The sequence below is a fragment of the Halorubrum vacuolatum genome, assembly GCF_900188065.1.
GTDB classification, from domain to species: domain Archaea; phylum Halobacteriota; class Halobacteria; order Halobacteriales; family Haloferacaceae; genus Halorubrum; species Halorubrum vacuolatum.
In genome coordinates, this window is record NZ_FZNQ01000021.1 from 1 (window position 1) to 41,278 (window position 41,278).

General features: G+C 55.1%; 32 protein-coding genes, 13 pseudogenes and 1 CRISPR repeat array. Of the genes and pseudogenes, 22 read left to right on the forward strand and 23 right to left on the reverse strand.

From position 1 onward, the window contains the following. Positions 1–220 (forward strand): integrase core domain-containing protein (locus CHB65_RS14055; protein WP_143420432.1); only part of this gene is annotated, 220 nt, incomplete at its 5' end. On the opposite strand, the gene CHB65_RS17010 is transcribed toward CHB65_RS14055, so the two are convergent. The 4 genes and pseudogenes from CHB65_RS17010 to CHB65_RS14065 all read right to left on the reverse strand — a co-directional run. Next, positions 217–804, reverse strand: coding sequence for a hypothetical protein (locus CHB65_RS17010; RefSeq protein WP_143420433.1), 588 nt, complete (start codon positions 802–804; stop codon positions 217–219). The genes CHB65_RS14055 and CHB65_RS17010 overlap by 4 nt on opposite strands. Positions 805–861: 57 nt before the next feature. Continuing rightward, positions 862–1,107, reverse strand: a complete 246-nt coding sequence (locus tag CHB65_RS17815) for a hypothetical protein (RefSeq protein ID WP_143420434.1) — start codon at positions 1,105–1,107, stop codon at positions 862–864. Positions 1,108–1,149: 42 nt separating this feature from the next. Next, positions 1,150–1,794 (reverse strand): annotated as a pseudogene (locus CHB65_RS14060) (UvrD-helicase domain-containing protein); the annotation flags it as partial. Further along, positions 1,787–3,352, reverse strand: a pseudogene (locus CHB65_RS14065) (PD-(D/E)XK nuclease family protein); the annotation flags it as partial. The pseudogenes CHB65_RS14060 and CHB65_RS14065, both read right to left, overlap by 8 nt. Between CHB65_RS14065 and CHB65_RS14070 the strand changes: the two are divergent. Further along, positions 3,353–3,817: pseudogene (locus tag CHB65_RS14070) on the forward strand (IS66 family transposase); the annotation flags it as partial. A 126-nt stretch (positions 3,818–3,943) separates the two neighbouring features. Here CHB65_RS14070 and CHB65_RS14075 read toward each other — a convergent pair. Further along, the gene (locus CHB65_RS14075; RefSeq protein ID WP_089385689.1) at positions 3,944–5,086 is read right to left on the reverse strand and encodes a glycosyltransferase; all 1,143 of its coding nucleotides are present in this window, start codon (positions 5,084–5,086) and stop codon (positions 3,944–3,946) included. A 282-nt stretch (positions 5,087–5,368) separates the two neighbouring features. Between CHB65_RS14075 and CHB65_RS14080 the strand changes: the two genes are divergently transcribed. Further along, positions 5,369–5,845 (forward strand): VOC family protein, encoded by a 477-nt coding sequence (locus CHB65_RS14080; protein ID WP_179213674.1) that lies wholly within the window; start codon positions 5,369–5,371, stop codon positions 5,843–5,845. Positions 5,846–5,854: 9 nt separating this feature from the next. Here CHB65_RS14080 and CHB65_RS14085 read toward each other — a convergent pair whose 3' ends face one another. Beyond that, a complete protein-coding gene (locus tag CHB65_RS14085; RefSeq protein ID WP_089385691.1) occupies positions 5,855–6,607 on the reverse strand; it encodes an SDR family NAD(P)-dependent oxidoreductase in 753 nt (250 codons plus the stop codon). Between the two features lie 172 nt (positions 6,608–6,779). Between CHB65_RS14085 and CHB65_RS14090 the strand changes: the two are divergent. From CHB65_RS14090 to CHB65_RS17020, 3 pseudogenes are all read left to right on the forward strand, one after another. Next, a pseudogene (locus CHB65_RS14090) lies at positions 6,780–7,091 on the forward strand (transposase); the annotation flags it as partial. 45 nt (positions 7,092–7,136) lie between these two features. Beyond that, positions 7,137–8,230: pseudogene (locus CHB65_RS14095) on the forward strand (IS630 family transposase). Continuing rightward, positions 8,231–8,377: pseudogene (locus CHB65_RS17020) on the forward strand (IS1595 family transposase); the annotation flags it as partial. It abuts the pseudogene before it with no gap. 74 nt (positions 8,378–8,451) lie between these two features. Here the strand turns inward: CHB65_RS17020 and CHB65_RS14100 are convergent. Beyond that, entirely contained in the window at positions 8,452–9,282 is an 831-nt protein-coding gene (locus CHB65_RS14100; RefSeq protein WP_089385692.1) for an IS5 family transposase, read from the reverse strand. A gap of 107 nt (positions 9,283–9,389) precedes the next feature. On the opposite strand from CHB65_RS14100, the gene CHB65_RS14105 reads away from it, so the two are divergent. Further along, positions 9,390–10,151, forward strand: coding sequence for an SDR family NAD(P)-dependent oxidoreductase (locus CHB65_RS14105; protein ID WP_089385693.1), 762 nt, complete (start codon positions 9,390–9,392; stop codon positions 10,149–10,151). A 160-nt stretch (positions 10,152–10,311) separates the two neighbouring features. Here CHB65_RS14105 and CHB65_RS14110 read toward each other — a convergent pair whose 3' ends face one another. The 5 genes and pseudogenes from CHB65_RS14110 to CHB65_RS17820 all read right to left on the reverse strand — a co-directional run bounded on the left by CHB65_RS14110 (position 10,312) and on the right by CHB65_RS17820 (position 14,894). Continuing rightward, complete coding sequence (locus CHB65_RS14110) at positions 10,312–11,577, reverse strand: 5'-nucleotidase C-terminal domain-containing protein (protein ID WP_143420435.1); 1,266 nt, start codon at positions 11,575–11,577, stop codon at positions 10,312–10,314. 262 nt (positions 11,578–11,839) lie between these two features. Further along, positions 11,840–12,907: a D-xylose 1-dehydrogenase Gfo6 gene (gene gfo6 / locus CHB65_RS14115; protein WP_089385695.1), complete on the reverse strand. Its 1,068-nt coding sequence runs from the start codon at positions 12,905–12,907 to the stop codon at positions 11,840–11,842. A 102-nt stretch (positions 12,908–13,009) separates the two neighbouring features. Next, complete coding sequence (locus CHB65_RS14120) at positions 13,010–13,876, reverse strand: MTAP family purine nucleoside phosphorylase (protein ID WP_089385696.1); 867 nt, start codon at positions 13,874–13,876, stop codon at positions 13,010–13,012. A gap of 257 nt (positions 13,877–14,133) precedes the next feature. After that, a pseudogene (locus tag CHB65_RS14125) lies at positions 14,134–14,760 on the reverse strand (transposase); the annotation flags it as partial. Next, a complete protein-coding gene (locus CHB65_RS17820) occupies positions 14,742–14,894 on the reverse strand; it encodes a hypothetical protein (RefSeq protein ID WP_245809992.1) in 153 nt (50 codons plus the stop codon). The gene CHB65_RS17820 and the pseudogene CHB65_RS14125, both read right to left, overlap by 19 nt. A gap of 474 nt (positions 14,895–15,368) precedes the next feature. On the opposite strand from CHB65_RS17820, the gene CHB65_RS14130 reads away from it, so the two are divergent. Next, positions 15,369–16,298, forward strand: a complete 930-nt coding sequence (locus CHB65_RS14130) for a glycosyltransferase (RefSeq protein WP_179213675.1) — start codon at positions 15,369–15,371, stop codon at positions 16,296–16,298. Positions 16,299–16,692: 394 nt separating this feature from the next. On the opposite strand, the gene CHB65_RS14135 is transcribed toward CHB65_RS14130, so the two are convergent. Continuing rightward, positions 16,693–17,184 (reverse strand): hypothetical protein, encoded by a 492-nt coding sequence (locus tag CHB65_RS14135; protein WP_089385698.1) that lies wholly within the window; start codon positions 17,182–17,184, stop codon positions 16,693–16,695. Between the two features lie 45 nt (positions 17,185–17,229). Between CHB65_RS14135 and CHB65_RS14140 the strand changes: the two are divergent. Next, positions 17,230–17,708: pseudogene (locus CHB65_RS14140) on the forward strand (IS630 family transposase); the annotation flags it as partial. A gap of 67 nt (positions 17,709–17,775) precedes the next feature. Next, complete coding sequence (locus CHB65_RS17925) at positions 17,776–17,901, forward strand: hypothetical protein (protein WP_281251572.1); 126 nt, start codon at positions 17,776–17,778, stop codon at positions 17,899–17,901. A gap of 58 nt (positions 17,902–17,959) precedes the next feature. On the opposite strand, the pseudogene CHB65_RS14145 reads toward CHB65_RS17925, so the two are convergent. After that, positions 17,960–19,007 (reverse strand): annotated as a pseudogene (locus CHB65_RS14145) (IS630 family transposase). A 404-nt stretch (positions 19,008–19,411) separates the two neighbouring features. On the opposite strand from CHB65_RS14145, the gene CHB65_RS14150 reads away from it, so the two are divergent. From CHB65_RS14150 to CHB65_RS14165, 4 genes are all read left to right on the forward strand, one after another. Next, positions 19,412–20,470: a bifunctional UDP-4-keto-pentose/UDP-xylose synthase gene (locus CHB65_RS14150; protein WP_089385699.1), complete on the forward strand. Its 1,059-nt coding sequence runs from the start codon at positions 19,412–19,414 to the stop codon at positions 20,468–20,470. 218 nt (positions 20,471–20,688) lie between these two features. Next, a complete protein-coding gene (locus CHB65_RS14155; RefSeq protein ID WP_089385700.1) occupies positions 20,689–21,228 on the forward strand; it encodes a hypothetical protein in 540 nt (179 codons plus the stop codon). Further along, a complete protein-coding gene (locus CHB65_RS14160) occupies positions 21,228–21,647 on the forward strand; it encodes an alkaline phosphatase family protein (protein WP_089385701.1) in 420 nt (139 codons plus the stop codon). Before CHB65_RS14155 ends, CHB65_RS14160 begins: the two co-directional genes overlap by 1 nt. A gap of 702 nt (positions 21,648–22,349) precedes the next feature. Next, positions 22,350–23,012: a transaldolase family protein gene (locus CHB65_RS14165; protein WP_089385702.1), complete on the forward strand. Its 663-nt coding sequence runs from the start codon at positions 22,350–22,352 to the stop codon at positions 23,010–23,012. 262 nt (positions 23,013–23,274) lie between these two features. Here CHB65_RS14165 and CHB65_RS14170 read toward each other — a convergent pair whose 3' ends face one another. After that, complete coding sequence (locus CHB65_RS14170; protein WP_089385703.1) at positions 23,275–24,129, reverse strand: FkbM family methyltransferase; 855 nt, start codon at positions 24,127–24,129, stop codon at positions 23,275–23,277. A 212-nt stretch (positions 24,130–24,341) separates the two neighbouring features. On the opposite strand from CHB65_RS14170, the gene CHB65_RS14175 reads away from it, so the two are divergent. Further along, the gene (locus CHB65_RS14175; protein WP_179213676.1) at positions 24,342–25,382 is read left to right on the forward strand and encodes a glycosyltransferase family 4 protein; all 1,041 of its coding nucleotides are present in this window, start codon (positions 24,342–24,344) and stop codon (positions 25,380–25,382) included. 371 nt (positions 25,383–25,753) lie between these two features. On the opposite strand, the gene CHB65_RS14180 is transcribed toward CHB65_RS14175, so the two are convergent. Further along, positions 25,754–25,990 (reverse strand): hypothetical protein, encoded by a 237-nt coding sequence (locus CHB65_RS14180; RefSeq protein WP_089385705.1) that lies wholly within the window; start codon positions 25,988–25,990, stop codon positions 25,754–25,756. Between the two features lie 164 nt (positions 25,991–26,154). Between CHB65_RS14180 and CHB65_RS18085 the strand changes: the two genes are divergently transcribed. Further along, on the forward strand, positions 26,155–26,574 hold the full coding sequence (locus tag CHB65_RS18085; protein WP_089385706.1) for a DUF7509 family protein: 420 nt from the start codon (positions 26,155–26,157) through the stop codon (positions 26,572–26,574). Positions 26,575–26,765: 191 nt separating this feature from the next. Next, a pseudogene (locus tag CHB65_RS14190) lies at positions 26,766–28,214 on the forward strand (type B DNA-directed DNA polymerase); the annotation flags it as partial. On the opposite strand, the gene CHB65_RS14195 reads toward CHB65_RS14190, so the two are convergent. Further along, entirely contained in the window at positions 28,158–30,401 is a 2,244-nt protein-coding gene (locus CHB65_RS14195) for a TM1802 family CRISPR-associated protein (RefSeq protein WP_089385707.1), read from the reverse strand. The pseudogene CHB65_RS14190 and the gene CHB65_RS14195 overlap by 57 nt on opposite strands. Next, complete coding sequence (cas6, locus tag CHB65_RS14200; protein ID WP_089385708.1) at positions 30,391–31,164, reverse strand: CRISPR-associated endoribonuclease Cas6; 774 nt, start codon at positions 31,162–31,164, stop codon at positions 30,391–30,393. Before cas6 ends, CHB65_RS14195 begins: the two co-directional genes overlap by 11 nt. A 125-nt stretch (positions 31,165–31,289) precedes the next feature. Further along, a CRISPR array of direct repeats spans positions 31,290–31,583; the repeat unit is 30 nt; unit sequence GCTTCAACACCACGAGGGTCCGTCTGAAAC. A 633-nt stretch (positions 31,584–32,216) separates the two neighbouring features. On the opposite strand from cas6, the gene CHB65_RS14205 reads away from it, so the two are divergent. From CHB65_RS14205 to CHB65_RS18020, 3 genes and pseudogenes are all read left to right on the forward strand, one after another. Further along, positions 32,217–33,098, forward strand: coding sequence for a ParA family protein (locus CHB65_RS14205; protein ID WP_089385709.1), 882 nt, complete (start codon positions 32,217–32,219; stop codon positions 33,096–33,098). After that, positions 33,098–33,490, forward strand: a complete 393-nt coding sequence (locus CHB65_RS14210) for a hypothetical protein (RefSeq protein WP_089385710.1) — start codon at positions 33,098–33,100, stop codon at positions 33,488–33,490. Before CHB65_RS14205 ends, CHB65_RS14210 begins: the two co-directional genes overlap by 1 nt. Before the next feature lie 492 nt (positions 33,491–33,982). After that, positions 33,983–34,366: pseudogene (locus CHB65_RS18020) on the forward strand (hypothetical protein). Positions 34,367–34,990: 624 nt separating this feature from the next. Here CHB65_RS18020 and CHB65_RS17025 read toward each other — a convergent pair. Continuing rightward, the gene (locus CHB65_RS17025; RefSeq protein WP_143420436.1) at positions 34,991–35,335 is read right to left on the reverse strand and encodes a hypothetical protein; all 345 of its coding nucleotides are present in this window, start codon (positions 35,333–35,335) and stop codon (positions 34,991–34,993) included. 137 nt (positions 35,336–35,472) lie between these two features. On the opposite strand from CHB65_RS17025, the pseudogene CHB65_RS14225 reads away from it, so the two are divergent. Then, positions 35,473–35,904 (forward strand): annotated as a pseudogene (locus tag CHB65_RS14225) (IS5/IS1182 family transposase); the annotation flags it as partial. Positions 35,905–36,266: 362 nt separating this feature from the next. On the opposite strand, the gene CHB65_RS17030 reads toward CHB65_RS14225, so the two are convergent. The 3 genes from CHB65_RS17030 to CHB65_RS14240 all read right to left on the reverse strand — a co-directional run bounded on the left by CHB65_RS17030 (position 36,267) and on the right by CHB65_RS14240 (position 38,436). Further along, positions 36,267–36,914 (reverse strand): hypothetical protein, encoded by a 648-nt coding sequence (locus CHB65_RS17030; RefSeq protein ID WP_143420437.1) that lies wholly within the window; start codon positions 36,912–36,914, stop codon positions 36,267–36,269. A 295-nt stretch (positions 36,915–37,209) separates the two neighbouring features. Then, positions 37,210–37,491 (reverse strand): helix-turn-helix transcriptional regulator, encoded by a 282-nt coding sequence (locus CHB65_RS14235; RefSeq protein WP_089385713.1) that lies wholly within the window; start codon positions 37,489–37,491, stop codon positions 37,210–37,212. A gap of 306 nt (positions 37,492–37,797) precedes the next feature. Next, positions 37,798–38,436 (reverse strand): site-specific integrase, encoded by a 639-nt coding sequence (locus CHB65_RS14240; protein WP_179213677.1) that lies wholly within the window; start codon positions 38,434–38,436, stop codon positions 37,798–37,800. Between the two features lie 353 nt (positions 38,437–38,789). On the opposite strand from CHB65_RS14240, the pseudogene CHB65_RS14245 reads away from it, so the two are divergent. Next, a pseudogene (locus tag CHB65_RS14245) lies at positions 38,790–39,569 on the forward strand (RNA-guided endonuclease InsQ/TnpB family protein); the annotation flags it as partial. 215 nt (positions 39,570–39,784) lie between these two features. On the opposite strand, the gene CHB65_RS14250 reads toward CHB65_RS14245, so the two are convergent. Next, positions 39,785–41,278: primary-amine oxidase (locus CHB65_RS14250; RefSeq protein WP_089385715.1), on the reverse strand; the 1,494-nt coding region annotated here is incomplete at its 5' end.

The window sequence follows — 41,278 nt, forward strand, 5'->3', positions numbered from 1 at the left end:
TCGATTAGGACTCAGCGGTCGGCGTGATTATACCGACCGAAACCTGATCGAAAAGTGGTTTCAGACACTCAAAATGAGGATCGACCGCTTCCATAACTCATGGGTCGGCAGTCGGTCGAGCGCGCGCCGCTGGTGTTTACAATTCGTACATTACTACAACCGACAGCGACCACATCAAGCACTAGATCAGCGAACACCCGCTGAGGTGCTAGCTAACTAGACAGTGCCGTCTGACCGATGCCCCGGACCAGATAATGATTCGATAGTACCGAGCTCCGATAAACTATCCCCAATTACTACCGTCGTCCCGAGTGATTCGTGAAACCGGGAGTCAATTTGTTTTCTGTGATCGCTGGACATCGTGAGAAATGCAATCGTTAGACTGTCTTCGACAGCAGCACTGGCCGTTAGAATATCAGCAGATATTGAGTCGTCACCAAGATCTCCTGTAATAAAACAACAGTCGATGTCAATTCCCACATCAGCGAGTTTCTCAGGATCATCAACCCAGATGTCAATCTGATCTGATTCCTCCGACTGAGGGGTCTCATCGGAGTGAACCGCGACGGTTGTTACCAGCGTCTCAAGAGCACGTTCTTCTGAGACCGTTACTGGTTGAGTGTTCTGTGATTCTGTATGAGGAGCGTCTTTATGCAGGTTTAGTCTCGATTTAACGCGGTCAATTCCACGCGCTCCACATCCCACGTAGAGAAACTTCGGCGGTCCGAATATGTCGTTGGAAACAGACTTGGAGTTTTCAATTTCGGCGGCCTTCATCATCGCCGACTCAATGAGATCCTTCATGGGGGCTCAGGGTCCAAGTCGATCCAAGTTCTGACGAGAAAAATTACGTTCTGCATACTAACAGTTCGGACAGACCTGTACGGTCATGCCGCTGAGACGGAGCTTCCACTCGAGTTCAGTACCACAGTCGGTACAGCAACTTGCTTCCTGTTTGTTTTCCTCTCCACTACGTGTGCTCGATATTGATTCCATTGGATCGTCATCGTCGTCCGGGACAAGGATCTCTGAGCATCCGTTTTGGTCATTCTCCGAGCGATCCGTTCCCTTTGCGCAGTCGCAGTTCACCCCGACCATGTCGTGCATACCGTTCATATATTACTTCAGTAACAAAAACCTAAGTCAGACATTCCCGGTATTGACGCCACAAACGACCTCCCAGCAGATATCCACGTAGTCGTCGACCTCGGCCTCACGCCACTCCTCAAGGACGGCCTCGCTCTGGGGCCGTTCGTCGAGTAGTCCAGCGAGTACATCGACCAACTGGTCGCGACCCCAGAGCTGTCCGAGGAGCGCAACATCGTCATCGTCCTGGTTTCGTTCGAGGAACTCCGTCACGACTTCGCGTTGGAGTGTCGCGGCGCCGTCTTCGTCGAGTACGTCGAAGCCGAGCGGGACCGGAGCCTCGACGGCTCGTTCTCGCAAGAGCCGGGTACAGAAGGCGTGAATCGTATGGACGTAGCCGTCTTCCAGGTCATCGAGGACGTTTCGCCAGCGGTGGTAGGCCTCTGGTGAGTCAACAGCCTCGAGACGGTCGTACACCTCCTCCCGAACGCGCTCGGTCAGTTCGGCAGCGGCCTTTCGCGTGAAGGTGATCGTGACGATATTTTCCGGGGTGAGCGACGGATTGTCGGCCAGTATCGTCACGTACCGTTCGGTAAGCGTCGTCGTCTTCCCCGTCCCGGCGCCGGCAGTGATCGCGACATTCCGGCCCTGAACGAGCGCATCCTCCTGTTCCTCCGTGAGTTGTATCTCCTCGGAGGCATCAGTCATCGCTCATCACCGCCTCGATGTCCTCGTCGTCACGAACACGGAGCGGAACGTACGCGGTGTCGTCCTCGTGAACCTTGTCGACGAACTCCCGCTTGCGGTGGTGACGGACATCGCACGCCCGACTGTAGTCACAGTATCGGCAGTTGGCACCACGAGCGGACAGGAGCGTCGTATGGAACCGTCCGTTGGCGATCGCCTCGTCGATTTGGCCCAACCACTCCGGAACGACATCGTTCAGGAAGCGACGGAGTTCAACCTCGGAATCGAACTTCGACTCGACACCGCGTGGAACCTTGAGATCGTTGGGCGGTCGTACCTGATAGTACGTCGCCGAGAGCGAGCCCTCCTCGAACAGATCACCGTCGACGACCTCGGCGGTAGCAAGCAGATAGATGGGGAGCTGGAACTTCGTGCCGCCAGTCGTCTTCGTAATATACGGTGCCCGTCCAGTCTTGTAGTCGTAGAGCGTAAGCGTCGGTTGTTCGCCACCCTGGCTCACGTCAACGCGGTCGATGTATCCCCGAATCGAGACAGTCGAGCCGTCCGGTCGCTCCACCGTGAACGGACCACCATCCGAGTCGGGAAGCCCCTCACCGAACGGGGCCTCGAACAAGTGTGGTCGGTCAGCGCCGTCCCGCGAGAGTTTGTTGTCGAGGAAGGTAGCGAACAACCCCTGTTCCGGTGCGTCGTGAGGTTTGCTCCCGGCCTCGTACGGAGCACTCTCGCCGTCACACAGGCCCGCGAACAGCTCCGCCTTCCACCGCTCGTAGAACAGGCCGTCGTACTCGAAGTCAGCATCCCGGAGTTCCTCAACGGCGATCTCGCGAAGGTGCGTCGCCAGGTCGTCTCGGTCGAACTCGGTGAGATCGGCACCGTCTTCGGTTTCGTCCTGTAGATCCGCGAAGAACCGTTCAAGCACGTCGTGGACGTACGATCCAGTTTCGAGGGGCGTAGGGACGACCTCGACGTCGTCAGGATCCTCGATTCCGAGCACTTCGTCAGCGTAGAACTTGAACCCACACTCGACGTATCGCTCGATGCGACTCGCACTGTAGGGTTCCCGCTCTGACGGCGGATAGACTTGCGCGACGGTCTCGGGATCCAACACGCCGTCGTGGTCGGAGAGGCCAGCCGTTCCCCTGTTGGCCGCACAGCGGATTCCCCGATCCGTGCGATTGGTCTGCTCGGGGGAGAGATCACCTCGGTCGCCGGCGCGGCTGACTGCCGCACGCCGGTCGGCCGTTGCAGCGACGTGCCGCTGGAGGTCTTCGCGAGAGCCCACGCGGTCGTCGAGCCCGTCTTGGGGTTCGATGCCAGTCACGCGCTGGAGTTCGTCGAGGACCGGCGACCGGACGACGGCGGACTCGTCGTCGCCCGTCTCTGGTGTGATGATCGTGAGTTCGTCGACGTTCGCGAGTAGCGTCGCGAAGAGATAGCGGCCACGGAGTCGCTCGTCGCCGGTGTCGAACCGTGGGTGGGCGTCGGTCATCTCCTCGAAGAAGGCTGGGCGTTCCGGCGTTACCGGGAAGTGCTCGCTCGTCAGCCCCACGAGGACCACGACGAGGCTGAGCCGATCTACCGGTATCTCAAGCAGATGTTCGTCGGTCTCCAGTCCTGGCTGGAGACCGACCCGACGGATCGAGAACGAGCCCAGATGCATCGTGTCGCCCAGAGAGGGCTCGAAACGCTCGTTGAACGGTCAGACACCGACGGACCAGTGGCAACACTGCTCGGCAAGATCGACGGCGGGATCGACCACGGGCTCACCTTCGTCGGTGAGCCAGCGGTCTCACCAACGAACAACGCCGCCGAGAACGCACTTCGTGAACCGGTCGTTCTCCGGAAAATCATCGGTACGCTCCGCAATGATCGCGGAATGTTCGTTCACGAAACGTTGCTGTCCCTGCTGGCGACGTGGCGCCAGCAGGGACGCAACTCCTACGATGAACTCAAGCGAGTCGTCGAAAACAACGAGATGACTTCACCCGCTCAGGCTGTGCCTGCCGTCGAGCCTTCGGGGTAAACACGTACGACTCGTTCACAGATGGCTGTCACTGACAGAAGAGGCCGGCTGGGAGCGAGATCATCGTGTCTGCCACAACATGTGCGGGTAGTCAGACTGCCGGTCGTACTGGCCAGGGAGACCGAATCACGAATCAGCCGCAACGGTACTGGCCAGAAACGACTCGAGCTTTGCCGCCGTTTCGTCGTATTCCTGAAGAGACGAGATTTCATCTCGAGCTTTGGCCACGGATTCGCGATAGAAGTCGTCGTTAGTCAGGAGTTCCTTTGCAAGCTTCGTCGCTCGACGAATGTCATATGGTTCGATACTTAGTTCTGGCCAGCAGCGCTGTTGGAGATAATCATATTTGTTTCCAATAACAGGCACACCGACACCGGCGAATTCAGCCGACACGCGGCCAGCAGTTGCCCGGTTAGTGAGTTGGATTGCGAGGTCGAACGAGGAGAGATATTCATAATACCCCTCTTCGATGAAGCCCACTGTTGACACGTGTTCAAGGGTATTGTAGTCCGCTACCATCCGTTGATGATGATCTTTAACGCCGATGATCTCACCCTCCAGTCCAAAGCCGGCATCTCGAAGTGCATCCAGTAACAATATACTCGTGTAGAAATTTGAATGGTCGATGTTCCAGGAGGTAATTCCTAGACACACTTTATCCTCCGAGCTAGTTCGTGGTGAGACATCCTGAAAGTGGCCTTCCGGGACGTGGAACGGCAAAAATATCACATTGTCGTTGAACGTCTCTGCGTACTGTTTGTACTGTCGATTCGAGACGATATACCCGTCGACAGAGCGGAGTACTTCACGGTGGCATAGTTGAAGTTTGGGTGAGTACATCGTTACATCCTGGAACCCACCCTCCATTATACCGATTATCGACAATTCCGGGCACGTTTCGAGGAGATGTTTAATATAGAAGTTATAGAAGAAGTGATGTGAGATAACTAATACATCGTAGTCACGTATATCTACTATCTCCCCATCAAACAGCTTGGCATCGAACGAGAACTCCGCTTCATCACTGACACAAAATGCCTCATGGTACATCGAACTAACCTGGGGATAGGCACCATAGAACTCGTCTTCGAGTCCGTCGCTGAATTTGTCTCCTTTGGCAAACTGGAGGGGGGTATTTTCTACCGTCAGTGGAACGCCAACGTCAGCATCCAACATATCAAAATATAGAGTGTTGTCGAATGTGCCTGTTCCCGAGTCGGTATCAGTTTTCCATTCAGTATCGAGGTATAGGAACAAAACGCTCGACATACGAATCAGGTTACCATCAGACATTGTAAACATTCCGGTCGGACTATGCTATATGAATGTGTATTTGTGCCGAGTTTGTTGACAAGACTGGAATTCTATGGACTCGACGGGTGTACCTCGGCAGTTTATCAACGCACGCACTGCCACGAACGTACCCCCGAGCGGGGTTCTCCGACATCACAACGGCCTGGAATAACACCTGGAGTCGAACAATTTCGATCCGATATGTCACTCTCAATTCAGTACCCCGGATTTATTACAGGTGGAACTCACGTTATGTCGATGCCAACGAAGTCCGTCCCTCGAGCGATAACACACGTCGGTCTCACGGTATCGGACATCACCAAAGCGATCAACTGGTATCAAGAGGTTTTTGGATTTCAGTTGTTAAACGAACCGTACACGATTGACAGCGACGATGCCACATTCGAGCACGATATATTCGGAGAGTTCGACCGGATGACCATGGCCCATCTGGGAACCGGGAACCAGGTTGGGTTGGAACTTTTCGAGTTCGAGACGAGTGACGGGATGACGGAGACGGATTTCACAAGCCCGGGACTCAACCACTTCTGTGTGATTGACCCGGACATCGAAGAGATGATAAATACGATCGAAGAGAACGGTGGGATGCAACACTCACCGATCGAACGACCTTTCGATGATCGGCCGTACCAATTTGCGTTCTGTCGTGACCCGTGGGACAACCATATAGAGATATACACTCATAGTTACGAACAATTCATGGCTCCCCAGTGACGCGGAGGCTTAAATTGCCGTAAATCCCCCATCGACCGGGTAAACCCCTCCAGTGACAAAGGAAGCTTCGTCAGAACACAGCCAAGCGACGACATCTGCTATTTCACCTGGTTTCCCCAATCGTCCGAGAGGGACCGAATCGAGATAGCGTTCGAGCTGCTCTGTTGTGGTGTTGGCTTGCTGCAGCGGTGTGTCTGTCGCGCCGGGACAGATAGCATTGACGCGAATCCCGTCTGAAGCATATCTCGTCGCTGCCACGCGGGTGAGACCGATGACACCGTGTTTACTGGCCACGTATGGTGCATTGCCAGCACCTGTGAGCCCAGCAATCGACGACGTGTTGACAATTGCTCCCCCGTCGTTTTCCGCCATGAGTTCCAGTTCGTACTTCATACAGAGCCAGATACCTTTCAGATTCGTATCTATAACTCTGTCCCACTCTTTTGTCTCCTGCTCGGTCATCGACTCACCGTTCCCCTCTATTCCAGCATTGTTATGAGCAATATCGATAGTACCATACATCCTATTGGTTTCGCGAACCATGTTTTCGACGGACTCTTCCCGTCGGACGTCCGTCTCTATTGCGCTACCGGTCCCCCCACTTGATTCAATCCGGTCGACAGTCTCTCTCGCGTTTTCGATATCGATGTCCGCAACAGTAACATTTGCCCCGCCCCGTGCGAAACGTAGAGCTGTTTCGCGACCAATGCCCGAGCCTGCACCGGTCACAACCACGGTTTTATTAGTAAAGTCAAATGGCATAATCCCCCTGTCGCGTTCTGAGTATTTAAAACCGGCTTGAACTGGTAGTGACGGCCTGCAGTGTCTGTAGATTCCAACTCGACAAACAGGCCGTCAGAAGATGTGACGAACGCCAGCAGTATCAATGCTGACGAAATCGTCGCCGACGAAGTGTACTCGCTGCTCGACGCGGTCGCGCTCTCGCGGCCTCTCTCGACGCGGGCGCGGAACGTATGATCAAGACAAACCGCCCGTGTTCGTCCTCGTGGATCGTGGCACCGAGCAACGGTACGTTGTGCCGGCGAAATCCGCAGACGAATCGACGATCCGGCTCCTGCTGGCTGACCGCCAGCAGGAGCCTCTCACGGTCTATACGGACGGATTTTGCGCGTACGATCCGCTTACAGAAGACAAAACATTCGACCGCGAATACGTCGTTCACGGAGACGGTGAGTACGCCGACGAGACGGTCCACGTGAACACCTGCGAGAGCCACGCGTCGCTGTAATGACCGAGAAAACCTTTGTTGGTCACGCTCAACCACAACGTAATGAGTGGAAATCGTCGAAAAGAAATCACGTATCATCTTCCAGAAGAGAGAATCGATGAACTCCTCCGCGAAGCTGAAGACGATCGCCGAAAAGAGCGGCTCGGCTTTCTGAAAAACCTTTACTACGGTGATACGATCGCAGAAGCTGCCGACCGTGAAGGCCGGTCGGCAGCGACCGGGAGACGCTGGGTAGAAGCCTGGAACGAGGGTGGACTTGAGGGATTAATGCCGAGTTTCGGGGGCGGCGGCCCCCGAAACTCGACGAAGACGAACAACAAGAGCTGGTGGAGATGCTTCGGGACGGCCAACCGTGGAAATCACAGGAGATTCAGCATCTCCTCAAAGAGGAGTTCGATGTCGAATATCATCCGGATTACCTCGGGAAATTTCTCCGTGAACTGGGCTTGTCCTACGCAAAACCCCGTCCGAAGCGGCCACATCGACCGGAGAATCCTGAGGAAATTCTTGACGAGCGCGTCGGCGACGCGCTCGACGAGGATGGCGGCCCTCACAACAGAGAGAAAGGAGATGACAAAGAAGGATGGACTGTTGACGACGATGTCTGTACGGATGGCGGAACTGTTCTGGGGTTTTTCGATGCCTCACAACCGCAACCGTACGACAATTCCCGCCGTGTCTGGTACGTAGACGATCCACACGTGGAACGGCCGTTAGTCAAGACAGAGGACTCGGCGGTTGGATTCTACGCACTGAATGGGGAGAGTACAGTTCGCTGGAAAAAAACCGAGGAGAAAGAGCGGATTTGTGAGGTGTTAGAGGTGGTCCGCGAGCAGAATCCCGGCAAGCGGATTCTGCTCGTCTTGGACAAGCACGGCTCACACGTCTGTGAATACACGCGCAAGCGTGCGCATCAACTTGGCATCAGTCTCATCTTCCTTCCGTCAGGATCGCCGCATCTCAACCCAATCGAACAGGTCTGGAAATACCTCAAGTGGACGATGGCACCGATCATCGTCGAGGACGAAGACGAGTTCCACGAACTCGTCAAGGATGTTTTCGAGCAAGTGACACAGCGAATCAGTTTTGCCAAAGACTGGTGTCAGAAGTTCCTCGATCTACAGAAGTTTCCTTGATCATTAGCGCGACGGTGGCTCTCGCCGCATCGAGGCATCTCAAAAGATCGCCTCACACAGTATCTCCGAGCGTTCCAACTCAGACGAGAACTCTACCGCAAACCCGGACGAAAAGCGCTCAAACACGCCGTCAAAGCCACTCTCTGAAATCAACAATATGCTACACAAGAGCGGTCGAACATTTTTAACGGCTGTGTTGAATCGGCATAAGGCGTAGAGATTCACTGTTTGACGAAGCGTTTGATGTTGTAGACGACACACATCAAGGCGATTTCGCGGAACTCACGGAACCAAGAACGAGCTCGCACGGCGAAGCCGAGCGAGCGCTTCACAGCCGAGTTCACGGTCTCGGTCATCGAGCGTTGATTGTAGCGCTGTGTGTCGATTCTAGCATTGTGCGCATGGTCATATGGAGCGAAGATGCGATGTTTGATCAGCGGGCGAATCCCGAGGTTACGAAGGGATTCGCGGAGTGCTTGTTTGTCGTAGCCTTTGTCCGCAGCGAGAGACCGCAGATCGCCCGCATTTCGGCGGGCGATCTGCTCAGCGAGATCTGCGTCGCTTACTTCTCGGGTGGTTGAGCAGTGCACGTCAAGGACAGCTTGGGACGCTGTATCGACTAATTTCGTCACTTTGAGCTTTTGAACACGGTAGCTGATCCGCTGGCAGTAGTGGCGGCTGGCTGGTGAGCGGTCGTAGAACGTAGCGTCGATGGCAGCATGTTCGGAGAGTTCGTGCAGCTGCGCCGACTGGCGCAGCAGCACTCGACAGACACTCATGCTGATCCGGTCGAATGCCTTACACAACGTGGATGGTGCGGGGAGATCGGCCGCTTTGAGGCCGATCTCTCCAGTTATTTGTGGCATCTCTTTGAGCAGGTCGATAGTCATGCGATAGGATGTATCGAGGTAAATTCGCAGACAATGAAGGGAAACGAGGGCATAGTCGGCGAATCCGCCGCCACCTTCCGGGGCGGCGGATTCGTCTCCATCACCAGTGACTCTTTGAGCAACCGGCACAACTTCCCCAATGAAGCGGGAGATTTGGGTCATGAACAACTGAAGTCTCCCGCTTCAATACCTTTGATTTAGCGACCTGTTCTGCTGCCGTCTAGCGATTCAACGCAGCCTTTTTAACCCATGGAATTCAGTGTGGTGTCGTGAAAGTAGATATAGAAGACCGAGTGGCCCTGGTCACAGGTGCAGGTCGCGGGAACGGACGAGCAATTGCTCGTTCTCTCGCGAGAAACGGTGCCAAGGTCGTAGTCAACGACCTGGATGAAGAGCCCGCCGAGGAGACAGTCGATACAATACGGAACGAAGGGGGAACAGCAGTAGCGGCACCGGCGGACATCTCCGACGAAAACGCCGTCAAAGCCATCGTCGAAGAGGCCGAGAACAAGTTCGGCACAATTGACATATTAGTGAACAATGCAGGCGCCGGTGCTGCACAACCATTTATTGACGAACGGGAGAACGCCCTCTGGCGATTCAATATCGAAACAGATCTCTGGGGATCTATCTACTGCATCAAACACGTGATGGACGGGATGATAGAGCAGAACTACGGAAAGATAATAAATACTACATCTATTCATACGAAGAACGGTGTCGCCGGCACCCCCCAATACGACGTTGGCAAGTTCAGCGTGCTTGGCCTGACGAAAAGCCTCGCACTGGAACTCGGTCGTGCTGGAATTCGAGTCAACGCAGTAGCACCCGGCCACACGAAAACTCGGATGACCGAGGATTTTCCACCGGACCTCGAGGAGGAAGTTACCGGGAGGAATCCGCTGGGTCGATTCGGAGAATCAGAAGAGATCGCCGATGCAGTCACGTTCCTCGCTTCACCCGCAAGCGATTACGTCAACGGTCACGAACTCCGAGTCGATGGAGGACAACAACCCGTCGATATGCTGTAGGAGATCGATATCGTCGTTCGACATCTCTGACGGATCGAAATCAATTTGCAACTCCTGAAGGGGATTACGGCACGAGGTCGTTTTAACTCGCTCCGGTGAACTGGACCCAGCACCTGGAACGGCATTCTCGGTATGCGCAGAACCCTCGCTGCGGGAGCACCTAGCTACCGCCAGTGAGATAGTTCACGATACACTCATGCTGGGGCCCAATGGTCTCGACGAGATGATTCTCGTCCACCGGACCAAAGGTCCTGTTCGATTCGATAACGAACGCGAGTGTTGCAATCGTATACGTCCCGTCCTCCTCGACGGGGTCATCGTCGATGTGAACAGTAGACCCCTCGCTGGTCTCATCGATCGTCAGACCGGAATAGGCGATGTTCTCGCTCTCGTCTCCGGAGGACATCGAGTTATCCACTACCTCGAGGAGTTCTCTACCGGACACCTCTACCACGACGGCAGGTTGGGGGAACGGAATTGCTCTCAAGATCTCCCCACTGGTCATACGACTGTGTAACTGGGGTTCGTCGCGCACGGCATCCCTGTTAATCAGTCCGATATCTGCTCCAGATTCGTGGCGGAGTGCCTCCGCAACGACGGAGTCGAACATCCGATTTTCGATATCGATAGGTGCATCTGTGCAGTCGATAGACGCGTCCATCTTCCGCTCGTCCTCGTATGAACGGAGTGACGCGACGGCTTGCTCGTCGACAGGAGCGGCCTGGACTGGATGGTGGGTGACAGAAAAACGGGACCCATCTATCGAAATTTCGACAATCTCTTTCGCTGACCCAATGGTTCGTACAATGAGTGTGCCGTCGACGCGGCGTTCGAGCCGTTCGTTGACGTGACCGGCCAACAGAACGTCGATGTCCGCCTCGGAAACGATTTCGTCTGTTCGGTCGGTGTGAGCAACACCGACGACCACGTCGACGCCATCATTGCGGAGTTGTTTGCTGATACGGCAGGCGGTCGCAACGGGACCGGAAGTGGTGAGACCGTCTGCATTTGGCGCAATGTCCCCTATCGAGCCGTGAGTAACACCGAAGATACCGATTTTGGTGTCCCCGACATGATAGGTGACAGATGATTCGACACCGATGTCTGCCGCAAAACGATGTTCCGTCCCTGCCTCGTGAAGGTTGGCCGTGACCCACGTTTGCGGTGAGGCCCGGATCACCTCTTTCAACGGTTCGAGACCAAAGTCGAACTCGTGGTTGCCAAATACTTCGATATCGGTTCCCACTCTCTCGTAGAAGTCTACGGCATGTCTCCCCGCTGTCTGTGTAGAGAGCAGACTGGGTCCGATCGAGTCACCCCCACCGATTACAAGAGTTTCCTCATCGGAGAGTACCTGCGCGAGACCACAGAACCGACCGATCCGATCCGGATCGTCGTACCCATCTTCGATATCCGAGTAGAACAACAGAGAGACCACGGATGTTCGCAGTTGTGGCTCCGCTAGGTCGTTAATCTCACGGTTGAGATAATTGACGCCAGGCCGAAAGAAATGCTGATCTCATCTTGTAGAGCGACGGAAGCACCTCGAGGGGGCAACGTTCCGTAGACGGGCATACAGCAGTAGAGACACCACTTCTTTGATATTTGGGAAGAGCGCTCGACTATGACGCCTACGTCGTTACGGAGTTTTGGCGTCGTTCCTCGAACGCGACTGCTGCTGGGACGGCCTAGATTTCGACCCTCCGACCCTGCTCGATCGAATCGTAGATAGCTTCGAGGGTGTACATGTCGACCAGCCCATGCCTTCCGTCGGGGCCGATACTCCGACCTGAAAGTACGTGGTCAGCAAAATACTCGAACTCCTCGACCATCTCGTTGATCCATTCGAAGCTCGTCGACGTTTCTGTACCACCTCGCTGTATCGTCAGTTCAGTCTCCAGATGGAAGGCTGGGGACAGTTCGACCGTTCCTTTGGTACCGACGACCGTCAAATGGCTCTCCGAATAGGCGTTCTGGCTAGAAGTAAACGCCGACTGGATACCGTCCTCGAATTCGACCAAAAAAGAACAGCGTTCGTCGGGTACATCCTGAAACACGTCCGTAGGCGAAACTGCGGAGGCCTGCACGAACCGGGGGTCCCGTTCCAGTAAAAATCGAGTCGTATTCACCGGATAAATACCGATGTCAGAGACCGAGACTCCATACCCTACCAGGTCCGGGTTCAACCGCCACTGATCAGCATCCGGAAAGTCCTCGAGCAATTGAACTGAGTTGTTCCCGTAAACGTGAACCGGATCACCGATCAGCCCATCCCGAATGAGTTCCCGAGCTCGACGTACCGCCGGATCAACCTGCATCCGATAGGCGACCATCAGAGGAACGTCATGGCGGTCACAGACGCCAACAAGTTCCTCGGCCCGGGATGTCGTCGCTTCCAGAGGTTTTTCACAGAGTACGGCTTTCTGATTCCGGGCTGCTGTCTGTACATATTCGAGATGGGTTCCATTTGGTGTTACGACATATACAGAATCGTATACGCTGTTCGCAACGCCGTCCGAATACTCCTCGTAGTTCAGGACGTGATCGATTCCATATTCCCTAGCGACCTCCTGGCCCGCGTGCTCGTTGCTCGTGACGACTGTAGTGAGTTCACAGTGGGCCGCTTCGGAGATGGCTGGAAGCGCATGATTTAGGGCCCAGTTTCCCAATCCAACCACTGCTACGTCCAATGTACCTTCCGGATCCGATTGCCAGTCGCGTTTCGTAAAGTCCTCAAAATAGGCAGCGATTTCCATACACGGCATGAGTGTCTAGGCGTAAAAAATTCTTGCACCCCCGACGTTGCTCTGGAACTTACTGATCTCGGCCGGCCCGTCGTCTTCGCGAGTCCCGACCGGTCACAGGTTCCTGTATTCCCACTCCTCGTGTTCATCGCTTTTAGCTATCTCTGCATGTCCACGACAATTTGAACAGCGACTCGTCGACATCGCTTCGATGGTGTCGATGATGATTTGTGTACAGTCCCTGGCTCGTTCATCTAGTGTCTTATCGACTGCCGTAACACTCGTCGTCGGTCTATCGTATTTGGTTTGATCTTCCCGTGGATCCGTGATTAGAGCGAAGTTGGCGTAACACATCTCCAGTTCTCGTGCCAGCGTAACTTCCGGATATGTCGACATCCCCATGATATCTCCACCGTGCGCTGCGAACATCTCCGCTTCAGCGACCGTTGCGAACCTGGGCCCCTCTACTATCACGAGAACGACATCATCGTGGCACTCGAAACCGTTTTTCTCCGCCCGTTCAGTTAACGTGTTTGATATGTCTGGGCAGAAGGGGACGTGAGAACTAAAATGCCGAGACGGGGCCTCGTCAAAGAAGGTGTCATTTCGGTTGGTCGTATCGTCGATGTAGTCCGCTGGGACTGCTATGTCACCGAACGAGAGCGACTCGTTGATTGCTCCGTTTGCGGTGGCACTGATTATTCGATTCACCCCCAGTCGGTGGAACGCAAACAGGTTCGCTCGATAATTAATCGAATGTGCAGGTATGTACCGCCCCTCCCCATGTCGTGATATAAATGCAACATTTTTGGACCCCAGTTCTCCCACAACGACGGGATGAGAGGGTTCGCCGTAGGGTGTTTCGACCACAATCTGTTCCTCTATATCGATACTTCTACTGATGCCGTAGCCACCCGTTATCCCGATCTCGATCTCGGCATCCGGAGACTCGCTCATCGGTAGCTGACGTGTCTCTGTCATTCCTTCCTGTTGTCGTATGCTGAGTATATAAATTCGGTGGCAACTCAACGGGTCGAGGTCAGGTAGCGGATACAGCGCTCACCGACCGAGTGTCAGTGCCCGAAATCGAGCGCCTCAGTGGCGGAACCCCTGAGAACGACCCAGCGGTGCAGGGCGCTTGCAGACGCCCTGCTGGGCGAGTTGGCAGCACAGCCGCGGTATGTCACTGAAATAATGTTGGAAATTACATTTCATATGGGGGTGGGATAGAATCAATCTCATAGTGCCAAGTTCGGACTGCTCGGATCACCTCCTCGTTCATAATTCGTAATCGCCACGACGAGTCGAAGGCACAGCGATAAAAACACGTGTGCCTTCGCCATCTCGCGGTCTCGGGCAGGAACGTGCCCGAGACCGCCCTCCATGCAGACGTTGATTGCGTTTTCTACTTGCGACCTCAGTGCATAGGTCTCGTCCAGTTGTGTCTGCCACACACCGATATTCTCGAAGTGTTCTTCGATTCGTGATTCGACCCTGTACTCGATATCGAGTGGATCGTTCGTGTTGCGTGGGTTGTATGGAGCCACCGGCACGACGTTCTGCGAGAGCAGAAGGTCGTGTCAGTTCAGGATATCGAACGCTGAATCACCAATCATCCAGATCGGCTTCTTGACGGCGAGCGCGTCACGCGTGACGCGCATCGCCGTCTCTTCATCGACTTGCTTTTGGTCTGTGAACGCCGCTGCGACCGGGATGTTGTGAGCAGTTGTGACCAACGTACAGCCGTAGCCGAAGTACTTCTCGTCAGCTGTTGGATCGTGATTCCACGTCCCATCAGAGTCATCTCGAAAGGGCGTCCGTATATCGGTTGAATCGATCCGGAATGTTAGGGAGAGCAGGCCGCGCTATCGGGGGCGAAAACGTCGAACTCTTCGAAAAACGACGGATCAAGATACTCGGCCAATGCTGTGATCTCCGTCTCCAAGACATTGAAGACGTCCTCAACCGTATCTATCGATGACAGGGCTTGTGTGGACATGGCATCTCACTAGCCCTGTCGCTTATCCTGAGAAGCTTTCTATCCCACCCCCTTTCATATAGTTAACTGGCAGTGTCACGTCGCGGCCCCAATCTGGTAGACGCCCTCGAAGTCACGCCGACCGCGATGATGACAACGGTGCAAGTGGCCAGAGACCAGAACGCAGTTTACATCAACGGCCACGACTCCGTGTGGTACGGCGATTGTGACGCCACCACCAGTGAGAGGCGCTACCCCCTGCGCGTCCTAGTCACAGCGAAATGGGCAATCTTGACGGTCGTCTGGGGATACGACGCCAGACATCGTCGTTATCAAAACGTACCAACCATGCACATTCTATATTACCGAAACGTGTCTTGAACCAGTCGACGGCTACCACGATGCACACCAACCATATCGGTGCTGGGTCGCTTGGTAATGTTCGACAACCCACCCCTCGGAACATTTAAAAGCTATACGTATAACAAATCGTCTATGTCTCGTGCCTTCGATGGCAGATTTCCGCTCTCCGTGGTCATTGCGACGTACGAGAGACCAGCAATGACAGTTGATCTGATTCAATCAATACGAACGTCTGTCAGTAATTTTCGTACTCGGGACGGTGTTTCCCTCGAATTCGAGTGTCTAGTGTGCTGCAGCAAGAACGACGAGACGACGATCGAGACCCTGGAGACTGTAGACTGGCCGGAGCTGAAGGTCATCACAACTGATAATCAAGCTGCAAGCCACAACCGCGACGTAGGATTCCGCCGTGCTTCTGGAGCCTATATCGCGGTAGTCGATTCCGACTGTATCGTCGCTGATGACTGGATCGGTGCGATCTACGATGCACTCCGTACCAACAAGTATCCCGATGTCCTGCAAGGAGCGTACTTCTACGACTATCAAGAAGAGCGGAGCCGCTACACCGTCATCGAAGCCAACGAGGATTTCTCCCGGTTCAAGGACAGGCAGGCGGATAGCCGAAATCTCATATTCCACCGAGACGCCTATTCTGGAATCGGGGGGTACGACACCGACCATCTGTACGCAGATGCAGGAGAGGACCTGGTCCTGCGTAACCGTGTAGAAAATGCGGGATACAGATTCTGCTTCGCAGAACAGGTCAAAGTCTATCACCGGTACCCGACCGGTCTCGTCGGGAACCTCAAGAGATACAATCGATACGGCCGGGGAGCAGTCCACATAAAATGGTACTATCCAGAGATGTACGGGAGGTATTCCCCCTGGTCTTTCACGTCTTCGACACTAAAGCAGATGCGGTCTTTCATCATAGACCAGACAGTCTCTACGCGCAAACTCCTGTTCCGAATCCTGAAAACCTGTTCCTTCCTGATCGGATTCCTCCAAGGGCTCGTAGTGTATAGATTGGAAGCGGCCCGAACTTCGAACGGGCTATCGTAACGGCCGTGGTCGATCTACGACGTTCATCTGGTCCCCTGTACGAGTCAGGACGTCGAACCCCAGGGCGTTCAATCTGGCTTAGTACTCCCGCATCTCGAGAACGGATAGTATCGACGACGCCCGCCGACCCGGACCATTATATTCGAATAATTATACGATAAAGTATACGCAATGATATATCCCCCGGCCCTTCCAACTCAAGTGTGATTTTGGGCGAGGCAGGGAGATCACTGTCACACTTTCGTAATGAAACTGGTCTTCAGCAGCTAACGTGTCTTCAACAATTCAAAAGCAATCTGGTTTGTCTTGTATTCCACTTCGACTGCATAGATATATTCTGCCACAGCCAGCGCTGCCGCTCCGCAGGAGCGGCCAGCGCGGCCTTTCTCTTCCCCTAACCAGCCTCCAGATCACGCCACCACAGGTACCGACGCTTCGGTTCCGTGAACAGCGATTTCATTTGCTCGCTCTCCAACTTCGGAAACAACTCACGACCCACCGAAAGCGACCAGTTCCGCGACACCAGCCCGTTCTTCAGCGTCCGAACGCGCATCTGCGTGTGCAGAAACGACCGCGCGCGCTCCTTTGATCGAAACCGACGCTCGATTTGCGTCGGTTTCGTGTGCCCGTAGTACCGCTCGAGGTTGTTCGTGGTACTCGGCACCCACTCGTCCCGGAGATGCAACGCGAACCGATCAAAGTTCTGCTGTACCTCCTCGACGTATCCACGCACCTCTGTCGGCAGCTGCTCGACCTTGTCGAGCACTGCCTCAAACCGCCGAACTGCTCCCTCATAGGACGGAGCCGCAAACACCTGCTTGAACTCACTCCAGACGAGCGCTCCCCGGAGCTTCTCCGAGTCAGAGTACCGAACGCTCCGGAACACTAATGACCGAGAAAACCTTTGTCGGTCATGCTCAACCACAACGTAATGAGTGGGGATCGTCGAAAAGAAGTCACGTATCATCTTCCAGAAGAGAGAATCGATGAACTCCTCCGCGAAGCTGAAGACGATCGCCGAAAAGAGCGGCTCAGCTTTCTGAAAAACCTTTACTACGGTGATACGATCGCAGAAGCTGCCGACCGTGAAGGCCGGTCGGCAGCGACCGGGAGACGCTGGGTAGAAGCCTGGAACGAGGGTGGACTTGAGGGATTAATGCCGAGTTTCGGGGGCGGCGGCCCCCGAAACTCGACGAAGACGAACAACAAGAGCTGGTGGAGATGCTTCGGGACGGCCAACCGTGGAAATCACAGGAGATTCAGCATCTCCTCAAAGAGGAGTTCGATGTCGAATATCATCCGGACTATCTCGGGAAGTTCCTTCGTGAGTTGGGCTTGTCCTACGCAAAACCCCGTCCGAAGCGTCCACATCGACCGGAGAATCCAGAGGAAATTCTCGACGAGCGCATCCGACGATCTCCCCTGTGGCGTCGGTGATCCAGTCATGGATTCGTTGATCCGATGGACGCGTCCCGTAGTGAATGGTGATGATGTCTTGGATGGCTTCGAGGGACGCGTCGGTGAACACGTTCACGACGCGTCCGAGGCGACGGACTGGTCGTGGATAGCGGTGACCATCGTCGATTTCCGGGAGACTCGGTGAGAACGAGCCGGGGCAGTTCGGACACTGATAGCGCTGCACCCGCACGGAGCTAGAGTGATCAGCGTAACTTCTGAATATCCGGGAGGAACGTCTCGATCCAAGCAGCTGCGAAGCTCAGTCGCTGACTCAACCGGAGGAATCTCTGCGTGAGAAACTCGCGGAAGTGAGTTTTGTCCTCGAAGATCTCTGGTGAGGTCTCTCGCTTGAGATCTTTCCACAGCGGTTCAATTGCGTTCAGTGTCGGTGAATACGGTGGGATGAAGACGAACTCGATGCCGAGTTCGTCGGCCCGTTGCTGCGTGAGCTTCGCGTGGTGTGACCCGTAGTTGTCTGCCACGAGCAGAATCCGCGGGGCCGGATTCTGCTCGCGGATCTCTTCGAGCGCCTCAACGATCGTCTCTTTGACCAACCGTTCTGTGAACGTGATCACGCTCTGGCCAGTCAACGCGTAGAAGCCAATTGACCGCCACGGCACTGCTACTAACGGCTTCTCTATCTGGACGGTGCGGTCGTACGACCACATCCGTTGGGAGTTCTCGAACGGCTGCGGCCACGATTCATCGAAAAAATCCGAGGATCACCGGGTCATCCTCGTCACTTTCGTCGTCATCTTCGCCGAGCGCCTGAGAGAGGCGCTCGGCGAGGATCTCCTCAGCATCATCTGGACTGCGTGGATCCATCGGCCGTGGCTTGGCATAATGCATCCCGCTAGCGCGTAGCTTCCGGCTCAAATGAGCCGGATCGTAGGTAACACCGTAGCGGTCGTGGATGAGTGCGTGGATTGCTCGTGGTGTCCACGGCTGACCCTCCTCAAGGATCTCACACAGGTCGGAGAACTGTTCGTCCGAGAGTTTCGGGGGGCGACCGCCCCCGAAACTCGGTCGTAACCCATCGACACCGCCATCATTCCAAGCGTGCGCCCACCGACTACTGTTGGCTTGAGAAACACCGACGCGACTGGCGGCTTCCTGCAACACATCACCTGCGTAGAGATTCTTCACAAAACAGAGACGGCGGACGAGCGGGGCCTCGTCCGCCTTCTGTGCCTCATCAAGTTCCTCTTCAGAGAGATGTTCCACCACCTCGACCCGTCGACGTCCACTCATGGACACTATAGGTTCTGTGAGTATCCATACTTTGCGCAGACCACTCACGCCCGTGCGGGTGCCGCGTGTATCTCCCGTTCTTCCAGAGGTCGGTTCTGCTACACTCAGGACACCGTGGGTGTGAGAACTCGAGAACCGGAACTTCATCAGGAGACGGCTCGATACGTTCAAACGGTGCGGTGGTTAGGGTGTGCACAGCTCAACTATCGCACCATCTTCTAAAGAACCTGAACTGTCGCGTCGCTTCCGCCAGCGACGCGACGGCTTCTGATCGAATCTCTCACTCAACGGGGAGAACAAGCCGAGACCAAATCACATTCCGGATGGAAGTGCTTATCACATTCCGGATGGAAGTGCTTATCCCCCCATAAATTTTTAAAGGTTTAACGTGTACGTGACCGTACATGTCACAGGTTGTGGTGTTTGGGGGCGGAGGATTCATTGGATCCCACCTCTGTCGTCGATTGGTCAAGAAACACGATGTAGAGATAATTGATATAGATTTAGAGAAGGTGGAGGGGTTGAGAGAGAACGAACGGACGACGTTCCACGAACTGGACATCCGAGACGCAGCGGCCAAAGAGTACTCCAGGGGATTGATAGAAGAGGCCGACATCGTGATCGATCTAATCGCGTATGCAAATCCCCAGCAGTACGTCGACATCCCGGTCGATGTCGTTCACCTGAACTACGACACGAACCTCGAGATCGTCGAAGTGTGCGCCGAAACTGACACTCGCCTGATTCAGTTCTCTACGTGTGAAGTCTACGGAAAGGTTGGGGCACGAACAGGGGAAGATGTCGAGTTCGATGAAGATACCTCGGATCTCGTAATGGGTCCCGTCGATAAGCATCGCTGGATTTACGCCACGGCCAAGCAACTTCTAGAACGGATGGTTCATGCTCATGGTCTAGAGAACGACCTCGATTGGACAATCGTAAGGCCATTCAACGTTATCGGCCCACAGATGGACTATATCGTCGAAGATCCAGGCGAAGGGACTCCGCGGGTGTTTGCGTCGTTCATGTCTTCTCTTCTTTATAACCATCCAATGCACCTCATTGACGGGGGACAGAATCGCCGGGCTTTTACCCACATCCTAGATGCCGTCAATGGCCTCGAAGCCATTATCGAGAACTATCACGAGTTCAATCGCGAGATCGTGAACGTCGGGAACCCCTCGAATGAAGTGACTATTGCGGAATTAGCCAATCGGATGCGCGCAGTCTATCAGGACCTGAGCCCGGACGGCAGCCTCCCAGAAACGGTAGAGATCTCGGGGACCGAGTTTTACGGAGAAGGATACGAAGACGGAGAGCGACGTGTTCCGAACATCTCGAAACTCACATCAGTGGGCTGGGAGCCAGAATATGACCTAGATGACACTCTTCGTGACGGTATCTCCTATTACGTCGATATTCATGAGCGCCCAGGGACCACCCCCGATCCTTCATTCGAGTAACCGGATACAGCCTATCCAGCTACACTGGAACTGACACGTCTCTTTCCAGGATGGAACGAATCGCATTGCTGGCCCGGTCGACCGTCGATACTGAAGGTCGCCGAGAAATAGCGGACATTCTGCCCAGAACCATCCGATCACGCTGTCCTGATAGCGCTCGAAACTACTAGCATGGTGTGTAAATTGGATTTTATACTATCCGGATACGAAATGGCGATATGGAGGCTACTGGGCCGAACCCACCCAACCTATACATCAAGATTAATGATTCGCTCCGCTACGACTACGGAAGGGAGTTTTTCAGTGGGCTAGAAGGCACCTTCGCGAAAGGGATAGCTCACGGAAACTGCTCGCCGGAAAGCATACCCACTATCTATACGGGCGTGACTCCTGATGAGCATGGCGTCACTGGATTTTACGAGTCTCCCGTGCAGACGCCGACGATCTTCGACTTACCACGAGTACTCCCGGAGTACTCTATCGCCTATTTCGACCATCCTCAGGATCCGATCGTCCGGTTGCTCGACGGACCACCAATCAAGAAGTTGACCGATATAGAACCGCCGTTCATCTACATCGAACGCGACCTCGCGACGCATGTTCCCTACGGCACTTCGTGGAATCGTATATTGGCCGAGCGCGAACTCACCGGAGATGCGTCCCTGAACATCGGTGTCGGAGCAGAGAACACGACACGCGGGATTACAACATCGGGACCGATGCACAGTGGGACTCCGCGCACGAATACACGAACCTGATGCAAGAGGGAGAAGTCGACTTCTTCGACGACTACGAGCGAGGCTGTCGGAGGGCACGAGAACGTTTCACTGACCAGATGGCATTTCTGGAAGACCGGGGCTGGTTGGAGGACACGTTCGTGGTCTCGACGGCCGACCATGGTGAGGTGTTCGGCCATCACGACGGTCGCCCCGACCACTGGAATCACACCGTCGATTGTACGGAGGTGGTCGAAGTACCAGTTCTCTTTTATGGCAGAGATGTCGACATCGACTCACCAGTACACCTGGAGGACCTGCTCGAGCTCTGGTGGCCACACTGGTCAACTATTCGGGATGGACGCCTGGAAGCAGAAAGAAAAACAGACACTACGGAGATGACAGTAGAGGACAAAGAGAGGACAGAAGACCGACTGCGGCAACTTGGCTATCTGGAGTGAGACGACTCGTTCCTACAGTCATCCGGTGACAAGTACCACCGGGATTCACTACATCGTTGCTCCGGACGGTCTGTTCGACACCCCCGACCTCGCCACCGAAGATACTTCGACACCCCCGACCTCGCCACCGAAGATACCCCGGCGGTCCTCCTCGCCAGGAGGTGCGATGTCCTATCGGTCGTCGAGTTTCGTGAGTTCTGTTGGCCCTACGACCTCGGCTGTGGGAGAACGGCAGGCCGAAGACGAACTACCGGTGGTCGCACTGATGGACCATGGCCGTGGACACCGGTAGGCCGTCCCAGTGACATCCGCTGACGAATCGACCGTGCGACGCGCCCCTCGACGGCAGCGACGGGGAGTTCTCACCGTCTTCACGGAGAGATTCCGGACGTGTGAGCGACTGGACGGAGAGTACCAGCGAAAGGGTGGGTTCAGCAGGGTACGCAGACGCTCACGTGAGTACGTGCGAGGGTCACGTGTCGCTGGCGCACCGGTGGCTCTCGCCACAGCGGGACGTCTCGAAGGACGAGCGGACGATGTCTTCCCGGAGTACGTAACCTTCGTCGCCGGCGCCGACGGACGCGGGGTCCAGAAGTGCACAACGTACGAATTCTGATTTACAGCCGACAATGGCGTCCCAAACGCGATACGAGAACGCCGACCGGCGGTGGACTTATGTACGTGACGGAAATGAATCCACCCATGCAAATCTTCGCTGACACAGCGGACGTAGAGGCAATCCGCGAAGCACACGAATGGGGGTTCATCGACGGCGTCACGACGAACCCGGCGTTAGTTGCAGAAACGGACCGGTCGTACCGGGATATAGTGACAGATCTTGATGAATTCGTACAGGGACCGATCAACGCACAGGTCGTGGCAACAGACGAAGACGGGATGGTAGAACAGGGGCGAAAGTACGACACCTGGAGCGACAACATTGCAGTCAAGATTCCAGTCACTCAGGAGGGGATCAAGGCTATCGATAGGTTGAGTGATGAGGGAATCAAGACTAATGCAACGTGTCTGTTTTCACCGGTCCAGGCGCTCGTAGCAGCGAAGAATGGCGCATCGTACGTCTCTACTTGGTGGGGTACTGTCAACGACAGCGGCCATGACGGGTACGAGCTAGTGCGAAACACCAGGGAAATTCTGGATCAGTACGGTTATGACACCGAGATTATCGTCGCAAGTGTCCGGGACACTAGACATATCGTGAAATCTGCACGAATCGGTGCAGACATAATCACCGTTCCTCCCTGGGTCTTCGGAATGTTATGGGACAATCCGCTGACGAACCAATCGCTAGATAACATCCTCTCAGAATGGGGGGACCGCGGAGATCCTACAGTGGATCCATCTTGAACAAGTCCCGAGTGATTCACCAGGCCCGCTGTGACGGATGTGTGGACCGGATTCCTCGGCACTATCTAGTCCCCACGTAGTCTCATCCCTCTGATGTCCGGTTCGACGTCTGCGAGTATCGAAGCGCCTATCGAGAAGGCCGCTACAATCGAGAGGGCTCCTCAGTTCGTGCCGAGCGATGTAGCCATGTCGCCCCGCCATCGGTGATACGCTCGGTCTCGACGACGTCGAACCGGTCTTCACTGCCACAGAAAGTGGCCGTCTACCTTCGTAACACGAGTTCGCTAAAGTAGTGGTCTGCTATCTGATCGAGCGAGTCCAAGTGCAACGGTTCGTCTTTCTGTGCTGAAGACACGATCTCGAACCCGTTCTCCTTCAGGAAATCGATGATGAATCTCGTTTGCTCCTCCTCGAGGAATCCAGGATGGATTTCTAGCTGGATAAGGAACGGTTGGTCGAGATTGAAGATATCTTTCGCGCCTCGCAGAACTTCGTATTCGTATCCCTCGACGTCCATCCGTACGACGTTGATGTCCGTCGCGTCGAATCCCGATTCGTCGAGGTAGTCCTCGAGTGGGTGAACGACCATGTTCTTCGTATCGACGGTTTTCTCCCTGTTTTTGTGCGTCTCTTTGAACGAGTGGAGGTTTGAATGGTTGCTCACGTACATCGGTCGTTCCTCCTCGGAGTCACCCACAGCACCGAGGATTGGCAGAACCTGTTGTTCGTACCCGTTCAGCAGTACACTAGACTTCAAGAGAGCAAAGTTCGCTCTATCCGGTTCAATTGCAATTACATTCACGTCATCCTCCAACTTGGCTATGGGTTGGAACGCGTAATACCCGATGTTCGAGCCAATATCGACTACATTGACGTTTTCGACCTCATTCGATACGTCTTCGAGTTGATTCTGGTATGCTCTCGTAGTTATCGGTTCTCTGGTCCCGTGAATCCAGATATCTCGCGAGATGCCGGGATCATTCAAGTCAACGAGCAGTGTGCTCCCTTCGACATCGACAGTCGAATACCGCATCCCGATACTATCGCTATTATTATATATTAGCTCACGAATATCCTCGTGTAGGGTTTCAGTCGAACTTTTTTCGCCCTCAGTCACAGTACGCTACTAGTAAGCGAGTCATAAATAACCATCCATAATTTAAGGGTAGGCAGCGGAGGCCGGTGTTCTTCCCACCTAAATAATGAGTGGACATTTCGTGCACAAGGCCCCGGACAGATGTTAAATAGAGTTACACACGCCAGTTTTATTATTTCGAGACAGGATACGTGAGACACCTATCAGAGATGCGAGTTGCACTCATTACAGCCGTGGACCCTTTCGAGGAAAGCGGCGGTGCAGAACGGACATTGACTAGGTGGCTTTCACATCTTGCCGACAACGGCTATGAAGTCGATGTCCTCACGTACGGTGAAGAGAGTGACGGAACGAGGGTAGGCTGTTCAGTGAAACGCTTGGACGACAAGTGTCCTATCACCTCGATCGACCGGTTCTGCAGAACCGAGGACCTCGACGTCGTGTTGACACAATCGGGGTGGGGTGACATCGCTCTTTGGGCAGCAAATCGCCACGGAATCCACTCGCTCCTCTGTGTGATGAGTGACTTCGATCTGAATCTCAAATCGGGTATCGCCTCGGATGCAGGCCCCACTCGCGCGATTGCTGTTTCAGACGATTATCGGGAGCGAGCAACGGACGTGTACGACTGTTCGGTTCAAACGGTGTATCAACCCATCGACTTCGAATACTACACGGTGCCGGACCTGGCACGGGAAACATACACCCTGATAAATCCGATCAACTACAAAGGAGGGGAACTATTCAAACGATTGGCACAACAGTCGGACGATGAACAGTTTCTCGCGAAGATGGGTTGGTTCCACCAGCGGAACGAGGACCTGACGTTCGACAGGGATATCTACGATATCTACAGTCAGACCGTAAGCGAATACGTTCCTTCCCCCGAGGAACCGGACCTGAGCCCCGTCCCCAATATCGAATTCGTCATAGATGGCGACATTCGGGACATCTATAGACGGACGAAAGTTTTGCTGGTCCCATCACAGTGGGATGAGTCCTTCGGGCGAGTCGTAATTGAGGCAATGCACAACGGCATACCGGTCGTCGCCAGCAATGTTGGGGGTATCCCGGAAGCATGCGGAGATGCCGCAATCCTAGTAGACGATTACGAGTCAGTCGACGCCTGGGAGGAGCATCTGAACACGCTGGAAGATCGAGACACCTATGAGGAATACGTCCGGAAGAGCAGGGCCCGAGCAGACCGCTATAGGGAACGACAGCCAGGCGAGATTCGCGCCTTCGAATCGGAAGTGAACAAGCTAATCGAGTGACGCCCATAGCCGAATCCACGAACTCATCTGGTCTGTTCGCGTGCTCGGTGAAGACTCTCGGAATAACGCCAGCGGGCCAGGCCTGGGCGACAGACTGATAGACGATTGCATGGATAAACCCGAAGAGGAAAAGTCCCAGGATAATCGGTAGTGGATCGGCATACACCTTCGGTAGCGGTTCTAGTTCAGTCCAGACGGCGATTAGCTTCGAACTCTGGATGGATCAAGGAGAATACCACCGCCGTTCCAACCAAATCCCACGACACGAAAGGTGAGAATCATAACAAGATTCAAACTGAGACCTCCTGCAAGCCCGGTGAGCAGTATTCTACGGGTTCTCTGTGAGGCCAAACTCATATTCTGAGAGACTTTCACCAGACGTACCCGTTGACTGTAGCCACTGCGAGTCCGAATGGAATCATCACTCCAGAGGCTAACGCGATGGGTTGGCCGGTGACGACTGTGAGAGCACCACCGACGACGACACCGCCCGGCATTGCGCCGGCGAGAAAAACCGCAATCGAAACCGGTAGCGCCTCAGTCCGCCAGGCCGCTATCCCAATGAAGATGTTCCCGATAGCGAGAACGAACAATCCAGCGAAGAACACGAGTGGAATCCGGTTCGATATCGAGGCGGGAAGGAATCCACTCGGGAAGATGCTTCCGGGCAATAAAAGGAGTACGCTCTTCTGTAGCGGATTGTTGGTGAGTTAGAGCAGTAACTGGAAGTCACAGCGGGCAAGGGTGGCGCGGCCGCGCCACCCGACGAAGTATGATTCCACTCAAGACGTTCGTCTCGGAGCGTCGGGCCGCGAATCTGCTGGCACAGATTCGCTGGCGTGACGGCGTCTATTGCCCACGCTGCCGTACCGAATCGGTGATTCGGTACGGCAGCTATCGGGTGTTTCAACGGTATCTGTGTAAGGATTGCGGACGCACGTTCAACGACAAGACCGTTACGGTCTTCGAACACTCGTCGGTCCCGCTCAGGAAGTGGTATCTCGCCGTCTACACCTATATGATCGCGACCGAACCATCGGTTCGAAGTGCGATGCTTGGCGCCGTCCACGCGCGCTGGGACGCCAGTATCCGGACGTTCACCGATGCCACGGACTGCTGTCGGCTCTGCGCACAGTTCTGTACCCACATTCAGAACGAGGAACTCTACGGATCGCTCGACCGTCTGGACTGATCGGACTCGCGGTCACCCCGGGACGACCTCTTCGCCGGAGCTGCTGCGAGATTCACGATCCTCCAGTCGGTGTGCCACCAGCATCCGTCGTCGCCGTGACCGAGATGGTTGCGAGAGAGAACATCGTTCCCTGAAATCCGGAAGTGACACGCCATCGATTATCCGGAACCCCACTGTTGGTTCTGTAGGGAATGCCGTTCACAATTGACTTCCTAAGCGACGGTCGCGTCCTGGAGTGGGAGGCAACCGCCGACGGCGTCGTCGTAACAGAACGAGATAACTACACACCGCGATTCTACGTCGCCCCTCGGGACCCTGATGCCAACCTCGACCTCACGACGCTCCAGTCGGTGTACGACCAGCACCCAGACGTCGTCGCGACCGAGATGGTTACGCGACGGCCGGGCTTTCGACGAGACGAGGAGGCCGTTCTCGCGGTCGACGTCGCCCACATCGACCGCATCACTCCACTCGCCCGGCAGGCGCGTCAGCTGTCGGCCTATCCAGTCGGGGATCTCGCCTGCTTCAACGTCGACTTCTCGCGAGAGTTCCGATACTGTCTGGAGACCAGCGCCGATCCGACGCCGGCGAGCGAGCTGTCGACGCTTCGGCTCAGCGTCCCGGTGACCGAAACGAGCAACGACGTCTATGTGGAGCTGTCCGTCGCCGGCGACACCGTCACCGGCTCACCGACGGATATCCTGACCGCCGTCCAGGGGGCGCTCGACGCACACGATCCGGACGTCCTAGTCTGCTCGACGAGCGAGATCGTCCCGACCCTGTACGAGATGGCGACGGATGCCGGCATCGACGACTTCTCGCTGAGTCGGTGGCCGGGCGTCGACTACCAGCAGCTCGCGAGCCAGTCGACGTACTCGAGCTACGGTCGCGTCGGCCACTCCCCAGCGCGGTACAACGTCCCTGGACGGGCGATCATCGACGAGTCGAACACGTTCTTCTACGGGGAGACGAACCTCGACGGCGTCCTCGACCTCGTGTCGCGCTCGAAAAAGCCCGTCCAGGAGCTCGCGTGGGCGTCGATCGGGAACGTCCTCACCGCGATCCAGATTTGCGAGGCCCACGACCGCGGCGTCCTCGTGCCGTGGAACTCCTGGCGTCACGAGTTCTACAAGCCGATGGGGACGCTCCACGATGCCGACCGCGGCGGCTTCATCTTCGCTCCTGAGGTCGGCCTCCACGAAAACGTCCACGAACTCGACTTCTCCTCATTGTACCCGAACATCATCTGTACCCGGAACGTCTCACCGGACGTCATCCGGTGTGACTGCCACAGCGACCGCAACGACGTCCCCGGCCTCGGGTACTCGATCTGCGACGACCGGGGCTACCTCGTCGACGTGCTCCAGCCGATCATCGACGCTCGCGACGAGATCAAGGCGGCCATCCGTCGCGAGAAGGAACGGAACGGCCCCGATGAGGACCGGCTGGCGGAGCTCGAGGGACGGTCGGGAGCGCTAAAGTGGATTCTCGTCGCCTGCTTCGGCTATCAAGGGTTCAGCAACGCGAAATTCGGCCGTATCGAGTGCCACGAGGCAATCAACGCGTTCGCTCGCGAGATCCTACTAACGGCGAAACAGCGGCTGGAAGCGGGCGGCTGGCGCGTCGTCCACGGCATCGTCGTCTTCGTCGTACAGGCTCGAATCGCTCAGGCCGTAGGCAATCCCGAGGCTGTATAGCCATTGAATCTCGGCCTCTGTGAGCCGCCACGACTGGGGATCTTCGGCCAGCATCGTATCGGCCAGCCGGTCGGTATAGCGAGCGTTCGTCCAGTATGATCGGTTGCCGTCAGCCTCAGCGTAGGTGTTATCCATCTGGAGCGTCCCTTTGGTCACCTCCTTGACCGTCTGCTTGGTAATATAGTCGACCGGATACCGGCGAACGAGCGTCGACGTGATATTCTTACGGCTCTGGTACGCCGTAATCCGTCCGACCAGCGCCCCAAGCGTGAATATCGCCTGCTCGGAGGCTCCTGAAAGGGCCTCGTGGCTCTCTATAAATTCATCCAACCGCTCTTCTCGGGTTTCAAATTCTGTTGGCATCTCTGTGTAACCGAACGCAATTGTGTTGCTTGTATCGAGCCCGCCCACCGCCGCTAAAGCGTGGATCTGGGCGTACTGCTCAACGACATTTCGCCGGAACAAGTCGTACCCGTTGCCGTCTCCGAACATCTTGTGCTGGTCTTGCACCAACTGGTGAATGTAGTGCTCTAACAGCCGGCTGGCGTCAATCGGCGTCCCGGTGAGCAAGTTCCTCACCCGTTCCATCCGGCTATCGTCTATGTCACCAGCTCCCGGCGGTTCGTTCGCCTCCCGGCTGTTCCGGGTTGGCTCTGTCGTCCGGCGGAAATACCCCCCGTAGAGGATGTACCGGACGAGATTCAGGCTCCGGCCCAAAAGCGGGCTTTTGTCTGGATCTGGGTTCTCGTTGAAGATCCCATCCGCAGCGAAGACCGCACTCCCGGTCACGTCGTTATGTGCGTTCTCAAGCTGCAAGGCCGGAGAGACGCCATCGATCGTGTCGAAAAAGACGCGGGCGGGGTTGCCTGAGATCCGATGCACGACCGCAAAACGGACGCTGTCCCAGTAATCAGCCGACTCCTCGCCAAACCCGACGTCGTGCTCGGAGAGAAAGTCGGTGATCGATGCCTGCCCGCCCGAACGGACGGGATCTGCATCGCCAAAGAACCCCGATACCGTCTCATCGAATGAACCGTCTGACCCGCCCTCGGCATCGCGAAGCCGGGTGTAGACGCGATCGTGGAACCACTCGAACGTCTCCGGGTCAAGCTCACTTCGACGGACTGCGAGATACGGGAGCAAGAACAGCCGCCGGTTGTAGCCGAGCCCTCGATGGAAGTTGTCGAACAGGGAATCGGCCAAACTAACCGCCGCAGCGGTGTCAAACCGTAATGGGTGGATTCGCCATGCGGATGAACCAGTCGTATCCAGATCCGGGAAGTGCTCTCGCTGTTGCTTGCCGTACATTGAGAACACGCCGGGTGAACCGCCCGTGACACGCCCCGGCTCGTCGCTCACCAAGCCGACACCCTGACCGCTGGCATCGTCGACGTTGATGTTTTCAAGTTTTGCTTGCTTCCTCACCCGCATCACCTCGTTCAACACCGGAACCTCCCCCGGGAACTTCCACTCCTCCTCACCGGGGAGCTTCACACGGACGGTGATCAGCACCTCCAACTCCTCATCTTCGGATGCTACAAGGTCTAAGAACGCATCTGAAAGCTGGTCCATCACCTCGTCGTCCTGACCGAGCGTGGCTAACCCATCCAGAATCGCCCGATCAGCACCGTTCGCTTCCGCACGGACCTGATCGGCGGCCTCTGATACCGGCCATGACGTGAATCGGTCACGGAGCGTATTCGTGCCCGACCCACTCACGCCCGCAAGATAGCGAGCGTCTTTGCCCCCTTTGTGCGTCGTGAGGGAGTAATCAGTCATCAGACCCCGCTTCTTGTTAGGATAGGAATGGCCCACCCGGAAGCGATCTGCCTCCGTGTACGTCGCCAACTCGACCGGGCCACCCTCGGCATCCGATCGGAGCTTCGGATACACCGGGTCGGAGAGATCGACGTAGGCGATAAGGAGGCTATCACGCTCGCCAAACAGGTTGCTCTTCGCGTTCGGCGTCAGATACGCGAGATACTCCGGGGCAAGGTCGAAATCGAGGTCGGGCGACTGCTGTGTGCTATACCACTCGAAGAGCGTGTATTGCCACGCTACCTCGTACAGCGTTGCCGGGAGGCGATCGTGCATCCGGCTGACCGCCACGTCGGCGTCTCTATCCGTCATAGCTCGTGATATTGACAAAGCCAAAGCCGAGGCTGTTGGCCTCACCTACCCCAACGTCCAACAGGAGATTCAGGTGTCGACGGTGATCCGAGTCGCGAACGGTGTAATCGAACCGCCACTTGCTCAGAACCCACGTCTCCTGTCTCCCGCTCGTGATCGTCACCGGGATCGCGAACGTCTTGAGAAGCTCGTACCCATCGAAGAGGTTGCCAGCAACGTCCGAAGGACCGGGTAAGTGATCCGCACAGAACAGGCTGTGCTTTTTATCCAAGTTGTTCTCCACCTGCGTCAGAAACGGGTCTAACGTGTGCTCAGGCCGCCAAAACTCGGCCTCGTCACTATCCACGTTGATCCCGTAGTCGTCAAACCGCCACGGCGGGATCCGGACGACGACGCCCGTCCCCGTCTCTAAGGTGCCTGTTGTCCCGGGCTCACCCACGTCGGGCGAAAGCGGAGAGACGTCGGTGACGCGGAAGGGCATCTCACCGATATTGAGCTCACGCCTGCGGGTCAAGTCCTCGGCGATGTATGCGAGCAGCTCCTCGTTCGGTGACGCGATCAAGAGCGACCGCTCATCGCCACGCTCCATATCACGCGGCGGGAACGGGTTGGAACTGACGAACGGGGCGGGGCGTTCGGCGTCGTGGAGGTCGTCGTATGGGCTCGATTCAAGTGCGTTCCAGATTCGCCCACGCAACTTGTGGTGATACGCATTATCGTATGCCGCATCGTGCCGCGCACGGAGTCGAGTAAGTATCCGCACCGGCTAAATCACCTCTCGTGTCTGGTAATACACCATACCGGAGGTCCGGCGCTATCACTTAAAAATCATCACCTGAGTTGTCAGGTCCACCCCTAATGTTCTATAGATTTCTCTCCTCGCACTGCGCTTCAACACCACAGAGGTCCATCTGAAACATAATCACGCGGGCATACCAGCGCATCCGTTCGTTGCTTCAACACCACAGGGGTCCGTCTGAAACTCACGACGGCCGGGCGGCCATCCTTGGTGACTGGCTTGCTTCAACACCACGAGGGTCCGTCTGAAACCATCGGCGAACCGTTCGGGATCGAAAAGTGGATCGCGCTTCAACACCACGAGGGTCCGTCTGAAACTCGGACGGCGGTGCGTGCATCGCCATAACTTCAGCGGCTTCAACACCACGAGGGTCCGTCTGAAACCATAGCCGAAACCGACTACACAACCGTTCTATCACCGCCTTTGACTTGAGTTTTCTGTCGACCTTCAATACCCCGCGCACCCCCGGGGGGTCGACTGAACAGTCGGTGGCTCACTCGGTCTCCTCACTCGATGTGAGGTACTCGTCAAGCTGGTCGCGAAGGCTTGCCGCCTCCTCGGGGGTCAGGTGTGCCATATCGAACTCGCTGGCATGAAATCCTCCTCGCAGTAAGCAGCGAAGTTTCCTCGCGCTCGGGCATCCCCATCGCAGTATCTGCCTGCCGAAGCGATCGTTCTCGGCGAGACTCTACTGGAACTTACTGATTGATGTGACGCCTTTGACATCCTCCCCGCGCTGAAGCGCGAGGATTCCAGCGCGGGACAGCGGGCCGGTCCCGTGTCACCGCTGGCAACTTCTCGCCTGCAGAACGGGATTCGGCGAGGCTTTCTCCTTGGTTTCTGTAACTCTGCAGTCCGATCATAGGTGGACAGGTGGTCGTTGTGAGAGAATCTGAAGCCGCCTCCTCTTATTAGATAACTTACTTATATTAGAATCTTAGATAAGAATCTAATTTTAGAATCTTAGATTATTGTCTGACGTAACTATATAATCTATGAGAGTTAGATAAGATACAATGCTTTCATATACCGTCTACAGCGAGGCCGGCGGTGTCGGCAAGACAACGCTGACATGGAACACAGCGGTCGCGCACGCTCGCGCGGGTCTCAACGTGCTCGTCATCCCGCTTGATCCCCAAGACGGCAACTTGAGCCGCCTCGCCGATGTCGACGGCGATCGCACCGACCCGCAGGCTGACAGCTTGGTTCGTCACCTCGTCGGGAGCCCCCGTGGTGAGTTCAACGACCTGATCCGGAGGGCTGAGGGAGTCGACATCGTCCCAGAGCACAACACGCTCTCAGATCTACAAGACCACCTACGCAGAGAGAAACAAAAGGCCGAGGACTTTGGTGACGCGTTCAATATCTACGCGCAGTTGCGACGCGTGCTCTCGGAGAACGGCGTACCGTCGGAGTATGATGTCGTCGTTTGTGACCCACCAGCGACCGAGTCGATCCACCTCTATAACGCGATTTACGCGATGCGAAACCTCCTGATCCCACTGGAGCCCAGCGCGAAGGGAGAGGCTTCTGTCCAAGGACTCGAGCAACTGGCGACAAACTTCGCCGACCAGCTAGAGATTGACGTCGGCGTCCTTGGCGCCGTCCCGATGGGCTACAAAGACACCGCTGACCAGCGGGAGATGCTCGAAGATGTTCCATTCGAGGTCCCGGCGGTGATCGGCGACCGGACAGCGCTCATGGAGGGCTGCTGGAAGATGCAGTGTTCGGCGTTCGAGTACGTTCGGAAGTATCGCAGCCCTCGCCGCGACTACGAGGTCGAGACGCTGGCGCAGTTTGATGAGATCGCGCGATATCTTGAGCAGCAGGCTGGCGTCGAGGCGCCGTCGGTACCCGAACCGGGAGCTCTCGACGAGGATAACGAGGTGACGGTCTGATGGCGGGCTTCAAAGAGGGCTCAGTTAACGGCTGGGGCGACGAGGAAGAAGACGAAGCGGGGGGGAGCGACACCGGCTCCACCGATGCCAGCGTCGACACTGGCCTCCATCGAGATGAGCGTACCACGTCGCGGGTCGTGGAGGAGTCAACGCCGCGCCTTCCGTGGATCCACCGGCGGAGTAGCATCACGGACGGCCGCGAGAACACTAAGCAACTCCATCTTCAGGATACGACGGTTGAGGTTGAACGCAAGCAGAAGTCAAAGATCGAGGACCTCCTCGGCGAGAGCGTGAAGAAGGCTGATCTTCGCGAGGCAGCCCTCCTGGTCGGGCTGATGCACATCGAGGAAACTGCCGATCAGCTCCAGGAGTGGGGGTACGCGGTGGAGTGACTTGACAAATTCATATCGCGATATGCACTATACGTGGGTGGAAAAACACACTTTGTAGGCCTACACTCCACTATCGAAGTGTATTCTGACCGCCTGAACCCCTGCTTCGAGACGTCGATATCGGTGTCCTCAAGGCGGTGAAACAGGTACACACCACGTTTTCAGTAAATTAGTCCTAGAATCCGGGGTTAGATAGTTTATCCTAAATATTAGGCCCTTCCCCACAGTCTGTACGATTTTAACCAACAACTCATCTCTCCACCACGCCATGTTGGTTAATTTCAGTCACTATCGTAGAGGGTTTCAATAGGGCCAATTAATTCTGATAAAAAGTTGGGTAGTCCTTTTATACTGTTACTTCGAATTTGTTTCTATGGTGATTTTGTTCTCGGTTATCGGGCTGCGTCGATACAGCACGGCTTGATCGAGTTGGAGCCCAGAGCCTCCAAATCACCCGTCGCTGAAGAAAGGAATGTACAGCTCCTCAAAAGGATGAAAGAGGGTGCCGGAGAGAACCTATTTGCAGACGATGAGCCATCAGATCAGAGTGCCAGCACGCGATCATCACCCAGTCATGCGGAACAGACCCAACCTGCGCAAGCTGATGATAGGACAGACGACCGAGATCAAAGACAATTCCAGATACCGTATAAATTCCGCCGTGATGGTGTCCAAGACGGTCGCGAACGGGTTCCACTGTTCCTTCAGCCAGAGACAAAACGAGGCGAGCGCGAAGCATAAGGTGAACTTGAGGAGCGACTAGATGAGGACGTCTCCATCACGGACCTTCGCCAGGCACTTATGAAAGCCGGGCTTCAGCATCTCGATGAAGTGGAAGGGAATCTTGAAGACTGGGGATACGGAAATCACATATAACCTCATCCTCGTCCGGTGGACGCGCGATATCTACTTTCAATCCGTGGTCACTCATGTTGAGTCTGATTTTATATATCGCACTGCCGTGTTCGTGGCGTTCTCTCGGTTCAGCCATTTCAGTGTCATCGTTCGTCGCAACTTCTGTTTTGTATCTACCATGCAGTCGTTCAAATGCAGCCGTTTCCGCACTTGTGTCGGGTGTTTATAGTCAACTACGTCGGGGCAAGTCCCGAGCTATCCGCCTTGTTTATTGATGAATGCGCTCAGCGGATAGATAGAGTATGTTGTGGCCAGTCTGCGAGATATACAACCGGAATCAAATCCGGCGTGCAAGTATCTCACTTATTATATTGCCAAGCTCCGTGTACTCGTTTCCGTTTCGGCACTCTTGCATTACTTGATCGATGTCTTCCGTTGTAGATATAATCGCCTCAGAACTTTCTGGGGGATATACTACCATGTTTCCCTCTACTTGGCCGGACTCCTCACGATCAAATTTGTGTTTGTGCTCAAGGAGCAAGATTACCTTATCATCTGTTTGCCCCTGAAGGTTTTTGCCGAATTTTGCTTTTATATTCAACCTTTTCAATTCTTGTTTACTGAGTCGGGTTTTCTGAGGCATTGTTATTCAATACGTATATCTCCCGCTGTCATTGGCTCCCCGCAACTGTTACAGAGTAACTTATCTTCGGGTGACGGTTCTTTAGTTGAATCCCCGCCAATTATATTGTCAATGTCCTGTTTCATATTATAATAAATATAGAGTTGTCTGATAAGCCACCATAACGTCTCAGGATCTGCTTGGCCGATATCGAATAGCTCGGTTAGCCCAAGAAATTTTGCTACTTCATCAGCGCCATTCAATTCAGATTTCAGAGCGTCTTTAAGATCACTTTCTGGTATTTCTATTGTCCTTGTCTGTGTAGGACATTCAGGTTCTGTACACTCTAAGGTCACAACTACTGCCATATGAGTATGTAGTATGCATACGTGTTAAGCTCTAGGAATTTAAAATCAGTACCTCACAAAGCTGCTGTGTTGAATAGCGATCTTATCTGCCATTTTCGGCGGTTTAGAAGGATGAAGCCGAGGAAATCGAGCTTGGTATGGAGATCAATATCCTTGACTTCATCGAGCAGTGTCGTGACCTAGCTAAACAAGCGTTGGGAAAGCACGCGGGCGAGCCCGCCAGCGGCGGGTTCGCCCGCTGGGTTCACGTCGTTTTGCACTGTTTTCGGGTCGAAGACGGCCACAGCTACCGTGAAACGTCTAATCGGCTGAAGTACATGGCTGAGGTCCGCGATGCTCTTGACTTAGATCGGGACGATATCCCCGATCACACGACGATCTACAAGTCGTTTGATCGGCTGAAAATGTGGGTGTGGCGGGCGCTGCTGCGCGTTTCTGCGCAGCAGCACCCGGAGTCTGGCCACGCTGCGCTCGACAGCACGTTCTTCGACCGCCGACGTGCGTCCTCGTACCATTCGTGTTCGCTTAACACTCATAGTAATAGGCTACGGCTTTTGAGCTCGACTGAGTTATGCGTATACGAAGGAAATGAGCGAGGTGCAAACCTCGCAGAACCGTCGGAGCAGGCTTGATCGAACGCCGATGCCCATCATTACTTAGCGGAGTCGGCTCTGTTGAAATCCTTCAGACTTGACACGATCTGCGTGCTGAATACAGCACGAGCTGAAGCTTGATTCCGAGGAGTAGTGATCGGTCAGTACAAGCCCTGTCGGTTTCGACAGACCGACATACTTTGCGACTGCCTTCGTGTCCTGAACAGTCAATAGTTAGGCTCAACGACATTCCATGCAGTATAAAGAAATAAGCTGGCTCCAATACCGAATAGCGAGATACAGAGGACTCACGGATCGCTCAGCACGCATTATATGATTTATTCTCTTTTGAAATCTTTATCCGCGGACTCTGTGTGGCGACCGTCGTCCATGAAGTATCCTGCTGCCTGCAAAGCCGATCCTGAAAGGAGGCTAGCTAGAATCTCGTCTTTGTGTTCTACTACCCAATCTCCCGCTTTGGACATATACTCTGAAGGTGTGTTTTGGTCATCCATATCACTCCCGGCATTTTGGGGCTGATCTACGCCAAAGAGGATCGATATTCCCATATGGAGATCAGGCCTCAGCCAGACGGATTCGAGAGAAATATCGTGGATTTGTGCGGCTGGGAGTTCAGGTTTCGACAAGCCCGCGTCGGTTGCGGCAATAACATTTGTAATCAATTCCCGCTCATATACATCAAACCCGTGGCCTAAGTGCGGTGCAAATACCCTACAATATTTGTCATTCCCATATTCTATGGGTTCGTTTAAATCATGTTCTGTACCCCAATATCCTATTCCACTAATAAGTGGGCCCTCTCCGATATCACCGGCTTGTACTTGATTTACTATCTGAAGCACGTCTCTGAGGGTATCACTCCGATAACGGTTGAATTCATCAACAAGAGATCTCTCCACACCTGGCTGTTCAATAGTGACCCCCGTCGGGAAATAGCACACGAACTCCCCCGAGTTAGGAACCATAATTAGTTCATGTTATATCATACAATCAAAGTAACGGTGGTATGTCTCCTTACTCTAAACCTATCTTAGATGGCTTGTTCAAAACCGGTTGAACCAACCTGCAGTCAGTACGCACTCTTCAGCGAACAGTTGATTCACCACTGATTGGTCGGAAGCAACGAACCACCTGTGCTGCATACACCCTCTGTATCTCGCACTACGGTCGAAACCTATCACTGCCTGAGGATTTCAACAGAGCCGCGGAGTCGTATTGATTCCAAAGAGCAGTTGAGACTGTGTCCCGCTGACGGGTTAATCAGCTGTCGCGGTCAATGTACTGAGCTTCCCACTCAACTCGTGCGTCAATTTCTCTGGTACCGCGTCGAGTAGTGGTATACTCGTTGGTCCGTCGGTCACGCTGGCTTTTCTCTATAAGTCCCTTCTCGACGAGTGTGTCAAGGTTGGGATACAGTCGACCGTGGTGGATCTCTTTTTCATAATAGTCCTCTAGTTCGTCCTTGATTGCGAGTCCATGCGGGTCTTCAAGACCAGCAACGACGCATAGCAGGTCCCGCTGAAACCCAGTGAGATCGTACATATCTCAGTAATATATATTCAACTTTTGAAATTCTATCGATCTTAAATATTTGTATCGGATAACAAGAGCCTTTCAACAAGTGCTTCTATACTCGTAGCTCTTGATACTCTCTCAAACTCCTTGTTCTAGCTATTGTTAACCCAACATCCGTATCCCGTTAATACACCCAATAACATCTTCCGCGCTTTGAAATTGACAGAGTCGTGAAGATCATGACAATCGACAGGCCGCACGGTCGAAGTCCTTTCTTACTGTTTAAAAACAGCGTATCAACGCTGAAACTGACAACTAGCCGAAGGCGGCAGCTTAGAGGTCATCGAACCCGGCCTGCGAGTCGTCTCTCGGGTCGTCGAGCGACAGGCGCTGGTCGAGGCTGTTCACGGCGTCACGCAGCTGAGCAATTTCCTTCTGGAGCATTTCGAGCGGGTCGGGTTCCACGTCCACTTCGTCACTGAAGAGACCTGCATCGGCGAGCGCGTCCTGGATGACGTCGTCGAACAATGCGTTCAGGTACGGGTCGATTCTATCTCTGTCTTCCCACCCACCGAGTTCCATCACGACCTCGGGGTCCACGCGCTCGCGGAGCATCATGTTCGTGGCAAAGAACACCCTGAAGTCGTGTGCAGTCACGTGCTGGAAGTCATCGTTCCCGGTACGTGACACGGCGTTCTCTGCACTCCTCTTGATGGAGTGTGCCATTGAGAGCTTGTCCTCGGGGAAGTACCCGGCCCGTTCACCGAAGCCCTCTATCTTACGGTACTCTTCGAGATCTTCATACAGGTCTCGTGGTACCCATGCGTCACGCCGATTTCCTTTCGTACCTCGGCCTTTAGACTTTTTGCCGTAGATCGTGACAAAGAGGATGTCCACGTCATCGTGGGTGCTTTCACGGATGTCGTCAGGGCCGAAGGTGAGCTCGCTGATACGGCAGCCCATCTCTCCCATCACACGCATGCCATCTCGGCCTCACGGTTGTGAGCGGATTCGATCATCACTTCGTAGTCGCGCGGATTCATGTAGACCCGCATGCCTTGCATGAGTGTTTTCAGTCGCATTGGCATGTTGAGGGGTCTCACTCACTGTAAAATACGCTTGGAAAGTAATATACAAGCGTTTAAGTGGATCAGCGAATGGCGTCCGAGTCGTCTGGTTGTCGTCCCGAGCCCATCGGTGTTCGGTTAAGCCCTATCTGACGGTTTGAGAGGTCTGAGCATCGGTCAATTCCTAGGTACACGCCCGACGTAGTCTATCTCTAAGCGCGTGGAATATAACTGAAAGTATTAACCGAACACGAATGGTACGACGAGGTTAGCGACACGTTTAGGGCTTTTCAACCAGTCACCGTTCCTGATTCTCGACTGGATTCACCACTGGCTTCTCACGAAGCCGCCCTCGACGTTGGCGCGAACAACCTCGTCGCCTGTTCCACGACCACTGGGAACCAGTACCTCTACGATGGTCGGGAGTTGTTCGGACGGTTCCGCGAGACGACCGACGAAATCGCTCGCCTCCAGTCAAAACTCCGCGAGGGGCGCTACAGCTCCAAGCGGATTCGTCGGCTGTACCGACAGCGGACGAAGCGCCGTGACCACGCACAGAACGCGCTGGTGCGCAATCTCGTTGAACGCCTGTACGATGAGGGTGTGGCAACGGTGTACGTGGGTGATCTGACCGACGTGCTGGAAACACACTGGTCGGTCAGCGTGAACGAGAAGACGCACAGCTTCTGGGCGTTCAAGAAGTTTATCCACCGTCTCGCGTGTGTCTGTAAGGAGTACGGCATCAGTCTCAAAGTCAAGTCGGAAGCGTGGACGAGTCAAACGTGTCCCGAGTGTGGGGGGCACGAGGAGACAGTTCGCCACGAGGATACGCTGACGTGTCCGTGTGGCTTTGAGGGACACGCCGACCTCACGGCGTCAGAGACGTTCCTTCGAGAAAATAGCGATACAGAACTCAGGCCGATGGCACGGCCCGTGCGATTCGAGTGGGACGACCACGATTGGTCGGGAAAACCACACCCTCACGAAAGTCTCAAAGAAGTGTGCACAAACCCGCAAGTTGCCTCCGTGGGTCGGTAGCCGAACCTCTCAACGGAGGAATCCTCGCGCGTTAGCGTGAGGAGGATGTCAAAGCGGCAACGAGGGGTGGATCCCAGTGATATGAAAAATGTAGTTTGTTACGGCTCGTAGGATATTGGCTATTTTTGTGTTAACCAACATGCTCCACGGATCAATAGATGTTGTTGGTTAATGTGGTAAGACCGGCATACGTACCTGCTAATCGTCACTCTGTCTCAGTTATCCTCAAGATCCATCCCCTCTTGGTTCTCTGTCTTCCATTTATCAATGTCTTTGATCGCGTGCTCTGGCGGGACGTCGATCGCTGGGTTCTCCTCGAAGAAGTGGGCAGGTTCGAGTTTGAATGAGACCATCTTTGTTGGAAGTATCGGCCAATCTTCGGGCACACTCACGTGAGTTTGACACATGTTATACCAGACAACGAGGTCCTCGTTGGCTATCGAGCGGTCCGCATCGGTCCAGACTGGCAGCCCCACGCCACCGGGATGTTGGTTCGGATACTCGCCGGCCGGGTAGCGCTCCGCGTCGTCGTACTGGCTCACCCAGAGGTGTTTCGTCGCAAACCCGGCTCGTTTGGCATTCGAAGAGCCTGGCTGCATCGGAAACGCGGTGTTCGTTCCCGCCTTGGGCATGAGCCGATAGCCGACGGGCTCACCTGTCGCGTCGTTCGTCACGTTCTCGTTAACGATTTCCCAGTAGCGGCCAGCGTGGGTGTCGGTCATGCGTTGTGCGTCGGATTCGCGTTCGAGCCGCGTCCGCTCAACGTAGGCAGCGTTGCCGTGGGGATTCAGGTTTTGATCAGTCACCCCGGCGTGAGGAGTTGGGTCGTATCCCTCGGGCCCGTAGGGGACGTCGTTGAGGTTGACCTCGCGGACCGTGTTCGTCTCGCCGTCGATGGTGAAATCCAGACGACAATTAAAGACGTGCTGGTGGAGCATTGACTTGTGTCCAGGACCGATCGTCTCAGAGTAGCCGGTCTCGCGGTTGTCTCCCGATAAAAGTCCGGTCGCGTTACAGCCGGTGAGTCTCACTTCGCTCTCGATCGAGCCGTCCTGGTAGAAGTACCAGTAGAACGCGAAGTCGTAGTTTCCGATCGTGGAGATAAACGAGATCACGAGGCGTCGATTCCGCCGGACTTCGTGATCACCGACCCGCCAGTCGTAGTGCTTCCAGAGGAGACCGTAATCCTCCTCGTGAAGACAGATCGCGTTGGGGATCACCTGTGCGTTACCGTCGCCGTCATTGAGGACCGCGTCCCAGTAGTGCATGTATCCGAGACAATCACAGCCCTCGGTCAACGAATTCGCCAGTCGCCCGAGACCGTACTCGCCGACGTCGAACGGGGCCTTCCAGTCATGGTCCGGATCGGGGTCGTTGTACGCCGTCACCACCTCCGGATAGGACGCCCGTCGGAGGATCGGTCGCTCTGTGCCCTCGTCCTCGTAGGTGATGTCATACAGTACTAACCCCTCCCGGTGGTTGAAGCCGACGCGGACGTGCCAGTTTTGCCACTCGACGGTGTGGCCGTCGACGTTCCAGCTCGGCCCATCCGGCTGGATGACGTTATATGGGGTGAGATCGTCGCGTAGATCCCGTTTCCCCTCCCGGTAGTAGTGGGTCCGCAAATTCTCGACGACGTTCGTGTTTTTCGGGCCGGTATCGACGAGTTTGACGACCTCGCGCTCGTCGAGATCAACCCATGCGTGTAT

Coding starts and splice junctions, on each gene's coding strand:
- CHB65_RS17010 (WP_143420433.1), bottom strand. CDS start 804: ATGAAGGATCTCATTGAGTCGGCGATGATGAAGGCCGCCGAAATTGAA.
- CHB65_RS17815 (WP_143420434.1), bottom strand. CDS start 1,107: ATGCACGACATGGTCGGGGTGAACTGCGACTGCGCAAAGGGAACGGAT.
- CHB65_RS14075 (WP_089385689.1), bottom strand. CDS start 5,086: ATGTCGAGCGTTTTGTTCCTATACCTCGATACTGAATGGAAAACTGAT.
- CHB65_RS14080 (WP_179213674.1), top strand. CDS start 5,369: ATGCCAACGAAGTCCGTCCCTCGAGCGATAACACACGTCGGTCTCACG.
- CHB65_RS14085 (WP_089385691.1), bottom strand. CDS start 6,607: ATGCCATTTGACTTTACTAATAAAACCGTGGTTGTGACCGGTGCAGGC.
- CHB65_RS14100 (WP_089385692.1), bottom strand. CDS start 9,282: ATGACCCAAATCTCCCGCTTCATTGGGGAAGTTGTGCCGGTTGCTCAA.
- gfo6 (WP_089385695.1), bottom strand. CDS start 12,907: ATGGAAATCGCTGCCTATTTTGAGGACTTTACGAAACGCGACTGGCAA.
- CHB65_RS14120 (WP_089385696.1), bottom strand. CDS start 13,876: ATGACAGAGACACGTCAGCTACCGATGAGCGAGTCTCCGGATGCCGAG.
- CHB65_RS17820 (WP_245809992.1), bottom strand. CDS start 14,894: ATGTCCACACAAGCCCTGTCATCGATAGATACGGTTGAGGACGTCTTC.
- CHB65_RS14130 (WP_179213675.1), top strand. CDS start 15,369: ATGTCTCGTGCCTTCGATGGCAGATTTCCGCTCTCCGTGGTCATTGCG.
- CHB65_RS14150 (WP_089385699.1), top strand. CDS start 19,412: ATGTCACAGGTTGTGGTGTTTGGGGGCGGAGGATTCATTGGATCCCAC.
- CHB65_RS14155 (WP_089385700.1), top strand. CDS start 20,689: ATGGAGGCTACTGGGCCGAACCCACCCAACCTATACATCAAGATTAAT.
- CHB65_RS14160 (WP_089385701.1), top strand. CDS start 21,228: ATGCAAGAGGGAGAAGTCGACTTCTTCGACGACTACGAGCGAGGCTGT.
- CHB65_RS14165 (WP_089385702.1), top strand. CDS start 22,350: ATGCAAATCTTCGCTGACACAGCGGACGTAGAGGCAATCCGCGAAGCA.
- CHB65_RS18085 (WP_089385706.1), top strand. CDS start 26,155: ATGATTCCACTCAAGACGTTCGTCTCGGAGCGTCGGGCCGCGAATCTG.
- CHB65_RS14195 (WP_089385707.1), bottom strand. CDS start 30,401: ATGACGGATAGAGACGCCGACGTGGCGGTCAGCCGGATGCACGATCGC.
- CHB65_RS14205 (WP_089385709.1), top strand. CDS start 32,217: ATGCTTTCATATACCGTCTACAGCGAGGCCGGCGGTGTCGGCAAGACA.
- CHB65_RS14210 (WP_089385710.1), top strand. CDS start 33,098: ATGGCGGGCTTCAAAGAGGGCTCAGTTAACGGCTGGGGCGACGAGGAA.
- CHB65_RS17025 (WP_143420436.1), bottom strand. CDS start 35,335: ATGGCAGTAGTTGTGACCTTAGAGTGTACAGAACCTGAATGTCCTACA.
- CHB65_RS17030 (WP_143420437.1), bottom strand. CDS start 36,914: ATGGTTCCTAACTCGGGGGAGTTCGTGTGCTATTTCCCGACGGGGGTC.
- CHB65_RS14235 (WP_089385713.1), bottom strand. CDS start 37,491: ATGTACGATCTCACTGGGTTTCAGCGGGACCTGCTATGCGTCGTTGCT.
- CHB65_RS14240 (WP_179213677.1), bottom strand. CDS start 38,436: ATGGGAGAGATGGGCTGCCGTATCAGCGAGCTCACCTTCGGCCCTGAC.